The 57193-nt window shown below is 54.2% G+C and carries 60 protein-coding genes and 1 riboswitch (1 of these 61 only partly in view); of the genes, 47 read left to right on the top strand and 13 right to left on the bottom strand.

What is annotated here, in order from left to right:
- Positions 1 to 571, top strand: partial view of a PHP domain-containing protein gene (locus H581_RS0117395; protein WP_028611132.1) — the 3' portion only. It extends 290 nt beyond the left edge of the window; 571 of the gene's 861 nt are visible here — the last part of the coding sequence; the start codon falls outside the window, past its left edge; its stop codon occupies positions 569 to 571.
- A 155-nt stretch (positions 572 to 726) separates the two neighbouring features.
- On the opposite strand, the gene H581_RS0117390 is transcribed toward H581_RS0117395, so the two are convergent.
- On the bottom strand, positions 727 to 2472 hold the full coding sequence (locus tag H581_RS0117390) for an Rqc2 family fibronectin-binding protein (protein ID WP_028611131.1): 1746 nt from the start codon (positions 2470 to 2472) through the stop codon (positions 727 to 729).
- A 177-nt stretch (positions 2473 to 2649) separates the two neighbouring features.
- Here H581_RS0117390 and H581_RS0117385 point away from each other — a divergent pair, with 177 nt between their 5' ends.
- The 21 genes from H581_RS0117385 (at position 2650) to spoVM (ending at position 23933) form a co-directional block, all read left to right on the top strand.
- Positions 2650 to 5433, top strand: coding sequence for a calcium-translocating P-type ATPase, SERCA-type (locus H581_RS0117385; RefSeq protein WP_028611130.1), 2784 nt, complete (start codon positions 2650 to 2652; stop codon positions 5431 to 5433).
- A gap of 120 nt (positions 5434 to 5553) precedes the next feature.
- Positions 5554 to 6384, top strand: a complete 831-nt coding sequence (gene dapF / locus H581_RS0117380; RefSeq protein ID WP_028611129.1) for a diaminopimelate epimerase — start codon at positions 5554 to 5556, stop codon at positions 6382 to 6384.
- Between the two features lie 30 nt (positions 6385 to 6414).
- Positions 6415 to 8304, top strand: a complete 1890-nt coding sequence (locus H581_RS0117375) for a bifunctional homocysteine S-methyltransferase/methylenetetrahydrofolate reductase (protein ID WP_028611128.1) — start codon at positions 6415 to 6417, stop codon at positions 8302 to 8304.
- Positions 8305 to 8728: 424 nt separating this feature from the next.
- Entirely contained in the window at positions 8729 to 8989 is a 261-nt protein-coding gene (remA, locus tag H581_RS0117370; protein ID WP_005548256.1) for an extracellular matrix/biofilm regulator RemA, read from the top strand.
- Between the two features lie 13 nt (positions 8990 to 9002).
- Positions 9003 to 9620 carry a guanylate kinase gene (gene gmk, locus H581_RS34360; RefSeq protein ID WP_036718760.1) on the top strand — a complete coding sequence of 206 codons (618 nt, stop codon included), beginning with the start codon at positions 9003 to 9005 and terminating at the stop codon, positions 9618 to 9620.
- A 16-nt stretch (positions 9621 to 9636) separates the two neighbouring features.
- On the top strand, positions 9637 to 9846 hold the full coding sequence (gene rpoZ / locus H581_RS0117360) for a DNA-directed RNA polymerase subunit omega (protein WP_028611127.1): 210 nt from the start codon (positions 9637 to 9639) through the stop codon (positions 9844 to 9846).
- 159 nt (positions 9847 to 10005) lie between these two features.
- Positions 10006 to 10188 carry a hypothetical protein gene (locus H581_RS0117355; protein ID WP_028611126.1) on the top strand — a complete coding sequence of 61 codons (183 nt, stop codon included), beginning with the start codon at positions 10006 to 10008 and terminating at the stop codon, positions 10186 to 10188.
- Positions 10189 to 10248: 60 nt separating this feature from the next.
- Complete coding sequence (locus H581_RS0117350) at positions 10249 to 10461, top strand: hypothetical protein (RefSeq protein WP_028611125.1); 213 nt, start codon at positions 10249 to 10251, stop codon at positions 10459 to 10461.
- Positions 10462 to 10614: 153 nt separating this feature from the next.
- Positions 10615 to 11139, top strand: a complete 525-nt coding sequence (locus H581_RS0117345) for a YfiT family bacillithiol transferase (RefSeq protein WP_028611124.1) — start codon at positions 10615 to 10617, stop codon at positions 11137 to 11139.
- A 59-nt stretch (positions 11140 to 11198) separates the two neighbouring features.
- Positions 11199 to 12413, top strand: a complete 1215-nt coding sequence (coaBC, locus tag H581_RS0117340; RefSeq protein ID WP_028611123.1) for a bifunctional phosphopantothenoylcysteine decarboxylase/phosphopantothenate--cysteine ligase CoaBC — start codon at positions 11199 to 11201, stop codon at positions 12411 to 12413.
- Positions 12410 to 14902, top strand: a complete 2493-nt coding sequence (gene priA / locus H581_RS0117335) for a primosomal protein N' (RefSeq protein ID WP_028611122.1) — start codon at positions 12410 to 12412, stop codon at positions 14900 to 14902. Before coaBC ends, priA begins: the two co-directional genes overlap by 4 nt.
- Before the next feature lie 42 nt (positions 14903 to 14944).
- A complete protein-coding gene (def, locus tag H581_RS0117330) occupies positions 14945 to 15430 on the top strand; it encodes a peptide deformylase (protein WP_028611121.1) in 486 nt (161 codons plus the stop codon).
- Positions 15431 to 15434: 4 nt separating this feature from the next.
- A complete protein-coding gene (fmt, locus tag H581_RS0117325) occupies positions 15435 to 16388 on the top strand; it encodes a methionyl-tRNA formyltransferase (protein WP_028611120.1) in 954 nt (317 codons plus the stop codon).
- On the top strand, positions 16385 to 17848 hold the full coding sequence (gene rsmB / locus H581_RS0117320) for a 16S rRNA (cytosine(967)-C(5))-methyltransferase RsmB (protein ID WP_028611119.1): 1464 nt from the start codon (positions 16385 to 16387) through the stop codon (positions 17846 to 17848). Before fmt ends, rsmB begins: the two co-directional genes overlap by 4 nt.
- 101 nt (positions 17849 to 17949) lie before the next feature.
- Positions 17950 to 18996, top strand: a complete 1047-nt coding sequence (gene rlmN / locus H581_RS0117315) for a dual-specificity RNA methyltransferase RlmN (protein WP_028611118.1) — start codon at positions 17950 to 17952, stop codon at positions 18994 to 18996.
- 7 nt (positions 18997 to 19003) lie between these two features.
- A complete protein-coding gene (locus H581_RS0117310; protein ID WP_028611117.1) occupies positions 19004 to 19765 on the top strand; it encodes a Stp1/IreP family PP2C-type Ser/Thr phosphatase in 762 nt (253 codons plus the stop codon).
- A gap of 5 nt (positions 19766 to 19770) precedes the next feature.
- Positions 19771 to 21870, top strand: a complete 2100-nt coding sequence (gene pknB / locus H581_RS34355) for a Stk1 family PASTA domain-containing Ser/Thr kinase (RefSeq protein ID WP_036718756.1) — start codon at positions 19771 to 19773, stop codon at positions 21868 to 21870.
- A complete protein-coding gene (rsgA, locus tag H581_RS0117300; protein WP_051250893.1) occupies positions 21833 to 22795 on the top strand; it encodes a ribosome small subunit-dependent GTPase A in 963 nt (320 codons plus the stop codon). The genes pknB and rsgA overlap by 38 nt, the downstream gene beginning before the upstream one ends.
- A 5-nt stretch (positions 22796 to 22800) precedes the next feature.
- Positions 22801 to 23445: a ribulose-phosphate 3-epimerase gene (gene rpe / locus H581_RS0117295; RefSeq protein WP_028611115.1), complete on the top strand. Its 645-nt coding sequence runs from the start codon at positions 22801 to 22803 to the stop codon at positions 23443 to 23445.
- Between the two features lie 10 nt (positions 23446 to 23455).
- A complete protein-coding gene (locus tag H581_RS0117290; protein ID WP_028611114.1) occupies positions 23456 to 23725 on the top strand; it encodes a hypothetical protein in 270 nt (89 codons plus the stop codon).
- Positions 23726 to 23852: 127 nt separating this feature from the next.
- Positions 23853 to 23933 (top strand): stage V sporulation protein SpoVM, encoded by an 81-nt coding sequence (gene spoVM, locus H581_RS34350; protein WP_010345573.1) that lies wholly within the window; start codon positions 23853 to 23855, stop codon positions 23931 to 23933.
- 95 nt (positions 23934 to 24028) lie between these two features.
- Here the strand turns inward: spoVM and rpmB are convergent, their stop codons facing one another.
- Complete coding sequence (gene rpmB / locus H581_RS0117280) at positions 24029 to 24217, bottom strand: 50S ribosomal protein L28 (protein ID WP_028611113.1); 189 nt, start codon at positions 24215 to 24217, stop codon at positions 24029 to 24031.
- Between the two features lie 293 nt (positions 24218 to 24510).
- Between rpmB and H581_RS0117275 the strand changes: the two genes are divergently transcribed.
- The 5 genes from H581_RS0117275 (at position 24511) to H581_RS0117255 (ending at position 29980) form a co-directional block, all read left to right on the top strand.
- Complete coding sequence (locus H581_RS0117275; RefSeq protein WP_028611112.1) at positions 24511 to 24870, top strand: Asp23/Gls24 family envelope stress response protein; 360 nt, start codon at positions 24511 to 24513, stop codon at positions 24868 to 24870.
- 56 nt (positions 24871 to 24926) lie between these two features.
- Positions 24927 to 26660, top strand: coding sequence for a DAK2 domain-containing protein (locus tag H581_RS0117270; RefSeq protein ID WP_084134659.1), 1734 nt, complete (start codon positions 24927 to 24929; stop codon positions 26658 to 26660).
- 43 nt (positions 26661 to 26703) lie between these two features.
- On the top strand, positions 26704 to 27558 hold the full coding sequence (locus H581_RS0117265) for a DegV family protein (protein ID WP_028611110.1): 855 nt from the start codon (positions 26704 to 26706) through the stop codon (positions 27556 to 27558).
- 4 nt (positions 27559 to 27562) lie between these two features.
- A complete protein-coding gene (recG, locus tag H581_RS0117260) occupies positions 27563 to 29617 on the top strand; it encodes an ATP-dependent DNA helicase RecG (protein WP_036718749.1) in 2055 nt (684 codons plus the stop codon).
- 75 nt (positions 29618 to 29692) lie between these two features.
- On the top strand, positions 29693 to 29980 hold the full coding sequence (locus tag H581_RS0117255) for a stage VI sporulation protein F (RefSeq protein ID WP_028611108.1): 288 nt from the start codon (positions 29693 to 29695) through the stop codon (positions 29978 to 29980).
- A 158-nt stretch (positions 29981 to 30138) separates the two neighbouring features.
- Here the strand turns inward: H581_RS0117255 and H581_RS0117250 are convergent, their stop codons facing one another.
- A complete protein-coding gene (locus H581_RS0117250; protein ID WP_028611107.1) occupies positions 30139 to 30834 on the bottom strand; it encodes an SOS response-associated peptidase in 696 nt (231 codons plus the stop codon).
- 174 nt (positions 30835 to 31008) lie between these two features.
- Here H581_RS0117250 and H581_RS0117245 point away from each other — a divergent pair, with 174 nt between their 5' ends.
- Positions 31009 to 32301, top strand: coding sequence for a DUF2515 domain-containing protein (locus H581_RS0117245; protein ID WP_036718745.1), 1293 nt, complete (start codon positions 31009 to 31011; stop codon positions 32299 to 32301).
- A 19-nt stretch (positions 32302 to 32320) separates the two neighbouring features.
- Here H581_RS0117245 and H581_RS0117240 read toward each other — a convergent pair whose 3' ends face one another.
- Positions 32321 to 32647 carry a YolD-like family protein gene (locus tag H581_RS0117240; RefSeq protein ID WP_028611105.1) on the bottom strand — a complete coding sequence of 109 codons (327 nt, stop codon included), beginning with the start codon at positions 32645 to 32647 and terminating at the stop codon, positions 32321 to 32323.
- Positions 32644 to 33936 (bottom strand): DNA polymerase IV, encoded by a 1293-nt coding sequence (locus H581_RS0117235; RefSeq protein ID WP_245600056.1) that lies wholly within the window; start codon positions 33934 to 33936, stop codon positions 32644 to 32646. The genes H581_RS0117240 and H581_RS0117235 overlap by 4 nt, the downstream gene beginning before the upstream one ends.
- Before the next feature lie 221 nt (positions 33937 to 34157).
- Here H581_RS0117235 and H581_RS34345 point away from each other — a divergent pair, with 221 nt between their 5' ends.
- The 13 genes from H581_RS34345 to H581_RS36515 all read left to right on the top strand — a co-directional run bounded on the left by H581_RS34345 (position 34158) and on the right by H581_RS36515 (position 47634).
- Entirely contained in the window at positions 34158 to 35789 is a 1632-nt protein-coding gene (locus H581_RS34345; protein WP_084134658.1) for a spore germination protein, read from the top strand.
- A gap of 1 nt (position 35790) precedes the next feature.
- Positions 35791 to 36918, top strand: coding sequence for a GerAB/ArcD/ProY family transporter (locus H581_RS0117225; RefSeq protein WP_028611103.1), 1128 nt, complete (start codon positions 35791 to 35793; stop codon positions 36916 to 36918).
- Positions 36887 to 38122: a Ger(x)C family spore germination protein gene (locus H581_RS0117220; RefSeq protein ID WP_028611102.1), complete on the top strand. Its 1236-nt coding sequence runs from the start codon at positions 36887 to 36889 to the stop codon at positions 38120 to 38122. The genes H581_RS0117225 and H581_RS0117220 overlap by 32 nt, the downstream gene beginning before the upstream one ends.
- A gap of 39 nt (positions 38123 to 38161) precedes the next feature.
- Positions 38162 to 38362, top strand: a complete 201-nt coding sequence (locus H581_RS0117215; RefSeq protein WP_051250890.1) for a CLC_0170 family protein — start codon at positions 38162 to 38164, stop codon at positions 38360 to 38362.
- 112 nt (positions 38363 to 38474) lie between these two features.
- Complete coding sequence (locus H581_RS34340) at positions 38475 to 40022, top strand: spore germination protein (protein ID WP_245600055.1); 1548 nt, start codon at positions 38475 to 38477, stop codon at positions 40020 to 40022.
- A 17-nt stretch (positions 40023 to 40039) separates the two neighbouring features.
- A complete protein-coding gene (locus H581_RS34335; RefSeq protein WP_051250888.1) occupies positions 40040 to 41254 on the top strand; it encodes a Ger(x)C family spore germination protein in 1215 nt (404 codons plus the stop codon).
- A gap of 15 nt (positions 41255 to 41269) precedes the next feature.
- On the top strand, positions 41270 to 42349 hold the full coding sequence (locus tag H581_RS0117200; protein WP_028611100.1) for a GerAB/ArcD/ProY family transporter: 1080 nt from the start codon (positions 41270 to 41272) through the stop codon (positions 42347 to 42349).
- Between the two features lie 138 nt (positions 42350 to 42487).
- Positions 42488 to 42600: riboswitch (TPP riboswitch) on the top strand.
- Positions 42601 to 42835: 235 nt separating this feature from the next.
- Positions 42836 to 43891 (top strand): ABC transporter substrate-binding protein, encoded by a 1056-nt coding sequence (locus tag H581_RS0117195; RefSeq protein ID WP_028611099.1) that lies wholly within the window; start codon positions 42836 to 42838, stop codon positions 43889 to 43891.
- Positions 43892 to 43927: 36 nt separating this feature from the next.
- The gene (locus H581_RS0117190; RefSeq protein WP_028611098.1) at positions 43928 to 44230 is read left to right on the top strand and encodes a thiamine-binding protein; all 303 of its coding nucleotides are present in this window, start codon (positions 43928 to 43930) and stop codon (positions 44228 to 44230) included.
- Positions 44220 to 44996, top strand: coding sequence for an ABC transporter permease (locus H581_RS0117185; protein ID WP_028611097.1), 777 nt, complete (start codon positions 44220 to 44222; stop codon positions 44994 to 44996). The genes H581_RS0117190 and H581_RS0117185 overlap by 11 nt, the downstream gene beginning before the upstream one ends.
- Position 44997: 1 nt before the next feature.
- Positions 44998 to 45774, top strand: a complete 777-nt coding sequence (locus tag H581_RS0117180; RefSeq protein WP_051250886.1) for an ABC transporter ATP-binding protein — start codon at positions 44998 to 45000, stop codon at positions 45772 to 45774.
- Between the two features lie 58 nt (positions 45775 to 45832).
- On the top strand, positions 45833 to 46642 hold the full coding sequence (locus tag H581_RS0117175; protein ID WP_028611095.1) for a TatD family hydrolase: 810 nt from the start codon (positions 45833 to 45835) through the stop codon (positions 46640 to 46642).
- A gap of 218 nt (positions 46643 to 46860) precedes the next feature.
- A complete protein-coding gene (locus H581_RS36515) occupies positions 46861 to 47634 on the top strand; it encodes a glucosaminidase domain-containing protein (RefSeq protein ID WP_051250884.1) in 774 nt (257 codons plus the stop codon).
- A 34-nt stretch (positions 47635 to 47668) separates the two neighbouring features.
- Here H581_RS36515 and H581_RS0117165 read toward each other — a convergent pair whose 3' ends face one another.
- Together H581_RS0117165 and H581_RS38425 are read right to left on the bottom strand one after the other, a co-directional pair.
- The gene (locus H581_RS0117165; protein ID WP_028611094.1) at positions 47669 to 48256 is read right to left on the bottom strand and encodes a nucleotidyltransferase family protein; all 588 of its coding nucleotides are present in this window, start codon (positions 48254 to 48256) and stop codon (positions 47669 to 47671) included.
- Between the two features lie 97 nt (positions 48257 to 48353).
- Positions 48354 to 48512: a hypothetical protein gene (locus tag H581_RS38425; protein ID WP_169507513.1), complete on the bottom strand. Its 159-nt coding sequence runs from the start codon at positions 48510 to 48512 to the stop codon at positions 48354 to 48356.
- A 212-nt stretch (positions 48513 to 48724) separates the two neighbouring features.
- Between H581_RS38425 and H581_RS34325 the strand changes: the two genes are divergently transcribed.
- Positions 48725 to 49474, top strand: a complete 750-nt coding sequence (locus H581_RS34325) for an N-acetylmuramoyl-L-alanine amidase family protein (protein ID WP_051250882.1) — start codon at positions 48725 to 48727, stop codon at positions 49472 to 49474.
- 222 nt (positions 49475 to 49696) lie between these two features.
- Here the strand turns inward: H581_RS34325 and H581_RS38610 are convergent, their stop codons facing one another.
- Both H581_RS38610 and ku read right to left on the bottom strand, forming a co-directional pair.
- Complete coding sequence (locus tag H581_RS38610; protein WP_084134604.1) at positions 49697 to 49816, bottom strand: sporulation protein YjcZ; 120 nt, start codon at positions 49814 to 49816, stop codon at positions 49697 to 49699.
- Positions 49817 to 49924: 108 nt separating this feature from the next.
- Positions 49925 to 50776, bottom strand: coding sequence for a non-homologous end joining protein Ku (ku, locus tag H581_RS0117145; protein ID WP_028611093.1), 852 nt, complete (start codon positions 50774 to 50776; stop codon positions 49925 to 49927).
- Positions 50777 to 51153: 377 nt separating this feature from the next.
- Here ku and H581_RS0117130 point away from each other — a divergent pair, with 377 nt between their 5' ends.
- The 3 genes from H581_RS0117130 (at position 51154) to H581_RS0117115 (ending at position 53275) form a co-directional block, all read left to right on the top strand.
- Positions 51154 to 52296 carry a glycerate kinase gene (locus H581_RS0117130; protein ID WP_028611092.1) on the top strand — a complete coding sequence of 381 codons (1143 nt, stop codon included), beginning with the start codon at positions 51154 to 51156 and terminating at the stop codon, positions 52294 to 52296.
- A 366-nt stretch (positions 52297 to 52662) separates the two neighbouring features.
- On the top strand, positions 52663 to 52872 hold the full coding sequence (locus H581_RS0117120) for a hypothetical protein (protein WP_028611090.1): 210 nt from the start codon (positions 52663 to 52665) through the stop codon (positions 52870 to 52872).
- Between the two features lie 163 nt (positions 52873 to 53035).
- Positions 53036 to 53275 (top strand): YolD-like family protein, encoded by a 240-nt coding sequence (locus tag H581_RS0117115; RefSeq protein WP_028611089.1) that lies wholly within the window; start codon positions 53036 to 53038, stop codon positions 53273 to 53275.
- Positions 53276 to 53622: 347 nt separating this feature from the next.
- On the opposite strand, the gene H581_RS0117110 is transcribed toward H581_RS0117115, so the two are convergent.
- Both H581_RS0117110 and H581_RS38415 read right to left on the bottom strand, forming a co-directional pair.
- A complete protein-coding gene (locus H581_RS0117110) occupies positions 53623 to 54180 on the bottom strand; it encodes a DUF3231 family protein (protein WP_342663417.1) in 558 nt (185 codons plus the stop codon).
- A 66-nt stretch (positions 54181 to 54246) separates the two neighbouring features.
- The gene (locus tag H581_RS38415) at positions 54247 to 54393 is read right to left on the bottom strand and encodes a hypothetical protein (RefSeq protein WP_169507489.1); all 147 of its coding nucleotides are present in this window, start codon (positions 54391 to 54393) and stop codon (positions 54247 to 54249) included.
- A 394-nt stretch (positions 54394 to 54787) separates the two neighbouring features.
- Between H581_RS38415 and H581_RS0117100 the strand changes: the two genes are divergently transcribed.
- Complete coding sequence (locus H581_RS0117100; protein ID WP_028611087.1) at positions 54788 to 55156, top strand: ArsR/SmtB family transcription factor; 369 nt, start codon at positions 54788 to 54790, stop codon at positions 55154 to 55156.
- A complete protein-coding gene (locus H581_RS38940) occupies positions 55143 to 55541 on the top strand; it encodes a heavy-metal-associated domain-containing protein (RefSeq protein WP_028611086.1) in 399 nt (132 codons plus the stop codon). Before H581_RS0117100 ends, H581_RS38940 begins: the two co-directional genes overlap by 14 nt.
- An 831-nt stretch (positions 55542 to 56372) precedes the next feature.
- Here H581_RS38940 and H581_RS0117085 read toward each other — a convergent pair.
- The gene (locus H581_RS0117085) at positions 56373 to 56594 is read right to left on the bottom strand and encodes a DUF2905 domain-containing protein (RefSeq protein ID WP_028611085.1); all 222 of its coding nucleotides are present in this window, start codon (positions 56592 to 56594) and stop codon (positions 56373 to 56375) included.
- Positions 56595 to 56843: 249 nt separating this feature from the next.
- Positions 56844 to 57047, bottom strand: coding sequence for a WGxxGxxG family protein (locus H581_RS0117080; protein ID WP_028611084.1), 204 nt, complete (start codon positions 57045 to 57047; stop codon positions 56844 to 56846).
- Positions 57048 to 57193 lie beyond the last annotated feature (146 nt).

Below are 57193 nucleotides of genomic sequence, written 5' to 3'. Positions count from 1 at the left end.
CGGCCTGCGCGGCACGCGTGACCGCAGGAACGAAATGATCGTCGATAAGCTGCGGGAGCTGGGCATTCCGATATCGATGGATGATGTGCTCGCAGCCGCCCGGGACTCGGGCAAAAGCCCGGGTCACGCGAAGGACGGAAGCGTCGGCCGCCCCCATATTGCGGAAGCGCTCATTCGCCAAGGCTATGCAGCCGATATGAAGGAGGCATTCGACCGTTATCTGGCTTCCGGGGCGGCAGCTTACGTCAATCCTCCCCGTGTGCATCCGTTCGAAGCGATCGAATGGATTAAGGAAGCGGGCGGCACATGCGTAATTGCGCATCCGGGCTTATATGATGACGATCGCCTGGTCGAGGAGCTGATCCTTCACGGCGCGCAAGGCATTGAGGTCTTTCACTCGGACCACGGGGAAGAGGAGGAAGAACGGTATGCGAGGCTTGCTTCCAAGCATGGGCTGATCGTGACCGGCGGCTCGGATTTTCACGGGATCCGCCACGGGCAAATCTTCCATGGTGCGATAGGGAGCCGGACCGTGCCCGACGAAGTTCTTCGGCAGCTTAATGCGCGTTAGTACGATGAACAAGTTTGGCTGCGTTGCAGTGCAGTTACATAAGAAATAGGGGTTGTTCCTAAAGCAGACGGTCTGCTTTAGGGGCAACCCCGTTTTATTTTTGCGTGAACACCGCATGATATGCCATTCCAAATGTAGCGCTTAAAATGGAGGATCTATTGTTTGGTTTCGCAAGCCAAAGACATAATGCGCTGTTCGTCCGGCGTAATGAATAACGTCTTCTGATTATCGTAAATGACAAACCCCGGCTTAGCGCCGCTCGGCTTGCGCACATGCCTGATCGTCGTATAGTCGACCGGGATGGAGCTGGAATCGCGGGCCTGGCTGTAATGCGCCGCCAGCATCGCCGCTTCCTCAAGCGTTGCGTTGCCGAAGTCGTTGCCCCGTATGACGACGTGAGAGCCGGGAATATCCTTCGTATGCAGCCAAGTATCGGAAGGCGCAGCCAGACGGTTCGTCAAATATTCGTTTTGCGTATTGTTTTTGCCGACGTACACGGTTGCTCCTTCGGAGGAGGTGTAGCAGAGCAGCGCAGGGCGGAGCGGTTTTTTCTTCTTCGGGCCGCGGCGGCCTCGCTCCTTCATATAGCCCTGCTCGACAAGCTCGTCGCGAATCTCGCCGATATCGGCGAGGGAGGCGTTGTCGAGCTGCTGCAGCAGCGCTTCAAAGTATTGAATTTCCGTACGCGCGATCTCCATCTGCTCCGCGATGACGGTTAAGCTGTTCTTGTGCTTCGTATAGCGGCGGAAGTACCGCTGGGCGTTGTCCGAGGGAGTCAGCTGCGGATCGAGCTCAATCGTGACTTCCGCCTGCTCCTCATCATAGAAGTTTATAAGCGTAATCGAGTGGTCGCCGCGTTTCATCCGGTGCATGTATGCGGTTAGCAGCTCGCCCAGCACCCGGTATTTCTCCGCGTCCCTCGCCCCGGTAAGCGTATCCTCGAGCTTGCCGATCTTCGACACGTTTTTGGCTTTCTCGTTCTGCACGAAGCGGATCAGATCTGCTGCGCGCTGCTTCACCGTATCCCGCTCCGCCTTGTCGCCGTAGAAGGCTTCCAGGCATTCGCTCACGTTGTTGAACAAGCTCGCTTCCCCATCGATGTGGGTAAGCTCCGTGATCGAGAAAAAGGCTTTGCCGCTGCTTGCTTCGGTTTTGATTGTCGGGATGAATCGACCTTCCCTCACTTCGTCCATCAAGCGGGAGAACACGCTCCACAGGTCGTTCAGACCGGCGCTCTCCGCCCCCGCTTGCGCCCGGAATGCAAGCTCCTTGGCAAGGAGCGGGCTGAAGCCGCTGAGCGTCTCGACAAGACGCTTGTGCAGGGGAGCCGCCTCGTCGCTTGAGCGAAGAGCTTCCGCAAATTGCTGCTGATGAAGAAGCGTTAGCGGATCGACCTTGCCTTGGTCGGGCGGGGAGGTGTAGCCGCTGCCCGGCATAACGATCCGGAAGCTGCTGATTGCCGGCGTTACATGATGGATGCCGTCATGAATCATGCCGCTCACGGGGTCCATCAAAATGATGTTGCTGTGTCGGCCCATGATTTCGATAACGATCGTTTTGTTGGACAGGTCGCCCAGCTCGTCGCGATGCTTGACATCGATATGAATAATGCGCTCCCGGCCGATTTGCTTGATAGACTCGATAACGCCGCCTTCGCAATGCTTGCGCAGCAGCATGCAGAACATGGGGGCTTCCATCGGGTTGACGTAGCTGCCGGTCGTCCAATGCACGCGCGGGTAAGTCGGGTTGGCGGACAGGAGAAGCTTGCCCTGCATGCCCGATCCGCGAATGCCGAGCACAAGCTCGTGATCGGTCGGCTGGTGTATTTTATGTATACGAGCGCCTACGCAGCGCTGCAGATCCTGCGTTATCGCATGGGTGACGATGCCGTCTAATGCCATGGTGTATCATCCCTCTTCCAGAACAGTATGCTTCTATCATGCCATAGTTGGAGCAAAAACTTAAGCCCTTGCTGGGATATTTTACAGGCTGTCCGAATACATTTACCAGAGAAGGGCTGTCCGAAGGGCCTGCGCTGCTGTCGTTTGGCTCTGTATATCACGGGAGGGAGTTATACCATGGAACAAGTGAAATGGCACCAAATGGGGACAAGCGAGTTGGTTGAAGCATTAGTCAGCTCCCCTGAACAAGGGCTGACGGCGTCCGAAGCGGCGAAGCGGCTGGAGGAGCACGGCAAAAACGAGCTGTCGGAAGGGAAGCGAGTCTCGCCGATTATTCTGTTCTTGAATCAATTTAAAGACTTTATGGTGCTCGTATTGATGGGTGCGACGTTAATTTCCGGATTGCTCGGCGAATACTTGGACGCGATTACGATCGTGGCCATCATTGTCCTGAACGCTGTGCTTGGATTTGCCCAGGAATTCCGCGCGGAGCGTTCCTTGCGCGCTTTGAAAGAGCTGTCCGCCCCATCCGCGAAGGTGATGCGGGGAGGAGAACTCGTGACGATCCCGGCGAAGGAACTCGTCGCGGGGGACATCGTCCATCTCGAGAGCGGAGACCGGATACCTGCCGACGTGCGCCTGCTTGAAGCGAACAGCTGCTACGTCGAGGAGTCGGCGCTGACAGGGGAGTCTGTGCCGGTAGGCAAGCATGCGGCCGTCATTGCGGAACCGGATCTTCCGCTCGGCGATCAGCGCAACATCGGCTTTATGGGCACGATGCTTACGAGAGGGACGGCCAAGGGAGTTGTCATTCGAACGGGCATGGCTACGGAAATGGGCAAAATCGCCGGCCTGATCGAGCGGACGGAATCGATGGAAACGCCGCTTCAGCATCGGCTGGAGCAGCTTGGCAAAATATTAATCATCGTCGCGATTGCCCTTACGGTAATGGTCGTCGTTGCCGGGATATTGCACGGACAGCCGGCGTACGGCATGTTTCTCGCCGGCGTCAGCCTGGCGGTCGCGGCCATTCCGGAGGGACTTCCGGCTATCGTCACAATCGCGCTCGCGCTCGGCGTGCAGCGGATGATTAAACGGAAGGCGATCGTTCGGAAGCTGCCTTCCGTCGAAACGTTAGGCTGCGCGTCGGTCATTTGCTCGGACAAAACCGGCACGCTAACGCAAAATAAAATGACGGTTACGCATGTGTGGATTGGCGGACGTCAGCTGGAGGTTAGCGGTGAAGGCTATGAGCCGAGCGGCTCGATTTATGAGGATGGCAAAGCGCTGGACGTCAAGCATGACTCTTCGATCAAAAGACTGCTCCAAATAAGCGCGTTATGCAATAACGCGCAGCTGGTCAAGGTCGATGCAGAGCTAACGAAGAAGCGGAAGAGCAAGGAAGTGCAGGAGGAGTGGCAGTTAAAAGGCGATCCGACCGAGGGCGCGTTGGCTGTGCTGTCTGCCAAGCTCGGCTCGTCGGCAAAATCGCTGGAGCCGTTATATAAGCGCGAGAAAGAGTTCCCGTTCGATTCGGAAAGAAAACGAATGTCAGTCGTCGTTGCGCATCAGGGAGGGCGCCTCATCTGTACGAAAGGCGCGCCTGACATGCTGATGGACCACTGCACCTATGTGCTTTGGGACGGGAAGGTCGTTCCGTTCACCGCTACGCTGAAGCGCAAATGCTCGGAAGCGGCCGAATCGATGGCGCAATCCGCACTTCGCGTGCTTGGGCTTGCCTATCGCGATCTTCGCGCGGGCGATGTATGCGAAACGGAAAGCGACGCCGAGTGCCAGCTTGTGTTCGCCGGCTTGACCGGCATGATCGATCCGCCTCGCCGAGAGGTGAAAGAAGCGATTGCGACGTGCCGCCGCGCCGGAATCAAGACGGTGATGATTACCGGCGACCATCAATTAACGGCTGAGGCGATCGCCACTCAGCTTGGTATAATGCCGCGCGGCGGCATCGCGACGAGCGGCAAGCAGCTGGAGGCCATGAGCGATGAGCAGCTTGACCGTCTTGTCGATAATATTTACGTATATGCGCGCGTATCGCCGGAGCACAAGCTGCGGATCGTCAAGGCGCTCCAGCGCAAGGGGCATGTCGTGGCGATGACCGGCGACGGGGTGAACGATGCGCCCGCAATTAAAGCGTCCGACATCGGCATCGCGATGGGCATAACCGGAACGGATGTATCGAAGGAGGCTTCGGCGCTGGTGCTCAGCGACGACAACTTCTCGACGATCGTGGCGGCCATTGAGGAGGGGCGCGGCATCTATGAGAATATCCGCAAATTCATCCGTTATTTATTAGCTTCAAATGTCGGCGAAATTTTGGTCATGTTTCTGGCGATGATGGCCGGGCTGCCATTGCCGCTTGTGCCGATACAGATCCTGTGGGTAAACCTCGTCACCGACGGCTTGCCGGCGATGGCGCTGGGCGTTGACCAGGCGGAGAAGGACCTGATGCAGCAGAAGCCGCGCTCGGCGAAGGAGAGCATCTTCTCGCGCAGGCTCGGATGGAAAATTATAAGCAGGGGCATTCTGATCGGCGTATGCACGCTCGGCGCATTCTGGATTACGCTCCGGGAAGCTCCGGGGAGCGCGGCGCAGCTGATGGAGGCGCAGACGGTTGCGTTCGCGACTCTCGTCATGGCCCAGCTGATCCACGTATTCGATTGCAGAAGCTCTCGCTCGATATTTCACCGCAATCCGATGCAGAACAAATATTTGGTGCTTGCCGTCATATCTTCGCTGCTTCTTATGCTTGGCGTGCTGTACATTGAAGCTTTGCAGCCGATCTTCAAAACCGTTCCGATCGGCTTCCGCGAATGGTGCCTTGTATTCGTAGCGGCCGGAATTCCGACCTTCGTTATGGGGATTGGCAGCGTGCTTGGCTCGCCGAAGAAAAAAAATCCGAAAACAAAATGGCCGCTCAAGTCGCAAACCGCAGCGAGATAACGGGATAATGCAAATGATGATACAAATTATGAATAGCGTTTCTCTTTGCTTTGCGGTATGCTAATAGGAAAAATCACTGCATTAATATACCGAATGATAGGGCAAGGAGAGAGCAATCATATGAATTTTACAAAAATGAACGGTTTGGGAAATGACTTCGTTGTGTTCGCAGGCGAGCAGCAGCTGCCCGATAATGCCGCAGAGCTGGCTATCCGGTTGTGCAACCGGTTTTTCGGCATCGGCGCCGACGGTCTGGTGTATATTCTGCCATCGGAAATAGCGGATTTCCGTATGCGCATCATTAATTCCGACGGTTCCGAAGCGGAGCAGTGCGGCAACGCGATCCGCTGCGTCGCGAAATACGTCTACGACAACGGCATGACCGATAAAGCAGAAATGACGATCGAAACGCTCGGCGCCGGCGCTCAGAAGGTGCAGTTAACCGTACAGGACGGCAAAGCCGTTACCGTACGCGTTGACATGGGACAACCGATTTTGAACGGGCTGCAGGTGCCGACAACGATCGACGCAGAGCGTGTCATCGAACACCCGATTGAGGTTGACGGCCGCGAATTCCGTTTTACCGCCGTATCGATGGGGAATCCGCACTGCGTCATCTACGTTGAGGATGCCGCGAATTTCGATCTGAACACCTGGGGACCGAAGCTCGAGACGCATCCGCTCTTCCCGCGCAAAATAAACGTGGAATTCGTTACCGTCAAATCGCGCACGCACACGGATATGCGGGTATGGGAACGCGGAGCTGGTCCTACGCTTGCTTGCGGAACGGGCGCATGCGCTACCGTCGTGGCCTCTGTCTTGACAGGCGCTACGGAGCGGACGGCTACCGTATCGCTCAAAGGCGGAGATCTTCTGATCGAATGGAATGAAGCCGACAACCACGTTTACATGACGGGACCGGCTGCGGTATCCTTCCGCGGAACCTTATAGGAGCAACGTAAGATGGGTGGTATGAATAAAATGAAACCGGATTTGCGGGAAGCGCTGAAACAGCGTATCTTGACCGGGGACGGCGCGATGGGAACCTATCTTTATCAGATGGGGTTCCCTGTCGGCGTTTCTTATGAAGAATTCAATACGCTTCGTCCCGACGTCATCGGAAATATTCACCGGAGCTATTACGAAGCCGGTGCCAGAGTCATTGAAACGAATACTTTCTCCGCCAATCTGGAGAAGCTGTCGAAGTACGGCCTGGAAGACGAAATGGACGCGATTAACCGCGCCGGCGTCCGCGTTGCGCGGGCCGCGGTCGGTGCAGACGCTTACGTCGTCGGAGCCGTCGGCTCCATTCGCGACGGCAAGTTGAAGAACTTGCGCACCGCCAAGGTCAGCGAAGCTTACAAACGCCAGATGCATGCGCTGCTGGATGAAGGCGTAGACGGTCTGCTGCTTGAAACCTTCTACGAGCTGGACGAGACGCTGCTGGCCCTGCGGATTGCCCGGGCGGAATCGGACCTGCCTGTCATCTGCCAGTTCGCGGTTGAGGATGTCGGCCGCACCCAGGACGGAAACGGATTAAAGGACGCATTCGACCGGCTGCAGGCAGAAGGGGCTGACGTCGTTGGCTTTAACTGCCGCAGCGGTCCTAACGGCATCATGCGGGCGATTGATTCGATCGCGGGCCCGATCGGACTGCCGTTATCGGTCTTTCCGAACGCCGGCATACCTGATTACATCGACGGCAAATACGCTTATTCGGCAGGCCCGGACTATTTTGCCGAATCGGCCCTTCGCTTCGCGGACCGGGGCGCCCGGCTGATAGGGGGCTGCTGCGGAACGACGCCGGAGCATGTCGCGGCGATGGCCGCGGCGCTGGACGGCTACGTGCCGCAAATCGGACAGGCTGCCGGTACGTTCCATCGGGCGGAGGTTATTACGGTTCAAGCTACGAGGCCGGCGAAGACCGTTCGCGAAATTGCGCAGCCGCAGAAACAGGCTGTCCAGGAGCCTTCGATTGTCGAGCTCGTGAAGCAGAGGCATACGGTCATCGTCGAGCTTGATCCGCCGCGGGACCTTGATATCAGGAAGTTCATGGACGGCGCAGCCGCGCTGAAGGAAGCGAAAGCGGACGCGGTTACCATGGCGGACAATTCGCTTGCGGTTACCCGGATGAGCAACATTGCGCTGGCGGCGCTTGTGCAGGAACGCGTCGGAATCAGGCCGCTCGTTCACATCGCTTGCCGCGACCGTAATCTGATCGGCACGCAGTCGCATATGATGGGACTCGATGCGCTCGATATCGACCATGTGCTTGCGGTTACGGGGGATCCCGCGCGCTTCGGCGATTTGCCCGATTCCAGTTCGGTGTACGATTTAACGTCGTTCGAGATGATCCGGATGATCAAGCAGCTTAACGACGGAACGGCATTCTCGGGCAAGCCGCTCAAGCAGAAGGCGAAGTTCGTCGTCGGAGCCGCGTTTAACCCGAACGTGAAGCATCTAGACAAAGCGGTGCAGCGTCTTGAGCGTAAAATTAAGTCCGGCGCGGACTATATCATGACGCAGCCCGTGTATGATAACGCGCTTATCGAAAGTATCGCGGAAGCGACGAAGCATTTGCCGGTTCCGGTATTCATCGGCATTATGCCGCTGGCGAGCGGGCGGAACGCGGAATACCTGCATAACGAGGTGCCGGGCATTCAGCTTTCGGATGAAGTGCGCCGGCGGATGGCGGGGCTAGAGGGCGAAGCGGGACGCGCGGAAGGCGTACAAATCGCCAAGGAGCTGCTCGATGCCGCGATGCCTTATTTTAACGGAATATATCTCATTACTCCTTTTATGTTCTATGATATGGGCGTGCAGCTCACGAACTACGTTTGGCAGAAGACGGAACGAAATATAGCCGATTAAGGCGGAATAGGATGCGAAAACAGCATTTTTTGCTTGTTTTCGCATTTTCGCTTGTTCGTTTGTTAAAAATCAATTAAAATGAATCGTGGATACAGTTGCCATACGGAATGCGTTTCGATACGGACATGCACTCCCAAATGAATCGGCTGCCTTGGCAACAGCGTTCTTGCGACGTATGCGCCTTATTGTTTTCGTCAACAATAGAGCAATAGTTCTATCTTTCATTTGGAAGAGCAACCCAGCATACCGCTTTACGGCGTTCGAATGTCAATATCGTAAAGCATGATAAAGATACTCTGCTATTATTTCACCGCGAAACGTAAACTACACCGCCAAAGTACGGCGATAGCCGTTTGCGCTTGTAAAATGGACTACTCACAGGCAGATGTACAAGGGAAGGACGCAGGCGGAGGAGGAACCAGGCTTGGCTATTAAACTAATTAATATCGGATTCGGCAATATCGTTTCGGCAAATCGCATTATTTCAATCGTAAGCCCTGAATCGGCTCCGATTAAGAGAATCATTCAAGAGGCGCGCGACAGGCACATGCTTATTGACGCTACATATGGTCGCCGCACTCGCGCTGTAATTATTACAGACAGCGACCATGTTATTTTATCAGCGGTTCAGCCGGAGACGGTTGCGCACCGGTTGTCCACGAAGGACGACGATAACGACGAATAGTACGGGGAGTATTATGGATAAGGGATTGTTAATAGTTTTGTCCGGTCCTTCCGGGGTCGGCAAGGGAACAGTATGCTCCGTTCTGCGCGGGAAGATGCCCGATCTGGTTTATTCGGTGTCGGCAACGACACGATTGCCGCGCGAGGGTGAAGTCGAAGGGGTTAATTATTTTTTCAAAACGAGGGAGCAGTTCCAGGACATGATCAAGCATGACGCCCTCCTGGAGCATGCCGAATATGTAGGGAACTACTACGGCACTCCGCGTGATTTTGTCGAGCGGACTTTAGCGGGCGGCAAGGACGTTATTTTGGAGATAGAGGTTCAGGGCGCCCTTAAGGTGAAGCAAAAGTTTCCGGACGGCATCTTTGTCTTTCTGCTGCCGCCTTCGCTCGATGAGTTGAAGCAGCGAATAACGGGCCGGGGAACGGAATCTTTGGATACGATCAATAACCGCATGACCGTCGCGGTGGAGGAAATGAATTTGCTCCGTCACTATGATTATGCGGTGCTGAATGACGAAATCGAATGCGCCTGTGACCGGATCCGCAGCATCATTATTGCCGAACACTGCCGCAGAGACCGGTTAGCGCCGTATGTTTCGGGCATGGTAGCCGCAATTGAGAAAGCTTGAGTGAGGAGAATGAACAATGTTATATCCGTCTATTGATGAAATGGTGAAAAAGGTTGACAGTAAATACACGTTGGTCGTCGCGGCTTCAAGACGCGCGCGCATGCTTCGCAACGGGGACAAATCCGAACTTCGCAACCCGCGCTCCCGTAAATTTGTAGGCGTCGCGCTGGAAGAAATTTACGGCGACCTGTTGAAAGTCGAGAAGGACGATTCGAAAGAGGATTAGCATTTTCATTTTCATTTTCATTTTCATTTTCATTTTCATAATGGATACCGAGAAGAAGGATTGCGGACTGGCGACAGTTTTGTAGTCCTTTTTTTGTCCAACCGCGTTCATCGTTTACCGGAAGCAAGCTTCGTTATCACGAGTAAAGGAGGGGTGAAATTGGATTTCATTGTGATCCTTATTATTTTTTTCGTGTTGTTTATGTTTGTCATTTCGTCCGTAATCCGCGGTGCTGTCGATTCGTCTAAAGCGACGAAGAAGATGGATGTGCTTATTGATGAGGTCAGGCTGCTGAGGAAGGAAATTCAGGAGAACAAGCCTATCATTGATAAGCGTTTATAGCTCGGGCGGGTAACGGAAGCTTCTCTCGCGCTGGTACGTATTAAGGCGGATATCGTTATCATGGAATTGAAAGGGATGAGGCGAATGGCGGACAAAAACGAAATGCAGGAAATGAAGGATACGCTCCGGAAGCTTCAGTCGCAAGTCGACCGTTTGACCGCGAATTCGCATCGAAGGCGGCCGGGATGGGCGAACTTTGCCATCGGTTTTATCATTGTGTTTGTTGTGCTGATAATCGGCATCGGTATCCTGCAGTTTATTCGTGGGCAGTGACGGGAAGCCCTTCGATGGGAATGCTTCCGCCGATGCGGGGCAAGCCCCGGATAAAAAGGAAAATGAAGAAGTACTAGGTAGAAATCGAAAGCTCATATGGTATGATAGTATATGCATTTGAAGTTGCAGGGATCTCGAACAGGAGGGGACGGAATGGACAAATTGCGTTATCCGATTGGCAGATACTCTTATGAAGGAATGACCGCGAAGCAGCGGGAGCAGTGGATCTCGGAGGTGGAGCGGCTGCCCGGCCAACTGAAGGCTGCGCTGGAAGGGCTTGACGACGATCAGCTCGATACCCCGTACCGCAGCGGCGGCTGGACCGTGCGCCAGGTCACGCATCATATCGCGGATGCGGCAATGAATTGCTTCTCGCGCTTCAAGCTGGCATTAACCGAGCCGAATCCGACGATCAAGCCGTTCAATGAAGAACGCTGGGCGATTACGGCGGACAGCTTGCAGGCTTCACCTTCGGTAAGTCTAGCTGTTATAGAAGGCATTTATGCACGGTGGGTGCTGCTGCTGCGCTCGATGGAGCCGGCTGATTTTGATAAAATGTTTTATCATCCGGAGAAGGGCAGCCAGATCGGGTTAGCCTACTTCCTTGGTTTCGTTGCTTGGCACGGCAGGCATCATGTCGCGCAGATTACGAGCTTGCGAGAGCGGAACGATTGGTAGCCGGAGGCGCTGCATGGTTTCGTAATGATAGGCAATTGACAGGTGATAGGAGACACACCATGCTAAGAGGAAAATCAATTATACTCGGCATTACAGGCGGAATTGCGGCCTATAAAGGCGCGGCGCTGTGCAGCAAGCTGACGCAGGCGGGCGCAAGCGTGAAAGTGATTATGACGGAGTCGGCAACGAAGTTCATAACGCCACTAACGTTGCAAACGTTATCGCGGAATCCGGTCTATACCGATACGTTCGATGAGCGGGATCCGTCGGTCGTGTCCCATATCGATTTGGCGGATCACGCGGATTTAATCGTCATCGCGCCGGCTACCGCCAATGCGATTGCGAAGCTTGCAGGCGGTCATGCGGACGATATGCTCAGTACGACGCTGATTGCGGCGACTTGCCCGATTCTGATCGCCCCTGCGATGAATGTACATATGTATGAGCATCCGGCTGTCGTCAGCAATCTAGAGCTGCTTGCCTCGCGGGGCGTTATGTTCGTCGAGCCCGGCACGGGCCAGCTGGCCTGCGGTTATGTCGCGAAGGGCAGGCTCGCCGAACCGGAGGAGATCGCGGCCGCGGTCGAAGCGTGGTTCGCGAGAAGCGGGCGCTTGCGGGGCAAGCGAGTACTCGTCACCGCGGGCGGCACTATGGAACGGCTCGATCCGGTCAGATATTTGACGAATGATTCTTCCGGCAAGATGGGCTTTGCCATAGCGGAAGCGGCGTTATTGATGGGTGCCGAAGTGACGCTGGTCGCCGGACGGACGGCGGTATCGCCGCCGCCCGGCGTACAGCTTGTTCGGGTCGAATCCGCGCAGCAGATGCTGGAGGCGGTAACCGGCTTTTACGACGAGATGGACATCGTCATCAAGTCCGCAGCCGTTGCGGACTATCGGGCGGTGAACATCAGCGGCCAGAAGCTGAAAAAAAACGGAGAGCGGCTGGTTCTCGAACTCGAGCGGACGACGGATATTTTGGAGACGCTGGGGAAACGGAAGAAGAATCAGTTCCTTGTCGGTTTTGCGGCGGAAACCGAACAGATCGGGCATTATGCAATGGACAAGCTCCGGCGCAAGCATTGCGACCTTATAGTGGCTAATGACGTAAGCCTTGCCGGCGCCGGCTTCAACGGGGATACGAACATCGTTCAAGTGTTCGGCGAAGAGGGGCTCGTCGAGACGATGCCGCTTCTGTCCAAGCGGGAGGTTGCAAGCCGCTTGCTGGACATCATTGCAGAACGGGCTGCGCTCCCTGGAGGGAGCGAAAAATGATTGCTAAAGTCATTGTAGACGTGCCGAGCCGCCAGACGGATCGGCCGTTTGATTATGAAGTGCCTTCTTCGATGGAGGAGTGGATCGAGGTTGGCAGCCGCGTCGGCGTTCCTTTCGGAGGCCGCGTACTTCAGGGTTTCGTTACGCAGCTGGCGGCGGAAGCGGATATCGATTCCTCCAGATTGAAGCCCGTCTCCGAGCTGCTCGATCCCGTACCGCCGCTGCTGCCGGATCTCGTCGAGCTGGCGAAGTGGCTCAGCGAGAAATATTGCTGCTCGTGGACGACAGCTCTGCAGGCTATGATTCCGGCCGCCCTGAAAGGAAAGGCGGAGAGGCTGGTCGGCATCCAGGACGAAGTGGCCGCCGCGGAGGATATTCCGCAAGAGTTGATGCAGTGGATCGGCTCCAGCGGAAAATTCGTCAAGCTGGACACGCTGCTTGAACGATTCCCACAGCATGCCAAGGCGGTGAAGGCGGCTCTGCGGGAGGGCGTGCTCGTGGAGCAGACGTCCATCCGCGACAGGCTGGCGATCCGGAAGGTGCTGACGGTGTTCGTGCCGGCTGATGCAGGTGCGGTGCGCGCGGCGATGGACGAGCTGCCGGTCAGAGCGGTGAAGCAGCGCGAGGTGCTCGGCTTCATGCTCGAGCATGGCGGGCCGCTTGCGCTTCAATCGCTGCTTGCGGAGGCTGGCGGATCGGCGGCAAGCGTGAGGTCGCTTGCCGAGAAAGGGCTGCTGGAGCTGCGCGAGGTAGAGCAGCAGCGCGATCCTTATGCCGATCGGGATTTTGAACGGACGGCTCCCCTGCCTCTGACGGAAGGACAGCAGGAGGTTTATGCCCGGATCGCAAGGGGGGTAGATGCAGGCGAACCGCAGACGATGCTGCTTCACGGCGTAACCGGCAGCGGCAAAACCGAAGTATATCTGCAGTCGATTCAATTCTGTCTGGCGCAGGAGAAGCAGGCTATCGTCCTCGTGCCGGAAATTTCATTAACTCCGCAAATGGTGGAGCGCTTCAAGGGCCGTTTCGGCGACGCGGTCGCCGTGCTGCACAGCAGACTTTCGAACGGCGAGCGGTACGATGAATGGCGCAAAATTCGCAACCGCCGGGTGCAGGTCGCGATCGGCGCCAGGTCTGCCATATTTGCGCCTTTTGAGAGAATCGGACTTATTATCATTGATGAAGAGCATGAATCGTCCTATAAGCAGGAAGAAAGCCCGAAGTATCATGCGAGAGACGTGGCGGTCCGCAGGGCGAGGCAGCATGGTGCGGCCGTCGTGCTTGGGTCTGCCACGCCGTCGCTTGAATCTTATGCAGCTGCAACCCGTTCTTCGGCGGTGCGCGGCCAAGACCGGGAGCCTGCGCTGCTACCGATGCCGGATCGGGTCGGCGGCAGGCCGATGCCGCCGGTTACGGTCATCGATATGCGCGAGGAATTAAAGGAAGGCAACCGCTCCATGTTCAGCCGCCTGCTGCACCGGTCGCTTGCCGAGCGGCTGGAGCGCGGGGAGCAGTCGGTGCTGCTGCTTAACCGGCGCGGCTACTCGACCTTCGTCATGTGCCGCTCCTGCGGCTATACGGCCGCATGTCCTCATTGCGACATTTCGCTTACGTTCCATCAGAAATCGCGGGCGCTGCGCTGTCATTACTGCGGGCATGCCGAGCAAGCGCCGGCCGCGTGTCCTTCCTGCCAGAGCGAGCATATACGTTACTTCGGCACAGGCACGCAGCGGGTAGAGGAAGAGCTTGCGAAGCTGTTTCCCGGCATTCGGGTCATTCGAATGGACGTGGATACGACGACGGAGAAGAACTCGCACGAGAAGCTGCTCAAGCAGTTCGGCGAACGAAAGGCGGACGTGTTGTTAGGCACGCAGATGGTGGCGAAAGGACTGGATTTCCCATATGTTACATTAGTAGGCGTTATCGCGGCGGACACGTCGCTCCATTTACCGGATTTCCGAGCTGCCGAGCGGACGTTCCAGCTGCTCACGCAGGTTGCGGGACGCGCAGGCAGGCATCACCTGCCCGGAGAAGTCGTCGTGCAGACCTATGCGCCTGAACATTACGCGATCATGACGGCGCAGCAGCATGACTATGCCGCATTCATCGGCGAGGAGCTAAGGCATCGCGGGGCAATGAGCTACCCGCCTTACTGCAGGCTGATTCTCGTTACGATGTCGCATGAACAGCTTCCGTTATTGTCGACGATAAGCGAGCAATTCGCGGCGGGACTGCGCGAGCTGGCCGAGCATGAGGGCGTACTGCTGCCGCTCAGCAGCGGTTTTAACAGGGCGCTCGAGGTGCTTGGCCCCGTTGCCTCGCCGATTTCAAGAATGAAAGATCGCTACCGTTTTCAATGTGTGATAAAATATCGTGGAAACATCGATGCATCCGCCCTCGTCCGCAAGGCGCTGGGCCCGTTCGCTGACGGACCCCCGCAACGGCAGGTGCAGTTCAGCATTGACGTAGATCCGCAAGTTATACTATAAATAACGATTAAGATTTTAATGATTGCAAAGGATGGGAATACAATGAGTATCCGACTAATCGTGAAAGACCCTGATCCTGTATTGCGGGAAGTGGCGAAGGAAGTAACGAAATTTAACTCGAATTTACAGAAACTTTTGAAGGATATGGCTGAAACGATGTATGACGCTGAAGGGGTCGGCCTTGCGGCTCCGCAGATCGGCATTTCCAAGCGCGTTATCGTCGTCGACGTCGGCGATGAGAACGGCTTGATCGAGATGGTCAATCCGGTCATCGTGGAGCAGGACGGGGAGCAGCTCGGTCCCGAGGGCTGCCTGAGCATCCCGAACCTTAACGGCGACGTGCTGCGCGCCGACCGCGTTGTCGTAACGGGCCAAGACAGCAGCGGTCAATCGTTTACGATTGAGGCCAGCGGGTATCTGGCACGCGCGTTCCAGCATGAGGTCGACCATTTAAACGGCATTCTGTTCACCGATTTGGCGGAGAGCGTCTATGACATTACGGAAAGACCGAGAAAAGGCGGCGAATAGCTTCATGCGTATCGTATTTATGGGAACGCCGGAATTTGCCGTTCCCTCCCTTAAGCTTCTTGTGGAGCAAAATTACAATATCGTTGCTGTCGTAACGCAGCCTGACCGGCCGAAGGGCCGCAAAAAAACGCTGACGCCGCCGCCTGTAAAGGAAGCGGCGTTGTCGCTTGGCCTTCCCGTTCTGCAGCCTGAACGGATGAAAAGCGCGGATGCGGTAGCTGCGGTCGCCGAGCTGCGGCCCGATCTTATCGTAACCGCCGCTTACGGACAGATTCTGCCGAAGGGCGTGCTTGATTTGCCCCGGCTGGGCTGTATTAACGTTCACGGCTCGCTGCTGCCGAAATATCGGGGCGGCGCCCCGATCCAGCGTTCGATCATGAACGGCGAGAGCTCTACCGGCGTAACGATCATGTATATGGCGGAGGGGCTGGATACGGGCGACATGATCAGCGTCGTCGAGCTTCCGATTACCGACGAGGATACGTCGGGCACGATGTTCGGGAAGCTGAGCATCGCCGGGGCGGAGCTGCTCGGCCGCACGCTGCCGTCGATTATTGCGGGCGAAGCGAAAGCGGTGCCCCAGCAGAATGAGTTGGCGACCTACGCACCGAATTTGACGCGCGCCGACGAAAGAATTGATTGGAACAAACCTGCGCGTGCGATCTTTAACCAGGTACGCGGGTTATCTCCGATGGCCGGCGCGTTTACCTACCTCAACGGCGAGGTGTTCAAGGTATGGGCTTGCTCCGCTGACGATGAAGCTGGAGATCCCGCATCGAATGCGCCGGGCACTGTACTTAGGGCTGATAATAACGGGATTCAGGTACAGACCGGCAAGGGCGTGTTATCGCTGAAAGAGATTCAGCCTGCCGGCAAAAAAACGATGAACGCGGCGGATTGGCTCAAGGGCGCCCGGCTTGAAGCAGGCACGCTGTTTGGCGATGGAGGTGCGGAATGACGGCGGGCGATACGCGTAAACCGAAGCGGCCGCATCATCGCCCCGCTGCGGGGGGAAAGCAGGCGCCAACGGCACAGCAAGCGCCGCGCAAAGCAAAGTCGCCGCGCGAGCTGGCGTTGGACACGCTGGTGAAGGTCGCCCAGACCGGCGCTTACAGCAATTTGCAGCTTAACCGCGTGCTTCAGGAGGCGGAGCTGCAGCGCGCCGATGCCGGGCTCGTAACCGAGCTCGTATACGGCACGATTCAGCGGCAGGCGACGCTTGACCATTGGCTGAGTCGGTTCGTCGCCAAGGGCTTGCATAAGCTTGATCCATGGGTGCATCAATTGCTGCGCTTAAGCGCCTATCAGCTGCTATTTCTGGACCGCGTACCTGCGCATGCGGCGGTGAATGAGGCGGTAACGATCGCCAAAAAACGGGGACATGCGGGTATTTCCGGCATGGTGAACGGCGTGCTGCGCAGCATCGACCGCGGCCGGTCCGAGCTTGAGCTCTCAGCTGTTACGCATGCGGACAGAGCCGTCCAGACCGCCTTGCGTCATTCCTACCCCGAATGGCTGGTGAGACGCTGGACCGAGGTGTACGGCGCAGAAACAGCGGAAGCGATATGCGCTTCCGGCAATGGTCAGCCCCACGCAAGCATTCGGGCGAATACGCTGCGCCTTAGCCGTGAAGCTCTGCTGGAGCAGCTGCAGGCCGCAGGCTATGAGGCGGAAGCTTCGCCCGTGGCGCCTGCGGGCATCATTATAAGCCGCGGCGGCAATCTCGCCGATACGGACGGGTTCCGCGAAGGGCTGTGGACGATGCAGGACGAGAGCTCGATGCTTGTATCCGAGGTTGTGGCGCCTGCAGCAGGCATGCAGGTGCTGGATTGCTGCGCGGCGCCGGGCGGGAAGAGCACGCATCTGGCCGAGCTGATGGGCGGCAAGGGCAAGGTTTGGGCGAACGATATTCACGCGCATAAGCGGGAGCTTATCGTGTCCCAGACCGAGCGGCTGAAGCTGCGGAATGTAGAGGCGATCACGGAGGATGCAATGAAGCTTGGCGAGAGGTTCAAGCCGCATTCGATGGATGCCGTCCTTCTCGACGCGCCCTGCTCGGGCTTCGGCGTCATACGGCGCAAGCCTGAGATCAAATGGAACAAAACCGCCGGCGACGTCGCGGAGATTGCAGCGGTGCAGCAGCGCCTTCTCGATGCGGTATGCGGCCTTGTTCGTCCGGGCGGCGTTCTCGTGTACAGTACCTGTACAATCGAACAGGAAGAGAACGAGCGGCAGGTAGCAAGGTTCCTGAAGGAGCATCCCGAGTTTGAATTGGATGCCAATTGGCCGGAGGCCATTGTGGAGCAGCTCCGGAAAGCCGGCGCGGTCGGCGAGCGTTTCGACGGCCAGGCGCAGCTGCTCCCGCAGCATTTTAACAGTGACGGATTCTTTATCGCACGTATGGTAAAGCGCGCTTAAACGGCGCTTATGGTTGAATATGGTCGTTTGTGGTAAAATAAATCGATGGCGGCGCATAGACTGAGAGATGCCGCCCTACTTTAAGGTACAGGTGTGATGAGATGAAACCGTGTGTATATGATTACACGCTCGAGCAGCTTCAGGAGTGGATGAAGGAGAACGGCGAATCGGCTTTTCGGGGCGGGCAGCTGTTCGACTGGCTTTATGTGAAGCGCGTGAAGAGCTTTGAAGATATGTCCAACCTTTCGAAATCATTGCGTGAGAAACTGGATGAACACTTCTCCATTCTGACGCTGAACGAAATTACGAGATTCGAATCCAAAGACGGTACGGTTAAGTTTTTGTTCGGCCTGCATGACGCGCATGCCATCGAGACCGTTATTATGCGTCATAATTACGGCAACAGCATCTGCGTTACGACGCAGGTCGGCTGCCGCATCGGCTGTACGTTCTGCGCTTCTACGCTCGGCGGCTTGAAGCGGAATCTGACTGCCGGCGAGATCGTCGCCCAGGTCGTAACCGCGCAGCAAATGCTGGATGCGACGGGCGAGCGTGTCTCCAGCATCGTAATCATGGGTTCGGGAGAGCCGTTTGAGAACTACGATGCGACGATGACATTCCTTCGCCTCATGATTCACGAGAAGGGGCTTAACATCGGACAGCGCCATATTACGGTATCGACCAGCGGGATCGTGCCGAGCATGTACAAATTCGCTGACGAGAATACGCAAATCAATCTGGCGCTGTCGATTCACGCGCCGAATGACGCGCTTAGATCCAAGCTCATGCCGGTTAACCGCCGTTACCCGTTCGAGGACGTGATGGCGGCTTGCCGCCACTACATTGCGAAGACCGGCCGGCGGATTACGTTCGAATATGCGCTGATCGGCGGCGTGAACGACCGTCCGGAGCACGCGCAGGAGCTGGCTGAAGTGCTGCAGGGCATGCTGTGCCACGTAAACCTCATTCCGGTCAACCATGTGCCCGAGCGGAATTATGTTCGTACGCCGCGAGAAGATATTTTTGAATTCCAGAGGGTACTGGATCGCAATAACGTTAGCGTGACCATCCGCAGGGAGCAAGGGCATGACATTGCGGCAGCCTGCGGTCAATTAAGGGCGAAACATATGGAGTCCACGGCGAGGTGATGACGGATTGTTAACGGCAAACCGCACGGATATCGGATTGGGGCGTCAAGTTAATGAAGATCAATCATGGATCGCCCAGCTGGATAACGGGATTACGCTGGCCATCGTCGCAGACGGCATGGGCGGCCATCAAGCCGGCGACGTAGCCAGCCGGCTGGCGGTCGATGCGTTCCGCAGCATGCTGGAGCAGAGCGCCGCGAAGGCCGACCTGTCCCTGCAGGAAGGCAAAATGCTCATCCGGCAGGCGATTTCGCAGGCGAATGAGGCGGTATACGAGCTGGCTTCCCGCAATGAGCGCTACCACAATATGGGCACGACGATCGTGGCCGCGTTAGTGAAGCAGGATAATGCGATAATCGGCCACGTCGGCGACAGCCGGGCCTATAAGATTGCGGAAGGCGCCATTACGCAATTAACGGATGACCACACGCTCGTGAATGAATTGTTCAAGTCGGGCCAGCTTAGCGCGGAGGAAGCGGCTCACCATCCCCGCCGCAACGTGATAACGCGTGCCGTCGGCACGGATGCTCACGTCGATGTAGACGTCCTCGCGGTAGAATGGTCGCCGCAGGATGTACTGCTGCTGTGCAGCGACGGCTTGTCCAATATGATAAGCGAACAGCAAATGCTGGAGACGGTCATGACGGATCGGCTCGAGCTGGAAGAAAAGGCTGACCATCTCATTCAGCTTGCCCTGCATGCGGGAGGGGACGACAATATTACGGTCGTTCTCCTTCAAGAAGCAGCCGGCACGGATCGGGAGGGGTGACGGATATGATCGGACACGATTTAGGCGGACGATATGAAATTTTGACGCGAATCGGCGGCGGCGGAATGGCGCTTGTATACAAAGCGCATGACGTGCTGCTTAACCGTAATGTTGCGGTCAAGGTGCTGCGGCAGCAATTCGTGCACGACGAGGAATTCATTCGCCGTTTTCGCCGGGAAGCACAGTCGGCGGCCGCGCTATCTCATCCGAACGTCGTCAGCATCTATGATGTCGGACAAGAAGATGACACGCATTATATCGTGATGGAATACGTAGAAGGCCATAATTTAAATGAAATTATACAAGAACGCGCGCCGCTGCAAGCGGATGAAGCGGTCCGAATCGCCGTGCAAATCGCGGATGCGCTTGATCATGCCCATCAGAATCATATTATCCATCGCGACATTAAGCCGCATAATATATTAATCGGCAAAAACGGGCGAGTGAAAGTAACGGATTTCGGAATTGCGCGGGCCGTGACTTCGTCAACGATTACGCAAACCGGCTCGGTCATCGGCTCGGTTCATTATTTCTCCCCGGAACATGCCAAAGGGGTGAATACCGGTGAGAAATCGGATTTGTATTCGCTCGGTATCGTGTTGTACCAGATGCTTACGGCGAAGCTGCCATTTCTCGGCGAAAGCCCGATCAGCGTTGCCTTGAAGCATCTTCAGGAAGATTTCGAGGAGCCGCGTATCGTGAATCCTCATATCCCGCAAAGCGTAGAGAACGTCATTCTCAAAGCGATGCGCAAAAATATGCATGAGCGCTACGCTTCCGCGCATGAAATGCAGCTTGACCTGGACAGCTGCCTGCGCCCGGATCGGCTGAACGAGCCGAAAATTACGTTTACGGCCGTCAATGATATGGAAGAGACCCGCGTCATGCCGGCTATTCGCGGCGAGGTCCGACCGGAGGCCGCTTCTGAGCGTGCCGAGCCGGTTGCAACGACCCATGCGGCTGCCGAGCGGGACGACCTAGGCGCGAAGCCGGAGCCGAAGGGCTGGAAGAAGCCGCTTACCGTTGTCGGCGTGACGCTTGTCGTATTGGCTCTTATTATTTGGGGCTTCCTCTGGCTCATCGACAAGCTTGACGTCCCCGAGGTGGAGGTGCCATTTGTCGTCGAAAAGCCGTTAGATGAAGCCCGGCGAATGATCGAGGACGCAGGCCTGAAGGTTGAGGATCCTGTCATCCGCGAGCACAGCAAGGAAATTCCGTTGGATCACGTCATTAGCCAGACCAAGGCGAATCTGCGCGTCAAGCAGGGGTCGTTAATCGAGCTGACGGTAAGCGACGGTCCCGAGCTGGAGGTGCTGAAGGATTACGTCGGCAAGCCGCTGCAAACCGCGATCGACGAATTAGGCGCCCTGGGCATTACCGAGCAGAATAAGCAAATTATTATAGAACGGGTATTCAGTGAAGAAACGCCGGATACGATCCTGCAGCAGACACCGAATGAAGGCGAGGAATTTAACCCGGAGTCGGTTGAAATTTCGTTTATGGTCAGCAAGGGACGCGAGACCGTTGAGATGCCGAATCTGATCGGCAACAGCCTCTCGGAAGCTAGAGATCTGGTCAAGGCATTCGAGCTGGTGCTGGAGGATGCCGATATTTTATACGAGCCCAGCTATTTGCATCAGAAGGATTACGTAATCAGCCAGGATCCTTTCGAGCCGAAGGACAAAGTGACCAAAGGATCTAAAATTTCGGTCCGGGTCAGCTCGGGACCACCTGAGGACGCGAAGGAGCATCATTTCAATATCGTCATTTCTCCTGCGGAAGCAGGGAAAACGAGCGAAATCCGGATTGTCTACTCGGATGCGCGAGGCGAGGATGTCGAGTGGGGTAAACGGCAAATTACAAGCACGCAAACCTTTCCTGTTACGGTTGTACTCGCGCCGGATACGGAGGCAAGCGTGACGGTCTATCGCGACAAACAGTTCATCGACAGAAAATCCATTACTTACGAAGAACTTGCACAGGGGACGAATACATCCACCTTGACCTTTCCGGGCGACGATGTGCAGCCTACCGGCGAACCGGTGCAAGGGGAGGTTGACGAAAGCGATGAGCAAACAGGCGAAGAAGAGCAACAGCAGCAATAACAAAAGCGTCGCGCAGCTCAGGGGAACGATTGTTAAGGCGCTCAGCGGATACTATTATGTCCGCGGCGGAAATGACGGTCCGGACGCGGCGACGGTGCAATGCCGCGCCCGGGGCATCTTTAAGAAAAAAGGCATTTCCCCGCTTGTCGGCGACGAGGTCTTCTACAGCCTGACCGAGAACGGGGAAGGAACCGTCGAGGAAATTCTGCCTCGTTCTTCCGAGCTTATCCGGCCGCCGGTTGCGAATGTCGACCTCGCGATTCTCGTCTTTTCCGTGACGGAGCCTGCGCTTAACCTGCAGCTCCTCGACAAGTTTCTCGTTCATATCGAGCATGCCGGCATTCCGGCCGTACTCTGCCTCAGTAAGCAGGATCTGGAAAATGACGGTTTGGAAACGGAGGAGGCGCGGGCTGCGGCCGCCTCCGTTAATCGTATATACCGGCCGCTCGGTTACGAGGTGTACGGCACGAGCTCGCGGCTAGGCGAAGGAATCCGGCCGCTGCAGGAAAGGCTGACAGGCCACTTGGCCGTATTCGCGGGCCAGTCGGGTGTCGGCAAATCCTCGCTATTGAACGCCATTGTGCCGGGCCTGGAGCTGGAGACGAATGAAATCAGCAACCGGCTGGGGCGCGGCAAGCATACGACCAGGCATGTCGAGCTTATTCAAATCGGCGGAGGCCTGGTGGCGGATACGCCGGGCTTCAGCCAGCTGGATTTCACGGAGCTGGGCATCGAGGATCTGGCATACGGGTTCGTCGAGATGCGCGAGCTTTCGCCAGATTGCAAGTTTAGAGGCTGCACGCATGTAAGCGAGCCCGGCTGCGCCGTGCTTACGGCGCTTGAAGCGGGCAACTTGGAGAGAAGCCGATACGACCATTACATTCTGTTTCTGGCTGAATTGAAAGAGAAAAAACGGAGGTACTGACAACTATGACGATTATCGCGCCATCTATTTTATCGGCAGATTTCGCGAAGCTCGGCGAGGAGATTAAAGCCGTAGAGACGGCTGGAGCGGATTGGATCCATATCGATGTGATGGACGGACATTTCGTGCCGAACCTGACCTTCGGCCCGCCGGTTATTGCCGCCGTGCGTTCGGCAACCGCGCTGCCTTTCGACGTTCATCTGATGATTGAACGCCCGGAGCTGTCTCTCGCCGATTATATCGCGGCTGGAGCAGACCGCATTACGGTACATGCCGAAGCATGCGTTCATTTGCACAGAACCGTGCATTATATCAAAGAAAAAGGGCTTCCGGCCGGCGTTGCGATTAACCCGGCAACTCCCGTATCCGTATTGGAGCCGATCCTGCACGATCTTGATCTCGTTCTTATTATGACGGTGAATCCGGGCTTCGGAGGACAACAATTCATTCCCTATTCGCTTGACAAGCTTCGCCAGCTGAGAACGATGCTGGGCGGGCGGGGATTAAATAACGTGCATGTGCAGGTGGATGGCGGCGTGAATCCGGCAACGGCCCCTGCGATCCGCGATGCCGGCGCTAACGTTCTCGTAGCGGGCAATGCGGTGTTCGCCGAGAAGGATCGCGCAGCGGCAATCGCCGAGCTGCGTTAGGGCGAAGCGGATGAATGAACGGTTAAAAACGACGTTATGGGTGATCGGCTACACCTTGCTGGCCGGTTCTTGTTTGGCCATTTTTTCAGTGCTTACCGAGATTTATAGGTATATATTTTCATTGCTGGCCATATACATAGGGATTCGGTTTTTCCGGAGATTCGAAACGTTAGGACTGCGAATCGCATTTTTTGCGCTGGGGATCTTCTTCTATTTTCTTGTTGCCGTAATTATTGCAATGGTCCTTTATTTGAGAGATAATCCGCAGCCGATCACGTGATGATAATGGGCTCTTCCCGACGCTCCAGCGATGGAATAGGACGAACTGACGACGCATAGGATGGTTACATGAGCGAAGGTTCTTGTCACGGTTCAATTCGATGAGCGTGTCTGAGGAGGGATGAGGCATGAAATTTTACACAATAAAGCTGCCGAAATTTTTGGGCGGGTTCGTTAAAGCGATTTTGAATACCTTTCAAAAAAATTAGATCGAATGCCGATAAATCCCCGGCGGCTGCGGTCGTGAACAATGAAAAAAAGCACCTGAGCGCTCAGGTGCTTTTGTCTATGGCTTCTGCCATCATTATACGCGTGTAACTTTACCGGATTTCAGTGCGCGAGCGCTGACATAAACACGCTTTGGCTTACCGTCAACCAGAATGCGGACCTTCTGCACGTTTACGCCCCAAGAACGACGTGTTTTGTTGTTAGCGTGGGAAACGTTGTTGCCTGTGCCAGGCGCTTTACCTGTAAGAAAACATTTGCGGGACATGACTACACCTCCTTTAAGAATTGCTAAAGCAAATCTGTCTCCGTAAGCATGAGCCTCGTTATACGTGAGGAAAACTTCATTCTTAAACGAAATAACATTTAAACACACTTGAATATCGTATCACAAACATCGATTCTGTTCAACCTAAATCTACTGGGAACTCGGATTCCCCGCTTGCGGAATCCGTTGTTCTTTCACATAATGAGCGGTTTTTATGAACGGACTTCTATAAAGGTGCCGTTTATAGTACAATGGTAGATAGTCCATAATATACAGTAAGGGAGTGTATTTCCATGCCTCTGCAGCTAAGCACCGAATTAGGTTCCATTCATATTACAGACCATTGCATAGCCGTCCTTGCAGGCTCTGCAGCCATGGATTGTTATGGACTTGTCGGAATGGCATCCCGTAAACAACTGAAGGACGGAATTGCCGAGTTGCTCGGCCGTGAGAACTTTACCCGCGGCGTAGAAGTCAGGCGGGAAAACGAGAAGCTGCATATTGACCTCTACATCATCGTGAGCTATGGAACGAAAATTTCCGAAGTTGCGCATAACATCCAATCCAAGGTGAAATATGTGCTCAATGACGTAATCGGTCTACAAGTGGAAGAAGTCCATATATTCGTTCAGGACGTCAGGGTATCCAAGTAACAGGGAGGGAATTTTCGTTGAGTAAGCGCTTTATTAACGGATCTGATTTTGCCGCAATGGTACTGCTCGGCGCGGAGTATTTACAGCGTAACGCGGAGCGCGTTAACGCTTTGAACGTATTTCCGGTGCCGGACGGCGACACGGGCACAAACATGAATTTAACGATGACTTCCGGTGTCCGTGAGCTTCGCAGCAAGCCATCCGACCATATCGGCAAAGCGGCAGAAGCATTATCCAAAGGGCTGCTGATGGGGGCCAGGGGCAACTCGGGCGTTATACTGTCCCAGTTGTTCCGGGGCTTCTCCAGATCGCTCGCGAGCCTCGAGGAGGCTGGAGCCACTAAGGTAGCTGCTGCGCTGCAGCATGGCGTTGATCTCGCATACAAGGCTGTTGTTAAGCCTGTGGAAGGTACGATTCTTACCGTTGCGAAGGAAGCGGCTAAGCATGCGGTGCAATACGCGCGTCGAACGAATGACGTCGTTGAATTAATGCAGGAGGTTCACCAGAAGGCGCACGAAGCGCTGCAGCGCACGCCGGATTTATTGCCTGTGCTTAAGCAGGTCGGCGTTGTCGATTCTGGCGGACAAGGTCTCGTCTTTATCTATGAAGGCTTCGTGCACAGCTTGACGGGCATGGAAGGCGGGGGATACCGGGATTCGTATTCGATGCAGACGGAAGCGGCGACGCCCGAGGAGGTAACCGCTCCTTCAGCGGCGCCTGCCCTTCGCAAGCATGAGCCATTATCTGCGCAATCGCGTTTATCGACGGAAGCGATTGAATTTTTATACGATATGGAATTTTTTATCAATCGAAAGCTCGGCGGACCAAAGTTGGCGTTTTTTAATGAATCCGCTTACAAAAAGGCGCTTGAAAAAGACGGCGATTCCATATTGGTTATTGCTGAAGAGGATATCATTAAGGTCCATGTCCATTCGCGCAAACCGGGGGATGTTCTTAATTTGTCGCTTCCTTACGGCGAATTGACCGACATTCATATTTTGAACATGAGGGAGCAGCATCGCGATTTGCTGGAGCACGAGCTCTCGGACGTCAGTACGGCCGATTACTCCGCCGCTGAACTGCTGGCCGGCCAGTCCGTACAGGTAACGCCTCCGGGACAAGTATTCGAACGGGCGCCTTACGGGATTATTGCCGTAGCCATGGGTGAGGGGATCGCGGATATTTTTCTCGAAAATGACGTGGATACCGTATTGTCCGGCGGACAGACGATGAACCCGAGCACGGAGGATTTCGTGAAGGCGATCGAGGCGTTGTCGGCGGAGCATATTTATATTCTTCCGAATAACGGGAACATCATCCTGGCTGCTGAACAGGCCGCCGAGCTTAGCGAACGCAATGTGACCGTCATACCGACCCGTACCGTACCGCAAGGATTAGCGGCAGTGCTGGCCTTCAAGGAGGAGGAGACTGCCGAGCGCAATTCGGCATGGATGAAAAGCGCGGCAGAGCAGGTTGTCTCCGGTCAAGTCACGAAGGCGGTAAGGGATACTTCGATTGAGGGCGTTGACATCCGGGAAGGCGATTTTATCGGGATCAAAGAGAAAACGATCGTTGTTTCGGATCCCAGCTTAGCCGGCGCCTGCAGAGGGCTGATCGGCAGCATGATGGAGAACGGCGGCGATCTGCTGACGGTATTGACCGGCGAGGAAGCCGATTCGGCCGAGACGGCTTCGTTATGCGAATGGATCGCGGAGCAATACCCGGAGCTTGAGCTAGAGGTGCAAAAGGGCGGACAGCCGCTGTATCCGTATCTGTTCGCCGTAGAATAAATGATTTGTATTTATGTCGGAGGAAACGTTGGAGGGATGAATGTTGGGGAAGGTACGAATCGTCACAGACAGTACGGCTGATATTCCATCCGAGGTCAGAGAGCGGCTTGGCATTTCGACTGTGCCGCTTAAGGTGATTTTCGGGGAAGAAACCTATTTGGATACCGTAACGATTGATCCCGAGGTGTTCTATGAGAAGCTCGCGCAGGCATCTACGCTTCCAACCACTTCGCAGCCTTCGCCAGTCGAGTTCTCGGATGTCTACCAGCGCTTGCTCGCGGAGGATGCCGGTTCGCCGATTATCTCGATTCATCTGTCGGCTGCGCTTAGCGGTACGTATCAATCCGCGGTTATAGCGCAATCGATGCTCGAGGAAGAGGCGGACATTACGATTATAGATTCCAAGTCGGCTTCTTACGGTTTCGGGCTTCGCGTTGTGCGGGCAGCCGAGATGGCGCAGGCAGGCGAATCGAAGGAACGGATTATCGAAGCGATCGAACAGCTTGAGCGCGATTCGAGACTTTTCTTTCTCGTTGATTCGCTTGAGAATTTGCAGAAAGGCGGCCGGATCGGCAAAGCCTCTGCGTTCATTGGCTCCATTCTGAACATCAAGCCGATCCTGTCGCTTGATCAGGAAGGGATTGTGACGGCGGTAGATAAGGTGCGCGGCTCCAAAAAAGCGATGCTGCGCATCATCGAGCTGCTAAAGCAATCATTCGGCGACGAGCCTGTCAGCGTAACGATGGCATGGACGTCTCACAGGCAAACAGCCGAGGAGCTCGGCGAGCTGATCCAAAGAGAGTTCAACGTGCAGGCGATGGACTGGACGAGAGTAGGCACGGTTATTGGCACGCACGCCGGACTTGGCACGTCGGCCGTGTTCATGCGCAGGTTGTGATCTCATGTTGGCGCTGAATCAAATGACTGTTCGGCAAATCAAAGGCGTGAGCGCTCCCAAGGAACAAGAGCTTCACGCCTTTGGCGTGCATACCGTTGCTGATTTGCTTGATTATTTTCCGTTTCGCTATGAGGATTATCGCATTCGCGAGCTAACGGACGTAAAAGACGGGGAGAAGGTCACGGTGCTTGGCTCCGTCCGCGGCGTGCCTGTTCTGCAGCGGTTCGGGCGCAGTAAGTCGAGGCTGACATGCAAGGTCGAAGTAGGGCAATGGCTGATTACCGCCGTCTGGTTTAACCGGCATTTTCTGCAGGATCAGCTGACGCCCGGCCGGGAGGTGATGCTGACCGGCAAATGGGAGCAGCATCGGCTCCAAATGACGGTATCGGAATCCGAGTTTCCGGGCAGCGGCAAATCGGCTAAATCGGGCACGCTGCAGCCGGTCTATTCCGTCGGCGGGGGCATAACGCAGGCCTGGATGCGGAAGACGCTGCGCCAAGCGTTGACGCAGTATGGCGCGATGATTGAGGAGCTTCTTCCGCATGAGCTCGTGCAGCGGCATCATCTGATGGGCAGGCGCGACGCGGTGGAGCGCATTCATCTGCCGGACGATACACAGGAAGGACAAGCTGCCCGCAAACGGCTTGTGTATGAGGAGCTGTTCCTGTTTCAATTGAAACTTCAGGCTTATCGCGCCCTTAACCGCAAGCGCAATGACGGTATCGCGCACCGGATCGAAAGCGAAACGGTCCGGCAGTTCGCCGGCACGCTGCCTTTCGAGCTGACCGATGGGCAAAAGAAGGTAGTCAATGAAATATTAACGGATATGCGCAGGCCATCCTGCATGAACCGGCTGCTGCAGGGCGATGTCGGCTCCGGCAAAACGGTAGTCGCGGCCATTGCGCTGTATGGCGCGGTTAAAGCCGGCCACCAAGGCGCGCTTATGGTGCCTACCGAAATATTGGCCGAGCAGCATATGCGCTCGCTGCAAAGGCTGTTCGCCGACATGGGCATCGAGGTCGCGTTACTGACGGGAAGCCTGACCGAGCGCAGACGGAGGGATGTGCTGGCAGGGCTTCAGATGGGAATGATCGATATCGCGGTCGGAACGCATGCGCTTATCCAGGAGGATGTGTTTTTCCGCAGCTTAGGTCTTGTCGTCGTCGATGAGCAGCACCGCTTTGGCGTCAATCAGCGCAGCATTCTTCGCCGTAAAGGGATGAATCCGGATGTGTTGACGATGACGGCTACGCCGATCCCAAGAACGATGGCCATCACCGCTTTCGGGGATATGGACGTGTCGACGATTCGCGAACGGCCGCACGGCCGCAAGCCGATTAAGACCTACTGGGTCAAGCACGGCATGATGGAGCGTGTGCTCGCTTTTATTCGCAAAGAGGTCAATAAAGGGCGCCAAGCCTATATTATTTGTCCTTTGATTGAAGAGTCGGAAAAGCTGGACGTTCAAAATGCCATTGATCTATTCGTACAGACGCAGCAGTCATTCCCCGATCTTCGGGTCGGGCTGCTGCACGGCCGGCTGACGGCAGCCGAGAAGGAAAGCGTCATGGGCGCTTTCGGCGCGAATGAGATGCAAATTCTGGTCGCGACAACCGTCGTCGAGGTCGGCGTCGACGTGCCGAATGCAACGCTGATGATCATTATGGACGCGGAACGGTTCGGTTTATCGCAGCTGCATCAGCTGCGCGGCCGGGTAGGCCGGGGAGAGCACCAATCGCACTGCATTCTTGTAGCTGATCCGAAATCGGAAACGGGTCGCGAGCGGATGAAGGTTATGACGGATACGGACGACGGCTTCGAGGTGTCCAGACGAGATCTGGAAATTCGCGGTCCGGGCGATTTCTTCGGAACGAAGCAAAGCGGTTTGCCGGAATTCCGGCTCGCGGACATGGCGGCGGATTACGAGCTGCTGGAGACGGCGCGCGAGGATGCCGCCGAACTGACGGAGCGGGACGATTTTTGGTCGAATTCGTCATATGCAAGAGTTCGCGGCGTGCTGCAGAAGGATGTCTATTTTCAGGGGGAACAGCTTGACTAGGCAATATTCGGGTTCATCCGGCATATGATGTAACGATGGTATTGGATTCGATTGCCGGATGGAGGTGTCTGGTCGGTGAGTTACCAAAAGTACGGCATTCGGCCGCAGTTGGTCGAACGTGTCAAATTTAAATTGAAAAATCCAGCAACAAAGGACCGGATTCGAGAATTGCTTGGCCATGTAACGAAATATGATTTGCAGGACCGGCCGAAGGTGAGAAGGCTCGTGAAATCGGCGGCCGTTATTTTGCAGGAGCAGCTTACGGATACGCAGGAGGAGCAAATCGTCAACTTCGTGCTGGGGCAAAAAATCGATCCCAATAACACGTTTCATTTATTGAAGCTGTGGGGGATGTTTCGCTGACCGCTTGCGGTCGGCGATTTTTTTTAATTCCAAGAATTTATCAGTTTTACACTACTATGCGTTTGGAATTCTCGTGAAACGCTTGGCGTCCTCTGACAAGGACGAAAGGCAGGCGTTTCTGCTTGGCCCGCTGCAAGAGCCGCCGCTGTACGGCATAATTACCAAAACTCAAGCTGCTCGTCCGCCTTATAAGGCGCTATCAGCGAAGCGTCGTCGTTCTTCACGCTGCCGACGGCTGGGGGGACGGCGTAGGCTTCGAGCTGGTCCGGGTCGTAGGGCCGCAGAAGCGGCTTGACGGCATCCAAATCCGTCACAGCGCGATCCAGCCACAACGTCTCGTCCTCCGGCCGCAATATGACGGGCATGCGGTCGTGTATCGGCGCGACCAGCGCATTCGGCGATGTGGTCAGAATCGTACAGCTGTTTATTCTGACGCCATCCGGCGAGAGCCATGTCTCGTATAGTCCGGCCATGCTGAATATGGAGCGGCTCTTCAGCACGATGCGCATCGGCTGCTTGCCGCCCGCCGTCGTCTTCCATTCATAGAAGCCGTCCGCCGGGATCAGGCACCGTTTGCAGCGAAGCGGAGCGCCGAAGGCACGCTTATCCGCGGCCGTTTCCGAGCGGGCATTGAGCATCTGAAAACCGATCTTGGGGTCATCGGCCCATGGGGGAATGAGTCCCCATTTCAGTTCGCCCAGCCGGTTGATTCGGCCGTCGTTCACGACGGCGAGCACCAGCTGGCTCGGCGCTACATTATATTTCGGACGATGAAACGGGATCATCGTCTCATCGATCATATATCTGACCATCAGCTCCTCGAGCGTGACGGTTAGCGTGTATCTTCCGCACATCAGATTGCCTCCTGTCTCTGCTTCCATATGACCCTATTATACAACGCAGGATCAGCCGGCGCATATGCTGCTTATACGGTATGGCGAGCCGTTCGGCGGCGGATACTGGTAAATAGAAGATGCGCGCGGGATCCTCCGCACGAGGGAGGCAGCGCCGGACAAGGAGCGTTGACGATGGACAATAAGAATGAGGTGCGCCTTCGCCGCCGTTCGCTCGGTTATTGGCTGGGACAGCTGCTCGCGCTGCCGGGTGCGGCATTGGATTATGCAGCCGGAAAATGGACCGCCATCAGCGCTTCGCATGCCATGGCAGCGGAAGCGGTGCCGCTGCAGCTCTCCCGGGCTGCCGCCGCCAGGCTTGCCGCTGCGTGGACAAAGCTCGGCGCTTCGCCTGCATCCGCCGCGCCTTCCGAGCTGAACGGCGAGGAACTTGTCCTTGTCGAACGGATTCAGAAGGAGACCGCCGAGGGCAACCGCAATAATGTAACGCGCACCGAGGCGTACCGGTCGGTATATTTTCGTTCGCCGGAGCTGCATTGGGCGCTGCTTGCGCATATGGTATCGCGCAACGGCGGCTGGAATATGACGGATCTGCAAGGCGAGTGGCTTCCTTGGCTGCTCCGCCCCGGGCAGCGCGAGGCGGTGTTCCTCTTCTTGGAGCGGGCGAACGCTTATATTTTCCAAGATGCGTATCCTCAGCTATTGTTATATGAATGGAGCAAGCGGCTGGGGCGAAGCTTATTTCATTTGCTGCCCGCGTTCGGCGTTTCGTCCTTTATGCTGCCGGTCTGGAAGCAGTTCTGGCGGGAGCGCGATCCGGTCCCGCTTACGGTTGCGCTTATTGTGAATGAGCAGCATTATATCGAGCAGCGCGTCGTACAGGATCCGTACTTTCGCGATAAGGTGCTCCATACGCTGTTCTTCGGACTTCAATCGCTGCTGCAGCTGAACGGCGTTATCCTGCCTTACGGGATCAGGCGGCGGAAGGACGGGGATGCTCAGCCGCTTCGTCTTGCCGGGCTTATTATGGAGCGTTTCGAACAGCTGAAGGAACGAATCGAGTTCGGGAAGCGGCTGTATGCGGTGCTGTTCGGCATTCCCCGCGTGCATGAGGGCGCCCGGGCGTTTGCCGGGGCGGTCAAGCATACGGGCTCGCGCGCGGATTACGCGCCGCATTTGTTCGCGCGGGTGCGGCATTTGCCGCCAGGGAGCGCTTATGCGGAGCGGCTGCTCGGCGGCCGTCTGAAGCCCGGCGCCGAACCGCTCTATAGCCCCGAGCTTGGCGCGGCATGGGGCGATCAGCCGCCGGCGTCGCCGGAGCCCGGCGACTGGTTCCGGTCGGCGGCTGATGTGAAGCCTTATTTCCAGAAGCTGCCTCTGCCCCATACGTTCGAAATTACGAACGAATACGGGCTCATGCTGAACAAGATCGAGCTGGCGGTGCTGGCGGTGCAGCGAGGCGGGTGAGGAGCGCCCGCCCTTCGCCTTATTCCTCGATTACGGCTCCCTCGATATCGCCGATCGGGAACCATTCACCGTCAACCATAAAACGTCCCTTCAACTGGTCGACGCGGTCGACGATGCCGATGACGGTCAGCTCCTCGATGGGATGGAACAGCCGGAGCTTGATTTGCTGGCGCTGCTGCAGCGATTCCGTCACGGAGCGGGCGACATGCTCCCATTCCTGCTCGTCGAGCTCCACGCGCTGCCGCCGCCGTAAGACCGCTTCATGCTCGTTAATCGCGACCTTGTGCTCGGGCAGCATCATCCGGCTTGATTCCCAGAGCCCGTTTCCTTCCAGCTTCTTTCTCATTTGTAATGTCCTCCGATCTTCTTGGAGCGGTGCTGGGCCTGCCCGGCAGGCGTAATCGAGACCGCTCTTACAATAGTCGCATCCCCGTACTTCCGCTTGATCGCGTCCGTCGCCCGCTCCAGCGCCATCGTCTTCTCGCGGTGCGGATCGAACAGCGAAAGCTGGTATTCGTCATCGGTAGACAGCTGCGACAGGCTGACGCCGACCTTTCGTACCGGACGGCCGTCCCAGTGCCGCAGCAGCAGCTCGACCGCCGCGCGGTAGACCTGGTTGGTGACGTTGGACGGGTCCATCATTTTCATTTGGCGGCTGAAGCCGCTCGGGCGGTCATAGTCGGCTCCCATGCAGCCGACCGAAACGACATGCCCCATATATCCTTTGCCGCGGCATCGCTGGCAGACAAGCTCCGTCAGCTCGAGCAGCACGACCTTGATATCCTCGAGCCTGCCGTAGTCATGAGGCAGCGTCATCATATGACCGACCGATTGCGGCGCGACCTCATGGGTGCCGGGCCTGACGGGACTGTCATCGATACCGTTCGCAATACGCCAGTACAGCTCGGCGTTGATGTCGGAGTTTTTGCCGAATTTGCGGCGCATCATCAGCTTCAGCTTCTCCAGCGGCGTCTCGGCGAGCTTGCCGATCGTTTCGAGGCCCATGGCGTTAAAATGGCGCGTCATCCGGCTGCCGACCATGAACATTTTGCCGACGGGCAGCGTCCACAGCGTCCCCGGGAGTCCCTCCTTCGGCAGGATGTAGATGCCGGATGCGTTTTTCTTCGCGTAATTGTCGCAGGCGGTCTTCGCCAAAATTTTATTCTCCGCAATGCCGAAGCGGGTATAGATGCCGAGCTCCCCCTGAATCCGCGTCTGAATCATTCGCGCTAGCTCCTCCGGGGAGCCGTACAGGTGAAGGGAGCCCGTCACGTCGAGAAACTGCTCGTCGATCGAATACGGCTCGACCAGATCGGTAAATGACTGGTAAATCCGCGTAATGAGCATGGAAACATCGATATAGAGCTGCATGCGCGGCTTAATGATCACGAGGTCCGGGCATTTCGCGAGCGAATCGCCCAGCCGCTCCGCCGTCGTGACGCCGAACGACTTGGCGATGGGGCAGGCCGCTAGAATAATGCCGGACCTGCGCTCGGGGTCGCCCGCGACGACGAGCGGCAAATCCCGGTATTCGGGATGCTCCGCTTTCTCCACCGACGCATAAAACGATTGACAGTCCGCGAGCATGATGATTCTGCCGGGAGACGATGTACCGCTCTGTTGTTCAACTGCCATAAATGCTCCCCCTCCGTAACAGGAACGTATGTTCTTATTATATACGGAACATCCGTTCTTATACTATAGGTTTTTTATGGATATTATTCGCATTATCCGGGTGGCAGCCTGTTTTTGGCCCCATAATGGATAATTTTACTGCTACCGGCAAAAGCTACAGCATATATCTTTCCATCTTCTGCAAGGTAGCAAGCGAAATGACAGGATCGGGGCGGGGAATTATGCCATTTAGTAAAGGATTTAAAAAATCAGGCTCTAAAAAGACCATCAAAGCGCCCAGTCAGAAGCTGGCCGCTCATGAGGATGTGAAAATTAACGGAAGCCTTGAGCAATCGATCAACTTTGTCCAAGATCTGTTAGGAACGAATGTGGATATGGTCATACGCCGATTCCAAGTGTTCGGTAAGTTTCCGGCTGCCATGCTCTATTTCTGCAACATGGTAAATCAAACGTCGATCCATTCGGATTTATTAAAGCCGTTGATGTATACGCCTCCGCAAATCGACAGGGACAGCATCGAATTGGACCAGTTAAAGAACATAATAATTAACGACGCGCTATATTACACCGGGTCCATGCTGGAGAGCAATCTTACTGCGCTGGTCGAAAGTATATTGCGCGGGTGCACCGTCGTCGTCGTGGAAGGAATCGGTGATGCGTTCATTATCGAAACGCGCAGCATCGAGAAGCGGAGCATCGATCAGCCTGCGACCGAGCAGGTTATCAGGGGCCCGCGGGAAGGCTTCATCGAGCCGATCGGAACCAATATAGCCCTAATCCGTTACCGGCTGCAATCGGCCGATCTGCACATCGAATCGACGGAGATCGGCCGACGGACCAAATCGAAGGTCGCCGTTTGTTACGTGGAGGGCATTACGAATCCGAAGCTGGTCGAGGAAGTAAACAAGCGCTTGTCCAAAATCGACATTGACGGCGTGACGGACTCGGGCTATTTGGAGCAGTTTATCGAGGATAACCACTTGTCACCGTTCCCTCAGGTGCAATACACCGAACGTCCGGACAAAATCGTCGCCAACCTGCTCGAGGGCAGGGTGGCTATTCTGGTTGACGGCTCTCCGCTGGCATTGGTCGTTCCGACGGTATTCAGCCAATTCTATCAGACGGTGGAGGATTATACGGAACGGTTCCTGCTGATGAGCGCGATTCGGTTAGCGAGACTTCTCGCTTTGATGTTTTCTTTGGTCTTCCCGGCGATTTATGTCTCGATCATTTCCTTCAACCCGGAATTGATTCCGACGGAGTTCGCCGTCGCCGTCGCCGGCGGCCGGGCGGGCGTCCCGTTCCCGGCCGTCGTCGAGGTGCTGATCATAGAAACATCCATGGAGGTATTGCGGGAAGCGACGATCCGCCTGCCTCAGCAGGTCGGAGGAGCGCTGTCCATTGTCGGCGTGCTTGTTGTCGGACAAGCCGCCGTGGCGGCGGGCTTCGCGAGCCCGATCACGGTTGTCGCTATCGCGTTAACGACGATCGGGTCATTTGCAACGCCGGCCTATAACGCGGCGCTGGCCTTGCGCCTGCTTCGATTTCCCCTCATTATAATGGCGGGCATTTTTGGGTTATACGGCGTTATGATTGGCTTGATCCTTATAGCTAACCATCTCTTATCGTTAAAATCATTCGGAGTGCCTTACCTAAGTCCGCTCATTCCCGGTGATTTTCAAGGTTATAAGGACCTGATTATCCGGGGGCCGCTCAGTTGGATGACCCAAAGGCCTTCGTTCCTGAGGCAGATCGATCGCGTGAAATTGGGAGATGCGGGGACGAAAGATAACAAGGGACATGAGGAGCCTGCGCCTAGGCCGGCCACAAATAATAAAATGGAGGAGAGTTGACATGAAGGAGGAGTCGACGCGCCAAATTACAGTCATTCAAACCGCTGCCATCCTTGTGAGCACCATTATCGGGGTAGGGGTTCTGCCGCTCCCGCTTTTTGCCGTCCGCGCAGCCGATTCGGCGGCTCCCCTCATTACTCTTTTGGGCATGGTGGTTGCATTCATCGGATTAGCGTTAGTGACTATTCTTGGTAAACGGTTCTCCGATAAGACAATCATTCTATACAGCGAGGACATTATAGGAAAGTGGCCCGCCAGGCTCGGCAGTGTGGCCATCATCGCTTTCTTTGCCATATTGACGTCGCTTACGGCGCGGGAGTTCGGGGAAGTCGTCGTCACCTCGGTTCTCAAACAAACGCCTGTAGAAGTGACGGTCATCGTCATGCTGCTGCTCGCTGCGATCTCTACACGGAATACGATTACGACCTTTGCGTATATTCATAACTTTTATTTTCCGCTGTTAATCGTTCCCGTTATTTTGATTGTTGCGTTGTCCTTGAAAAATGCCGAGGTCATCAATCTCCAACCGATTTGGGGAAGCGAACTGCAAGGGATATTGAAGGGTACTTTAACCATTGCAGCTTTGTTTCAAGGCTCCTTCATTCTGAGCATGGTTATCCCTTCGATGCGCAATCCGCAGAAAGCGATGAAGGCAAGCGTGTGGGGGATCATTATTGCCGGTGGGCAGTACGTAGTCATCGTCGCCGCAGCAGTTAGCGTATTCGGCGCAGAGGAAATTAAAAATTTGCTGTGGCCGACCTTGGAGCTGGCGAAAGCCACTTCGCTGCCGGCGAATATATTGGAGCGGCTGGATGCGGCGTTTCTGGCGGTGTGGGTGACGGCCGTATTTACAACGCTGCTATCAAGTTACTTTCTTACGATATATGCGATAAGTCACTTATTCCGGTTAAGCGATCATAAAATGTTTTCGTTCTTCCTTCTCCCCCTTGTTTTCGTTATGGCCATGCTGCCTACAAATATTGTGCAAATGTACGATATCATCGAAAACGTAGGCCGAATCGGGTTATTTATTACGATCGGATATCCGGGTCTATTGTTGATGATTTCGATCATTCGCAAGAAAAGAGGGAATCGAAATGAAGGCAAATCAATGGATGAGACCGGTTAAGCTGCTGTGTGTCATGCTGATCGCCATTCCGTTACTGACAGGGTGCTGGGACCGGCTTGAAATTGAGGAGCGAGCCGTCGTGCTTGGGGTTTCCATCGATGTAGTTAGAGAAGGAGCGGAAGAGGAGGAAAGCGAGATTACCCATACTCAGGGTTCCGTTCCCGCGCCCAGAACAGGGCTGGTAAAGGTCGGCGTGCAAATCGCGCTGCCGGGAAGAATCCCTCTCGGACCGGGCGAAGGCGGAGGCAGCCAAGGCGATTCCAGCAAAACCGTATGGGTCATCGACGTCGTTGGCCATTCCATCGATGACGCCTTCATGAACCTGCAGCAGCAGATTTCGAGCAGGCTGTTCTTCGGACACCTGCGCGTCATCGTCGTGTCCGAAGAGGTGGCGCGCAAAGGGCTCGAGAACGTGAACGATTACTTCCGCCGCAATTCGGAGGTGCGCAGAATGGCCTGGATGATGATTTCGAAGGGCGATGCGCTCAGCTTAATGAAGGCTGCCCCGAAATTGGAGCGAATTCCTACGCTTTATCTCATGTCTACCTTGGACGAAGGGATTCGAATGGGCAAATTTCCAAAGGATTATATCGGCATTTATTGGAGCAATTCGTCCAAAAAGGGGCAGGAGGGCTTTTTGCCCTTTGTGGAAAGAAAGCAGGAGCAGAACGTTGAAGTTATGGGGCTGGCCTATTTCAAAGGGGATCGAATGGTCGGTACAACAAAACCGCTTGAAATTGCCGGATATTTGGGCATTAAAGGCGTGAATCCTGCCGGATACCGCGTTTTCATTAATCTGGAAGGAACGAGAGAAACGGTAATGACCTATGTTACCCAACGGCGTTCAATTATTGATATTCAAATTAAAGACGGGCGTCCGTACTTTAAGATTGGGGTGAATCTGGAGGTGAATTTAGAGGAAAAAATGAACGAAGCGCTGTTCGTTGATAATACGGAAATTATTAAAGCGATCGAACGGCAGCAGGAACAAGCCGGTGAAAAATTTTATTTGAACATCATTGAAAAAACGCAGGAAAAAGGATCGGATATTTTCGGCTTCGGCGAGCAGTTGAGGGCAAGAAGACCAGGTTATTGGAGCAGTAAAATCAAGACGAAGGAGAACTGGCAAAGGTTATATAAGGATGCGGCATTTGAAGTTAAAGTTACGGTAAATGTCCGGCGGATCGGAATGAAGGCCAGGTAGCCATCGCGATGCAGAAAGAACCGGGGAGGCGGATCGGATATGATCGGTAACGGATACACGGTGGGCTCCTTCAGTTACGTGATTTTCTTATTCCTGATTTGCGGGGTGCTCATTTTACAAATCGATGCAAGGGGTTATAAGGCCAAGGGGAAAAGGAAGGAGCAAAAAGTATCCCGCTTCATAGGCTGGATGCATCTTGTGTTAGGGGCGGTTTTGTTTATTGTGAAGCTTTTTATTTAGCGGGAATGAGACGCCGGGGAACGGTATTTTGATCGCATGAAGGCCTGCGAGGCACATAATTGCATCCAGTATACGCCAAAATAGAAGCATCATGGTAACGAAAGGTGCGCATATGAACAAACAAGACGCGAAGGCGCTAACGAAGCTTAGTCCGTCCCTTCATGCGAATGTGCAAGCGATTCGGACCCGCTTCGGCGGGAGCTCCGATCTGATCGTCCGGCTATTTCGCAGCGATGCGGCGCCGGATCGCGAACTGGCGATTGCCTATGTGGACGGCATTGTCAATGCAGATACGATTAACGAGAGCGTGATGGAGCCGTTAATGTCGTTAAGGCTGCCGGAGTACATGCAGCGGAGGGGCGGCAAGCTTCTGGACGCGCTTCGCAGCTGTGTCGTATCCGTCGGAGCGGTTAAGGAGATCAGCACGCTGGAAGAAGCTCTGCAATATATGGCTGACGGTCTGTGTCTCATTATGGCGGACGGAGCAGCCTCGGCCTTGACGGCCGAAGTGTGCGGCGGTAACCAACGGGCGGTAACCATTCCGCAGACGCAGACGGTCATTCGGGGGCCGCAATACGGCTTCGTCGAAGATATAAGAACCAATATCAGCCTGATCCGCCGGATCATCCGCTCTCCGAATCTCCATGTACAGATCCACAAGATCGGGAAACAAACCAATTCGAACGTAGCCGTACTCTATCTGCACGGCATCGTCGATGAGGGCATATTGAAGGAGGTATACCGAAGGCTGGCGGACATCGACATTGACGGCGTCCTCGAAAGCGGCTATATTGAGGAATTTATTCAGGACGAGACGTTTACGCTGTTCCCGACCTTGCTGAATACGGAACGTCCGGATACGGTTGCGGCAGCGCTGCTGGAAGGACGGGTAGCCGTGATGGTGGACGGGACGCCGATCGCTCTGATGGCTCCGACGAATTTCTTCACCTTCTTCCAATCGCCGGAGGACTTCTATCAAAGGTACGACATCGCCACGTTCGTGCGAATCATCAGGTATGTGTCCTTTGTCTTGTCGATGCTCCTTCCGGCGTTGTACATTGCAGTGACAACCTATCATCAGGAGATGCTGCCGACAACGCTGCTTATCAGCCTCGCCGCCCAGAGGGAAGGGATTCCATTTCCCGGTTTAATCGAAGCGCTGCTCATGGAGATGACGTTCGAGGTGCTGCGCGAGGCGGGTCTCCGCATGCCAAGGGCGATCGGTCCCGCCATTTCGATTGTCGGCGCCCTCGTATTAGGACAGTCTGCCGTTCAGGCGGGCATCGTGTCGGCGGGTATGGTCATCGTCGTCTCCTTTACGGCCATTTCGAACTTTGTCATGCCGGAATTGAATATGGCGGCGACGTCCAGAATTATACGCTTTGCTTTGATGCTGATGGCGGGGATGCTTGGTTTTTTCGGCATCTTTATTTCCGTTCTGTTCCTGATCGTCCACCTGACGTCGCTCCGTTCCTTCGGGGTGCCTTACATGTCGCCGCTTGCTCCGGGACCGAAAATGCAAGGAGTCTGGAGGGATGTATTTGTCAGGCTGCCCTGGTGGGCCATCGTGCTGCGGCCGATGGATTTGAATCTGCGCAATCCGAAGCGGAGACCGAGTGGCAGGAAACCGCCTGCACAGCGTCATTCCGACAAGCCTTAACGGAGGGAGGGGTAGCGGTGAGAATAGGAAAGCTGTTCATGCTTATGCTGAGTATCCTGCTTGTCAGCGGCTGCTGGAATCGGGTGGAGCTTAATGATATAGGCATCGTCTCGGCGACGGGAATCGACTGGAAAGACGGAAAGTGGCAGCTTTCTTATCAGGTGGTCATTCCGCAGTCGATCTCGGGTCAGAGTCCTTCGCCGGGAACGGCGGCAGCCGTTAATGTCTTCTCAACGTCGGGAGACAACTTTCAGAGCGCGATAAGCAAAGCTAGCCAGGAGACATCGAGGCGGCTTTATTTTGCGCATAATCAAGTTGTCATCATCAGTCAGGCGGCAGCGCGAAAAGGCCTGGAGCAGCTGTTTGACGTTTATTTGCGGAACGCCGATGCGCGGGAGACGGTCAGCGTCTTTCTGTCGAAAGGAAGCGCCAGGCATATGCTCGAGCAGCTCATCCCGCTTGAGAAAATACCGGGCACGGCCATCCAGCGCATGATCGCCAATGAAGAAATAAACAGCTCCGTCTTTCGGCAAATGACGATGCATGAGGTGCTGAAGGATTTGCTTGGAACAACGCAAGCGGCCGGCATCCCCAGCTTAAGCGTAGGGGGAACGAACGAAAGCATGGACCGGGCAGACAAGCTCGCCAAGACGAATACGCCTTCTAAAGTAAGGTTGAACGATCTGGGATTAATTCAGAAGGATAAGCTGGTCGGATGGATTACAAGGACGGAAAGCCGCGGCGTGATGTGGCTGGCCGATTATATTAAGCGGACGACGACAGCTTTTACGTGCAGGCAGGGAGACAACGGGCTTAAAGAATCCGCCGTGCAAATCATTAGCTCGAAGACAAAGCAGCGTCCCGAGCAACAGCCGGGCGGGGAATGGATGATGCATGTCGAGGTGACCGCCGAAGGGACGCTTCTTGAATACAACTGCGGGGGAGATTTATCGAAGCCGCCCGAGGTGGATAAGGTCGAGCGGGCGATTGAAGAGGAAATCAAACGTGAAATGGAGATGGGATGGCAGGCCGTGCGCAAGCATAAGGCGGATGTGCTTGGCTTCGGAGGCAGCATTCGCCAAAAATATCCGAAGGCATGGCGAGGCATGAAGGACGATTGGCCGGAGCGGTTCTCGCGGATGGAAGTGAAGACCACGGTCCATGTCAAAATAAATACAACAGGCATGAGCGGAAGCGGGTTTAAAAAGATGCAGGAGAAAGCGCGCTCGTAGCTGGAAAGGATACATATGCAGCAAATCGGAAAACAACAGCTGTCTATTCTTATTATCATTTTCCTGATCGGCAGCACTCCGCTGTTCGAGCTTGGCATCAAGGCCAAGCAGGACGCTTGGATCGCCATGGCGCTCGCGGCTGCGGCCGGCTTGCTGCTTAGCGCGATGTATCTGCATATCCAGAAGCGTGCTCCAAAGGCGGGATTGGCCGAGCTTTACAAAATCCATTTCGGACGAGTGCTTGGCGGAGCCGCCGGTCTGCTGAACGCTTGTTGGTTCGCTTATGAATCGATGCGAAACGTAAGGGATGTCGGGGAGCTGACGACGACAGCGCTCTTGACGCTCACCCCGAAGTGGATCGTCATGCTCCTTATTCTCCTCGCAGCCGCATATACAGTCAGCAAGGGACTTGAGGTGTTTGTACGCGTCGCGCAGATTTTTTTCCCGATTGTCGCGGTTAGCTACGCCCTAATATTATTATTGCTGATTATTACCGGGTTGCCGGACCTCCATCAGTTACGCCCCGTACTGGAGAACGGATTTTTGCCGGTCTTGCAAACGGCGTTTCCGGATCTGGTGTCCTTTCCGTTCGGGCAAATGGTTGTTATGCTCGTATTCTGGAAATATGTCGGAGAGACAAATAAAGTGAGCCGAGTCACGTATTGGTCGCAAGCGGGAGTATCGGTTTTTCTGATTGTCATGAACATCGTCGTCATGTCCGTACTGGGGCCGGAGCTTTCCGCGATATCCGCGCTGCCGCTGCTTGAGGTCGTCCAGCTGATCCAACTGGCCAACTTCATGGAACGGCTTGATGTGATCGTCACCCTGCTGCTGTTCATCGGACTGTATGTGAAGATGACGACGCTGTATATGGCAGCGGTCTTTACCGTTAACGCGGTAACAGGCACGGCATACCGCCACTGGGTCATGCCGGTCGGTCTCCTCATATACGCCTCGTCGTTTCTGGAGAAGAATAACACCTATCATATGTGGATCGGTCTCGATATTACATTGAAAGTCGTTCCGTTATTCCAAGTGGCGCTTCCCGCGCTCATGCTTGTTGTAGGCATAAGGAAAAAATATAAGGCTGGATGACGGAAGGGGCGTACGGTCGGCCCTGTGAGCCTGAATATATAAAAATATAAAGGCGTTTCTGCTTGTTCCCGGTGGATGCAAAATAATGCTGGCCTTTTGGCCCGGTTTTGCTATACAATTGAGCTTGTTGACGAAACCGAATATGTTCCGGGGAGCTGGTTAAGCCGGCTGAGAGGGAATGAGAATCCTAATTCCGACCCGTTAAACCTGATCTGGGTAATGCCAGCGTAGGGACAGAAGCTCTGTTTTATGGAAGAGGCTAGGTCGAATCGACCCGAGTCCCGGTCTATATGAACAGCTGCGCAGCCGAATGAATGGCGTCCTCCGGATCGGGAGGACGCTTTTTTTTTAATTCAAATAATAGATAAGTTTCACGCTTATACCCGCTTAGAATTCTTGATAGGCTGCAAGGCATCCATGAACCGGATACTAACGAGGAGTCGTCGCATTACAACAAATAGAGTTACGGAGAGGGGAACACACATCATGAATCAGAAGAAGGCCGGACAAGCGTCGTGGAGAATAATGGCCGCTATGCTCGTGTTCGTATTGGCGCTGGCGGGCTGCGGAGCGAATAACGTGACGAATGCGCCGTCTGCGAACGAGAACGAACAGGGGCAGGAGCAAGGGAAAACGGATAAGCCGCTGGAGAAGGTACAGGTCGTGCTGGACTGGACGCCAAATACGAATCATACCGGACTGTACGTTGCTAGAGATAAAGGGTTCTTCAAGGAGCAAGGCTTGGACGTTGAAATTATTCAGCCGGGACAAACCGGCGCAGACCAGATGGTTGCTTCCGGCGATGTGCAGTTCGGCGTGAGCTATCAGGAGTCCATTACGATGGCCCGCATCGCGGGCGTGCCGCTCGTATCGATCGCAGCCGTCATTCAGCACAATACGTCGGGCTTCGCGTCGCCGCTCGCGAAGGGCATCGACGCGCCGGAGAAGTTCGAAGGCCAGACGTACGGCGGCTGGGGCGCTCCCGTCGAGGAAGCGGTAATTGCTTCGCTTATGCAGGAAAGAAACGCGGACGTCGGCAAAGTAAATATAATGAGCATCGGAGACAGCGATTTCTTCACGGCGGTGAAGCGCGATATCGATTTTGCGTGGATTTATTACGCATGGACAGGCGTAGAAGCCGAGCTGCGCGGCGAGAAAATCAACATGCTTTACTTGACCGATTACAGCGATAAGCTGGATTACTATACGCCGGTTCTGGCAACGAACGAGGCGATGATTAAGGATAAGCCGGAAATCGTCAAGGCTTTCACGGCTGCAGCGGCGGAGGGCTATCAGTACGCGATCGACAATCCGGAGGATGCGGCAGAAGTATTGATCCAAGCCGAGCCGGACTTGAATGCCGATCTCGTGCGCGCCAGCCAGAAGTGGCTAAGCCCGAAATATCAGGATGACGCGCCGCGCTGGGGCGAACAGAAGTTGAGCGTATGGGAAAATTACGCCGGCTGGATGTTCGAGCACAAGCTGCTTGAAAAGGAGCTTGAGGCGGAGAAGGCGTTTACGAACGAATTTCTGCCGGAATAACGGAATGTATAAAGGACAAGGAGAGAGGGGATTCAAATGGCGAACGCATTAGTCAGCATTCAAATTTTGCCGACGACGCCCGGAGGAGAAAGCGTCATTCCGTACGTGGACCGGGCGATCGAGATTATTAAAGCCGCGGGCGTGCCGTACCGCGTCGCGCCGCTGGAGACGACGATGGAAGGCGAGCTAAGCCATCTGCTCAGCGTGGTGCAGACGATGAGCGAAGCGATGACGGAAATGGGCTGTCCCTCCGTCATCTCTCAAATTAAAATTTACTACAACCCGGTAAACGGCGCTTCGATGGGCCGTCTGCTGGAGAAATATCCAGATGGGCAATAAGAAGAGAATTGCATGGGCAAAGGTCTGGCCGCCGGTGGCGGTGCTGACAGCGCTGCTTGCATGCTGGCAAGCGGCAGTCGCATGGGGAGACATTGACCCGTGGCTGCTGCCGGCGCCTGTATCGATCGTGCAGGAGGCGATTCAGATCTGGCCGCGGTTAATGGAGCATACGGAAGCGACTGTGCGGCTGATGCTGCTCGGCTTTGCGGGAGGATCGGCGGTGGGCTTCGTGCTCGCCGCTTTGCTGCATTTAATCCCGTGGCTGCGAACCGTCGTATACCCGCTGCTTGTATTATCCCAGAACGTGCCGATCGTAGCCGTCGCGCCCATCCTGACGATGCTGCTCGGCTGGGGCTTGCTGCCGAAGACGCTGCTTGTGGCGCTGGTCTGCTTCTTTCCGATTACGATCGCCATGCTGAGCGGACTCGGAAATCCGGATGCGCAGCTTCGCCATTATTTCCAAATGATCGGCATCGGCAAGTGGCAGCTGTTCTGGCGGCTGGAGCTGCCGCATGCGATCGTCCATCTCTTTTCCGGCTTGAAGATCGCCGCCTCGTACAGCGTGCTCAGCGCCGTTGTGGCGGAATGGCTCGGCACGAATAGGGGGCTGGGGGCGTTCATGCTCATCTCGTCCAAGGGCTTTCAGCCCGACCGCGTCTACGCGGCGGTCATTATTATCGTGGCGCTCAGCCTGATGCTGTTCGGGCTGGTCGTGCTTGCGGAGCGGATGCTGATTCGCTGGCGGCCGGCGAAGGAGGTAAAGTAACATGCAGAAGGATACAGCCGGGAACAAGCAGTCTGCGCTGCAGGCGAAGCAAATCCGGAAGCGGTTCGGCAGCGGGCATGCGGCCAAAGAGGTCATTGGCGGGCTGTCGCTTACGGTTGCCGACGGGGAATTCGTCTCGATCGTGGGCCCTTCGGGAAGCGGGAAGACGACGCTGTTCAAAATCATCGGGGGATTGGAGCCGCCGACGGAAGGCGATATTTGGATTGGCGGGGAGCAGACGACAGGCGAACGCGGACATATCTCCTACGTGCCGCAGCAATCGGCGCTGCTGCCTTGGCGGACCGTCGCCGGCAATATTGAGCTGTCTCTGACGATCTCGGGCGCGGGCCGCCAGGAAGCCAAGCAGAAGACGAAGGAATGGCTGGAGAAGATCGGCCTGCACGAATATGCGGATGACTATCCGCATGTGCTGTCCGGCGGGATGCTGCAGCGGGTTTCCTTCCTGAGGGCGCTGCTTGCGCCGCAGCAATTGATGCTGCTTGACGAGCCGTTCGGCGCGTTGGACGCGCTGACCAGGCTTCAGATGCAGCAGTGGCTCCTGTCGATCTGGGAGGAGAGCCGGAGGTCGGTGCTGCTTGTAACGCACAGCATCGAGGAAGCGTTGTTTCTTTCCGACCGGGTGATCGTGTTGTCCGCTTCACCGGCGGTCGTGCTGCAGGAGTTCGTTATCCCGTTCGAGCGTCCGCGCCGGGAGGCATTGTGGACCGACATTGCATTCAACGAAATGAAGCAGCATATTTACGAGCTGCTGAAGTAAACGCGCGGCCCTGTGCTTTAGACGGGGTTGACTTCGTAAACATCAGGAGGAGTGTAAGATGACAGAGGAGGCCGGCGCTTCCTGGATAGACGCGCATCTCCATGTTGATTTGTATGCGGCAGAAGAGCGGGTCCGGCTGCTGGAGGAGGCTTTCGAAGAAGGCGCCCAGGCTGTTGTAGCGGTCTCGATGCATCTGGCATCTTCCCGGGTGAACCGCGAGCTTGCACTGCAGTATCTCGGCAGGCTGCATCCTGCGTACGGCTTTCATCCGGAGCAGCCGATCCCGTCCCGTGGAGAGATCGATCAATTATTCGGATGGATCCGTACGCGGCATGAAGCAGGTGAACCATTTGCGATCGGCGAGGTCGGTCTGCCGTATTATACCCGGTCGGAAGCAGAAGCAGCGGGCGAAAGCTTTGACGAACAGCCGTATCTGGCGCTGCTGGACCGGTTCGCCGCGCTGGCGTCGGAGCTGGATCGCCCGATCGTGCTTCATGCGGTATATGAGGATGCGGATAAAGCTTGCGATATTCTGGCAAAGCACAACGTACGCCGCGCGCATTTTCACTGGTTCAAGGGCGGCGAAGCGGTCGTGCGCCGCATGGCGGCGAGCGGCTACATGATCTCGGTCACGCCGGACGTCGCTTACGAGGAAGAGATCCGGCAGCTTGCGGAGCGGTATCCGCTTGAGCTGACAATGGCGGAGACGGACGGGCCATGGCCGTTTGAAGGGCCGTACGCCGGCAAGCCTACACGGCCTGCCATGGCTGCCGATGCGGCGAAGCATATTGCGGCGCTTAAGCGGCTGCCCGTTCAGGAGACGGCGAAGTGGCTGCTTGCGAATACTCGCCGGTTCTACGGCATATAGAGGTGCTAGACCGGTTCGATGAAGGGGGCGGCTTATGAGATCTGCGATCTTATAGGGGGCCCTTTCGTATTTTATCCTTATTGACCGGCAGTCCGGATAAGCCTGGACCATAGCCGTCATTGCCGTTCTGTCCGTTGCCATTCGCACATCCGATGCATAAACAGATAAGGACAGCATGCGATGACATGCCTTAGCAGTTGTCAGAGAGGAGAACGAAAATGGCAGCATTGACGAGAGATCAATTTTTTGCGAAATTGGCGCCTACGGTCATTCGGGTAAAAAGAGAAGGGTCGACGATGTTTCCTTCCGTTCGGCTCGCGCAAAATTTGCTCGAAACCGGCGGCGTCATTCATTCTTGGAACAACTTGGGCGGCATTAAAGTTGGCAGCGGTCAGGTGAATGCATACTGGCAAGGGGAAGCTGTCGTTAAGGGCACATGGGAATACGTCGATGGACGAAGCGCGAATACGAGAGCCGCTTTCCGGGCCTATAAGAGCGTCTATCATTTCTATAAAGATTTGGATCTGCTGCTCACCGCGCCGCGCTATGACCGGGTTCGCAGGGCGGCAACGCCGGAGCAGCAGGCAGAAATGCTGCAAGCAAGCGGTTATGCGACGGATCCGGCATACGCAGCCAAGCTAAAATCAATTATCCAGCGATACGGGTTAAAAAGATACGATGCGGCAGGCAGCAAGCATGTGCCGAAGCCGGAGAAGCTGAAGGAAGCGAAGTCCATTGCGGTGCTGTATGACGGACTAGTGATAACGGACGGTTACCTGCTTCGCGGCGTAACATGGGTACCGGCGAGAAAGCTGGGCGAGGCGCTCGGTGCGGAGATCGATTGGACGGGAACACAGGTAACCGTGAATGGACATGAGCTCGAATCGGTATTGTCGGAATCGACCGGCTATGTGAAGGTACGCGATTTGGCCGCCGAGATTGGACTTACGGCCAGCTGGGATGCCGCGGCCAGCGCCGTGCTGCTCGAATAGTACCGGGACTTGAACCGGCAGCGTAATGATCCGGCTATAGCCCGTAAGACTCGCGGGGGGACGAAATATGGATTTTCGGCCAGCGGCTTTCCCAATTTTTTTTGGCGAGACGCGCTTTGTAATAACGAATTCTCTCGTCGGATGCTTCGAAAAACGGCGTTGGTTTTACCGCCATACGGAGCACGTCCTCGATGCCGCATGGCGCAGCCAGAACAAGTCGGCCGCGCTCATCTATGGTAAGCCCTAAAGCCGTCGCCGTCTCAGGGAATTTAGACATGGCGTCCACCGAGGAGCTGTAAGGCGGCGCGTCGCTGACCAGATGCATTCTCGCTTGATTTTTGACCGACCACGGGATAGAAGGACGCGCAATCCTTAGCCGCTGCTCGCATTTCTTCTCTTCTGCTTCTTCCATATTGCCGGCATCGTAATAGATGACATCGACATCGGAAAGCGGCGTTCTGGCGCGATAGCCGTGCAGCGTGTCCCAAAGTTTCGAGCGCACGAATCCGGCGCAAACCCACCAATCGGGCAATTGTAAAGCTTGTGCAGTATGTAAGACATCCATCATCCAATCGTCTTCACGGACTAGCCGGATAATGTCGTCTTCCGTATTGATAATCATAAGTTCTCCTCCATTTCCGCTAGTTCTACAATAATGCCGTTTCACGCAAAAGAAAAGCCGCATCAAAACGATACGGCTTACTGCCCGGCTGCACAGGTCACTTGTTCTTCTTGGAAGCGGCCCAGAAGGCCAGAATGATAAGCGGGATCAGAATAAACCACGGAATGGTAATCGTGCCCCCAACGATAAAGGCTAAAGCCATGACGGCTATGACGCCTAAAATAATGTACAGGCAGCCTCTGCCGAACGTTTCCATCGATGATCGCCTCCCCCTTGGTGTGCGAAGCGGTTCTGCGGCTCTGCGGCATAAGCCGAATCCTCGCGGTTCCTGAAAGTATATTCATATCTAACGAAATTATGGATTGTACGGTTTCAAAAAATATGCCGGTAAACAACCTATTTTCGACGAACGGGCTCACCGATAGAGACAACCCGCAATACGCTGGTAATAGGGAAGGAGGGAGGACGATGGCTATTCTGATTGCGATATGCGACGGTCATGGCATGGAGACAGCCGGTAAACGCACCCCCTTGCTGCCTGACGGCTCGTTCATGAAGGAGAATGAATTCAACCGGGCGGTCGCGGCTTTATTGGATGTCCACCTGCGGCGCTGCGGCTTTCGCACGCTGCTCGTCGCCCCAACCGATGCGGATACGCCGCTAAATACGCGCATTCGCACGGCAAACAACGCAAATGCCGATTTCTATATCAGTATCCATGCCAATGCTTTCGGGAGCGGCTGGAATAACGCAAGGGGGACGGAGACGTATTATTATACCGGCAGCGCCGAAGGGCGCAAGGCTGCCGAGATCATTCACCGCCATCTGACGGGCGGAACCGCGCTGCCGAACCGCGGAGTGAAGACAAGCAGCAGCTTTGCGGTACTTCGCGATACCTTCATGCCTGCCGTTCTGGTCGAATGCGCGTTCATGACGAACCGTGAAGATGCGCGGCTGCTTTTGTCGGAAGCCTACCGGGCAGAATGCGCGGATGAATTGGCGCGCGGCATTTGCGAGTACTTTCAGGCTCCGTATATAGAGGAGGATGAGGAAGCGGAGGAGGTGAGCGGCCCCATGACGGCAGAGGATGCGAACAAAATCATTCGTTTTCTAAGCGCGGCCTACATGGCAACGGATAACGCGGAAGCGCGGAAGGAGTTTAACCGTCTGGCCAACGAGCTTCGTATTGCGAGCGGCCAGCCTATGCAGCAGGTGTGATCTGCTGCTCATCTAATCGTTGGAACATATACTTCGCGCCCCCTGGATGGGGGCTTTTTTTCGCGTTCGGGACGGTGCTGACCCGTCGCGGCCCAAATCAAGAGCTATCCAAGCGAGTTAAGTACGTCGAAGTGATGAAACGGGAAGAAGACCCATGGAATGGGCCTTCGAGCGCATTTTGTTACAGGAATTGACGTAAGGAGGTTACGTCATCAGGCAGGATTAATAGCCTTTGCCGTAACCGCCTACAAGACCGCAGCTACAAGCGACAATCACCAGCAGGATAAAGAGGACCAGAATGGTTCCCGTATTCGTGAAAGCTCCGCCAACGACACCGGACATTTGCAAACACCTCCTTGATCATTCGTACAATCAGTTTATGCGGACTTCTTCCGATCGGATTGGGTAGTTGTTACGGAATGGCAATAGCCTCTCTTTGTATACAGCAAGCTATGATACGTTGTCTTTATTTTTTTTGCTCGCGCTTCTTTTTCTTTTGGGCGCAGCGGCAGGAGGAGGAGGGGTTTTTGCAGCCTCAAGACTCGCCTGCAGCGCGGCCATCAGGTCGATCACGTTCGAACGGCCTTCAGGGGTTGCGGGCGCCGATACGATATCTACGCTCTCGCCGGCAATTTTTTGTTCAATCAGATCAAGCAGGGCTTTGCGGTAATCATCGGTGTACTTATCGGGCTGGAACGTTTCGCTTAGCTGTTCGACCAGCATGGCGGCCATCGTCAGCTCCTTCTCGTTCACGGCCGTTTGCTCCGGCAAATTAGGGACCTGCGAGATCGAGCGGATTTCATCCGGAAAAAACATGGTTTCCAAGCAAAGGCAGTTGCCGACGACTCTTATGGCAGCCAAACTGCTTTTGCTGCGAATCGAAATTTTGGCGATGCCGATCTTGCCAGTTTGCCTGATTGCCTCGAGCAGGAGCTGGTAAGCGCCGGACCCTGCCATATCGGGAGAGAGGTAGTACGCTTTCTGAAAGTAGATAGGGTCGATTTCGGTCAGGTCCACAAAGTCTAAAATATGGATCGTTTTTGCGGATTCCGGCTTGATTTGCTCCAGCTCCTCCTCTTTGACGATGACGTATTTCCCCTTCTCGTACTCAAATCCTTTTACGATCTCGTCCGGGTTAATTTCCTTATCGCAATGACGGCAGGTTTTCGCGTAAGAAATCGGCATCCCGCAATCTTTGTGCAGGCTGCGGAAGTGAATATCCTTGTCCTCCGTTGCCGTGAACATCTTGACGGGGACATGAACGAGCCCGAAGCTGATCGCACCTTTCCAAACAGTATGCATGGCGTAAACTCCTTATTGACGGATTATTCCAATAGGATGCGCTGAACTGAGGAACTTTTATACATTTTTTGAATTGAAAGCCGGAAAAGGATGGTGTAAATTAGATTCAGTTCGTGTATCGGCTTCCAAAACCAGGGAAAGACCAGAAGGAACCTATTAAGCGCTTTATGCGCAAGCATCCGGATATTGAGACGCGAGCAAGGAAGCGAGGCGCAATGATTTCATCGAAGATTGAGGAAGGTGATGCGGCGGAATAACAACGGTTTTTCAGCAGATGAACCGCCGTGGGGCCTTCAAAAAAAACGAAAAGTAAAAAGGAGACGGAAAATGGCTGAAAACAAAGCGGTTAAAGAAGAAGCGACGGAAGGCAGGATGTTATGAAAGTCGTAGTTGCGCCTGATTCCTTCAAGGGATCGATCTCGGCGCAGGAATTATGCGCAGCGGTCCGGGCCGGCATACAGGCGGCTGATCCGTCTGCGGAAGTCGTGGAGCTGCCGATGGCGGACGGAGGAGAAGGGACGCTCGAAACGCTCCTCTATGCGGCAAAAGGAAGATCCTGCGAGGTTACGGTGAAGGACCCGCTGGGCAGACCGGTGAAGGCCTCGTACGGGGTGTTGGGCGATGGGCAAACGGTGATCGTCGAGATGGCGCAGGCTTCCGGACTAACCCTGCTGCAGTTGGAAGAGCGCAACCCGCTCGTGACCTCCAGCTATGGGACGGGGGAGCTCATTCGCCATGCCTTGCATGCCGGATACCGCCATTTTGTCATTGGACTGGGCGGCAGCGCAACGAATGACGGCGGTGCCGGCATGCTGAAGGCGCTTGGCGTCAATTTCTTCGATGCCGAAGGAGAGCTTATACCGGAAGGAGGAGCGGGGCTGGCGGCGCTGTCCGCCGTCGACCTGTCCGGGCTGGAGCCCGCCGTGCGGGAGTCGAGCTTCCGGATCGCAAGCGACGTAACGAATCCGTTATGCGGCCCTTTCGGCGCCTCGGCCGTATTTGGTCCGCAGAAGGGGGCGACAGCCGATTCGGTACGGCTTCTGGATAAGGCTTTATATCATTACGGCGGAGTGCTGCAGCAGTTAACCGGCATAGATGTGCGCCGGCTTCCCGGCAGCGGTGCCGCCGGCGGGACGGGAGCGGCGTTAATGGCCGTTCTGAAGGCGGAGAGCAGTTCAGGCATTGATTTGATTATGGAGGCGGTTGATTTCGAAGCCCATATCCGTAATGCCGACTTGATCCTGACCGGAGAGGGCAGGCTGGACGGACAAACCTTGTCCGGTAAAGTCATCGCCGGCGTATGCCGGAGGGCGGGGAAATACAATATCCCGGTCATCGCATTATGCGGAAGCATGGAGCTTGCGGCGGAGCGGCAGGATGAGATTGGATTAACGGCGGCCTTCTCCATCGTGCCGGGCCCATGCTCCTTGGAGCAAGCAATGGGCAGCGCAGCGTTATGGGCGAAAGCGCAGGTCGGGCAGGTGATGCGTCTCTATATCAAGCAACGGAAGACGGATTGATTCCATTGGTTGGGATGCCTATCGGAAGCGCTTCGATCCGGACAAGAACAAAAATGGCGGAGCTTGCCGCGGATAGAGGGAAACCAAAGCCTATTTTGCCGGATGGATGAAATTAACATGGATGAAGAACATGTGTTTGGCATATGATAAGAACAAACGTTCTTATCGGGGTGATGATCATGATTGAATCCTTCATTGGTAGCACCGTTCAAATCATTTACATTGACCGCAAATGCAATATATCCTTTCGTACAATCCAGATTCGGTCCGTCAGCAATGGGAAGGTAAAGGCTTATTGTTATACGGCCCACGCGCCGCGTATTTTTAATATAGAGCAGATCATCGACGCGGAGTTGGTGAATCGGCATGCTGGATGATACAACGCGCAAGGTGCTGACCGTACTATGGAATACCTATCGCAATGAACCGTGCAGGATTGATATTTCTTATATCAGTCAGCGTTCGCAGCGGAAAGAGGAGCAAGTGAAGGAGGCTGTCAACCAGCTGGTCAAGGAAGGTTTCGTCTTGTGGGACCGGAAGGAAAACTCATTTCGTGTCATGACCAATAGGCCGTAAGACAGATTTGTTTACGGAGTATTGACATCAGGCCAATGAAACGGCATGCTGAATAATACCGCTCGCAAGAGCGGGCAATAGGCGGCAAAGGAAACATGAAGTGCGTGGGATGCCGCCTTTTTGTAAGTTTCAGCTATTTTAGATCAGGTTGGAGGAGAAAGGGTTGGCAAAAGGACCGAAACGTCCGACACGGGATGAGTTTCAATTGGAGGAGCTTGGCGAACGATTGGCGGAAGCGCAGCAGGAGGAAACGGAATTATTGTTTACGGTATGGAATTGGGAGACGAATCCAAGAGGGAAGATCGTCCATATGGATTCCCGTACAAAAACGGTGCATATCATGTATATGGACGAACTAACGAAGATTCCTTTTCTCGATATTATGAAAGTGGAGAGCTCCTAATGAGTTCTTCGCTTTTGTTTTATGGTGCGGCTGGAACAGCGATCGTAAGAATGATTTGCTCTCGCAGCGATAACAGCTGATGTAAATCAATTGTTCAACTTATATAGATCTATAGGCTGCATGCGAGCCTCAGTTTTGTTGAAAGATGTAAGACTCTTTGCTTACTCCTCTGGTTCTAATTGCGACTTTTAGTTGCGAAGCCGCCTGTCAAACTGCCAATTCTAGCGATACCATATAATCTTACAGTAATAGTCACTGTATGTCATACAAGAGCAATACGAAGGTAGTCAGAATTCGAAGCACAAAAAAAAGACTGCCTTGTACATGCAGCCTTTGTCACTGAAATGCTATTGAGTCGGTAAACCGTTAGGGACATAGTAAGGCGGTATTTTAATCCAGCCACGGTCACGCATTAAAGTTTTTAACGAAGCGCCAAACTTTAGTTTCTCCGCTTGAAATTTTACGAACATCATGCCGACGTCATTACGCACGGATTGTACTGCGCCATTTGCGCACATCATGTAATTTGCGACAAGTTTAATTGAAAGCGCATTGGCAATCTCATCATCAGTAAGCTTTACACCCATGGGCACGGTATCGGGTACAGATTTTGGTTTCATTTCGGAAACAGGAGGAAGAGGAACGCCTTCCGATAACATAAAATCCCGGAGCTCTTTGGCTTGCGCTTCTGCCAATTCCATCGACCCGTTAAGCGCGTTAAGCAATTCGCTGTCAGTAGTTGTATTTAGGCCGATCTTCACGTTCGCTATCTCTTCTTCGAGCATGGTCAGATAGGTCCAACAAGTCATCACTTCTCCTACGTGTAACGGTGGTTTCGGTTCATTATCGATGAATGTTTTCATTACATCTTTAACTGCTTCAAAAACACTTGTCAAATGATTCACTTCTTTCGTTTTATGAAGTTATTCCTGCACAAATACCAAGAATTCCCCAGGGGGAAAGGAGGGCGCTTAGTCCTCCGGCGTACGGTCAAGAAAGAGACGCGTAACTGAAGTGGAGTCACCCTCTTGAATTTCTTTCTCCGTCGCTTTTTCTTCAATTTCATCGTGCGTATTCATTCCTGGAGCAACAGTAGGCTCTTCCTGATCTTTATCCAACGCTATCACCTCACAGGATATCATTGTCAGAAAATAAGGAATGTATGCATTTGAGAAACCTGTCGATGCATCACGTTGCTAATAAAAAACGGCCAATAATTGACCGTAGATCAGCTATGCATTTTGTGCAAAAAATAATGCAGCTTAATGAAAAAAGCTCCTCTAGAACGGTTATCCAAGCCGCTTTAGAGGAGCAAAAACAAAGGTTATACACGTATGGTACCCAATAAGCATGCATAATGCCAATTAGAAAACATTAAGGTAGATTAGAATATACTCATTCGGTTCCTCATGTTTTCCGGAATTACAACAATCAAATTATTGTTTGACTGAATAAATGGTGATAGGGTACGTTCATAATAATCAAACGATAATTTGATTGAGGGGGTGCGGCATGAAAGACAGCTGCGAAATTTATTGCTATGACGAGTCAAAAGTGCGCAAGGTACAAGATGCCTTGCAGCAACAAAATATTCAGGGTATGGCCAAGATGTTTAAAGTCCTGGCCGATGAAACCCGCATGAAAATCGCCTTCGCTTTGTGCGAGGAAGATGAATTATGCGTTTGCGACGTGGCCAATATCATCGGCTCGTCGTTGGCAACGGCTTCGCATCATCTGCGAACGTTAAAACAGCTTGGTTTGGCCAAATACCGCAAGGAAGGCAAACTGGCATTTTATTCTTTGGAAGACGACCAGGTCCGCCAATTCATTCAAATAGCTTCCACCCATGACAAGGAGTTGATGGCACATGCAGCAACATGAGGCGGAAAACGGCGAAAAACAAATCTACCGCGTGCAAGGATTTACTTGTACCGGTTGCGCGGGGATCTTTGAAAAGAATGTAAAAAATCTTCCTGGCGTAACGTTAGTTCCATATTTACCTATACCTATTGCAGAACCAGATTCCCCGCTTGTAGGTGTCACTATAGGGCCAAAAAACAATTCTGATACTAGTATAATTGGTTTAAGACATTTTCTTAAACATGGTACATACTCGCATATCTCGAATAACATTTACAAATCAACTATACTACTCAGATTCAACATAACAGGCAAGAATAAGAGTATCATCTTATATCGTCAAAAACTGAAGCAGCAGCTTGATCTACTGATTCAAATATATGCCCATAAATCTCGAGCATCTTAATATTTGAATGGCCAACACGCGTCGCTATAGCTTCAGAATGGACCTGCTTATAAATCATCCAGGACACAGACGTATGCCTGAGATCGTGAAGACGGATCTGCTACAGCTGGTGACGGCGATGGAAGTCGATCCATTTTTTTGTGAACCATTGGGGATCATACGCATGGGATAAACGGCATCTGATCAAAGCGGTTGGACTATGGGTGAAGGATACACGGTCCCTGAACTGGCAAAGCATTACAACCGGTTACAAGATGAGATTGTCATCATGCTGCTACACGTACTGAGCAAGAAGCAGAAACGAGATTTGTTCAGTGAACTTCGCTGGGGATATAGGCAGGAGCCGAAGGTGAGCTCTTTTGAGTGCATGGATTAAAGACAGTTTCCGAAAAAGTAAGTATCACTATAAATACTGGTTATCGATTTGCCAACTCGATTCGATTTCGCAAGTATGTAGGAGCGCCTATACGATCTGACGCTCCGCGAAATTAACGGTTAGATTTCCGACCTTTCTTGATTACAACAACTAAAACAATAATAACAACCAATTTCTTTTTACTCATCTGTATCACCTCCTCTACCAGGAGATAATCTAATATATTCATAGATTACTAGATTTGATTGTACAAGTGTGATTAACGGCAAGATTTAGGCGGAGCATGATTTATCTGGAAGACCGATTTGAAGTAACTCTATGAATAAACGGTATGCATGACAGGAGGGGATAGACTTGGAAGCAGTGTAATCGATACGAAGCGTTGAAAAGCTTGGACGAATGAAGGCGGCGCTGCGGAAGCGATCGTTGGGGAGAAAATAAGAGAAAAGGAAAATTCACTTGAACAACCATCTTGCAATGTAAGCTATCAAAGATAAAACAACGCTTATGATTATGCATGTGACAATTGGGAAATAGAATTTAACATTACCTTTTTCAACTACTATATCCCCTGGAAGGCGTCCTAGGTTAATAAATTTTCCTAATCCAGCCCAAATCAATCCGATAACAATTAATGAGACTCCAGATATCAAAAGTAATTTTGGAATAGTATTCATTTGTTGGCTCCTAAGTCAAATGTAATTGTAATTGGCAGGTTAGGTCCCGGATTTCAGTGCGGGACCACTTATTACTATGATCAGTTTAGCGCTTTTTGATGATGGCACATATGTAGCAGATATGTCTTATTCCTTTTAATTTTTTAAAATTTTCACAATGTGCACATTTCATGATTTATACCACCTCATTGAGACTGTTTATGTAGATCCCACTCAAATGAGCGGGATTTGATACGAACCAAACGGTATTTAAGTGCGTTCACGATCACGGTTTCTCAATCCGAATAATCCTGCTAAACCGAGCAAGCCAAGCCAGCCCCAGTCCATATCATTACCATCTGTAGCAGCTGTTGTCCTGTAGTTATTCAAACGGTTGTTTTCGGCAAATACAGGAATTGCAAATGCCGATGAAAGAATTGTAAACGTGAGCAGTAAAGAACATATTTTTTTCATATTCGCTAAATCTCCTTATATTCAGATTTAAACAAGTTTAAGTTTCCCATGAGGTATATCAAATATTCTGCCTTAAAACTCTAATCCCATTAATTGGAGCTGACTAAAATTCGTTCAGCCGGCAATGAACTTCTGACGAACAATCG

Source organism: Paenibacillus harenae DSM 16969, assembly GCF_000422465.1.
GTDB classification, from domain to species: Bacteria; Bacillota; Bacilli; order Paenibacillales; family Paenibacillaceae; genus Pristimantibacillus; species Pristimantibacillus harenae.
The sequence above is the reverse complement of the archived record's forward strand: the minus strand, read 5'-3'. Positions and strand labels throughout refer to the sequence as shown.

Bases quoted from the DNA above. Each gene is read 5' to 3' on its own strand.
- H581_RS0117130 (WP_028611092.1), top strand. From the start codon at position 51,154: ATGAAAGTCGTAGTTGCGCCTGATTCCTTCAAGGGATCGATCTCGGCG.
- H581_RS0117220 (WP_028611102.1), top strand. From the start codon at position 36,887: ATGAAGGCAAATCAATGGATGAGACCGGTTAAGCTGCTGTGTGTCATG.
- ku (WP_028611093.1), bottom strand. From the start codon at position 50,776: ATGCATACTGTTTGGAAAGGTGCGATCAGCTTCGGGCTCGTTCATGTC.
- H581_RS0117275 (WP_028611112.1), top strand. From the start codon at position 24,511: ATGCCTCTGCAGCTAAGCACCGAATTAGGTTCCATTCATATTACAGAC.
- rlmN (WP_028611118.1), top strand. From the start codon at position 17,950: ATGAAACCGTGTGTATATGATTACACGCTCGAGCAGCTTCAGGAGTGG.
- H581_RS0117390 (WP_028611131.1), bottom strand. From the start codon at position 2,472: ATGGCATTAGACGGCATCGTCACCCATGCGATAACGCAGGATCTGCAG.
- H581_RS0117165 (WP_028611094.1), bottom strand. From the start codon at position 48,256: ATGATTATCAATACGGAAGACGACATTATCCGGCTAGTCCGTGAAGAC.
- H581_RS0117240 (WP_028611105.1), bottom strand. From the start codon at position 32,647: ATGAGAAAGAAGCTGGAAGGAAACGGGCTCTGGGAATCAAGCCGGATG.
- H581_RS0117250 (WP_028611107.1), bottom strand. From the start codon at position 30,834: ATGTGCGGAAGATACACGCTAACCGTCACGCTCGAGGAGCTGATGGTC.
- H581_RS0117195 (WP_028611099.1), top strand. From the start codon at position 42,836: ATGAATCAGAAGAAGGCCGGACAAGCGTCGTGGAGAATAATGGCCGCT.
- H581_RS0117270 (WP_084134659.1), top strand. From the start codon at position 24,927: ATGGTACTGCTCGGCGCGGAGTATTTACAGCGTAACGCGGAGCGCGTT.
- H581_RS0117290 (WP_028611114.1), top strand. From the start codon at position 23,456: ATGAATGAACGGTTAAAAACGACGTTATGGGTGATCGGCTACACCTTG.
- rpoZ (WP_028611127.1), top strand. From the start codon at position 9,637: ATGTTATATCCGTCTATTGATGAAATGGTGAAAAAGGTTGACAGTAAA.
- H581_RS0117100 (WP_028611087.1), top strand. From the start codon at position 54,788: ATGAAAGACAGCTGCGAAATTTATTGCTATGACGAGTCAAAAGTGCGC.
- H581_RS0117215 (WP_051250890.1), top strand. From the start codon at position 38,162: ATGATCGGTAACGGATACACGGTGGGCTCCTTCAGTTACGTGATTTTC.
- gmk (WP_036718760.1), top strand. From the start codon at position 9,003: ATGGATAAGGGATTGTTAATAGTTTTGTCCGGTCCTTCCGGGGTCGGC.
- H581_RS0117190 (WP_028611098.1), top strand. From the start codon at position 43,928: ATGGCGAACGCATTAGTCAGCATTCAAATTTTGCCGACGACGCCCGGA.
- rsgA (WP_051250893.1), top strand. From the start codon at position 21,833: ATGAGCAAACAGGCGAAGAAGAGCAACAGCAGCAATAACAAAAGCGTC.
- dapF (WP_028611129.1), top strand. From the start codon at position 5,554: ATGAATTTTACAAAAATGAACGGTTTGGGAAATGACTTCGTTGTGTTC.
- H581_RS34325 (WP_051250882.1), top strand. From the start codon at position 48,725: ATGGCTATTCTGATTGCGATATGCGACGGTCATGGCATGGAGACAGCC.
- H581_RS0117175 (WP_028611095.1), top strand. From the start codon at position 45,833: ATGACAGAGGAGGCCGGCGCTTCCTGGATAGACGCGCATCTCCATGTT.
- rpmB (WP_028611113.1), bottom strand. From the start codon at position 24,217: ATGTCCCGCAAATGTTTTCTTACAGGTAAAGCGCCTGGCACAGGCAAC.
- H581_RS0117350 (WP_028611125.1), top strand. From the start codon at position 10,249: ATGGAATTGAAAGGGATGAGGCGAATGGCGGACAAAAACGAAATGCAG.
- coaBC (WP_028611123.1), top strand. From the start codon at position 11,199: ATGCTAAGAGGAAAATCAATTATACTCGGCATTACAGGCGGAATTGCG.
- H581_RS0117120 (WP_028611090.1), top strand. From the start codon at position 52,663: ATGCTGGATGATACAACGCGCAAGGTGCTGACCGTACTATGGAATACC.
- H581_RS38940 (WP_028611086.1), top strand. From the start codon at position 55,143: ATGCAGCAACATGAGGCGGAAAACGGCGAAAAACAAATCTACCGCGTG.
- H581_RS0117385 (WP_028611130.1), top strand. From the start codon at position 2,650: ATGGAACAAGTGAAATGGCACCAAATGGGGACAAGCGAGTTGGTTGAA.
- H581_RS34340 (WP_245600055.1), top strand. From the start codon at position 38,475: ATGAACAAACAAGACGCGAAGGCGCTAACGAAGCTTAGTCCGTCCCTT.
- H581_RS0117245 (WP_036718745.1), top strand. From the start codon at position 31,009: ATGGACAATAAGAATGAGGTGCGCCTTCGCCGCCGTTCGCTCGGTTAT.
- H581_RS38425 (WP_169507513.1), bottom strand. From the start codon at position 48,512: ATGGAAACGTTCGGCAGAGGCTGCCTGTACATTATTTTAGGCGTCATA.
- fmt (WP_028611120.1), top strand. From the start codon at position 15,435: ATGCGTATCGTATTTATGGGAACGCCGGAATTTGCCGTTCCCTCCCTT.
- H581_RS0117180 (WP_051250886.1), top strand. From the start codon at position 44,998: ATGCAGAAGGATACAGCCGGGAACAAGCAGTCTGCGCTGCAGGCGAAG.
- H581_RS0117085 (WP_028611085.1), bottom strand. From the start codon at position 56,594: ATGAATACTATTCCAAAATTACTTTTGATATCTGGAGTCTCATTAATT.
- H581_RS0117235 (WP_245600056.1), bottom strand. From the start codon at position 33,936: ATGGCAGTTGAACAACAGAGCGGTACATCGTCTCCCGGCAGAATCATC.
- rpe (WP_028611115.1), top strand. From the start codon at position 22,801: ATGACGATTATCGCGCCATCTATTTTATCGGCAGATTTCGCGAAGCTC.
- rsmB (WP_028611119.1), top strand. From the start codon at position 16,385: ATGACGGCGGGCGATACGCGTAAACCGAAGCGGCCGCATCATCGCCCC.
- def (WP_028611121.1), top strand. From the start codon at position 14,945: ATGAGTATCCGACTAATCGTGAAAGACCCTGATCCTGTATTGCGGGAA.
- H581_RS0117375 (WP_028611128.1), top strand. From the start codon at position 6,415: ATGAAACCGGATTTGCGGGAAGCGCTGAAACAGCGTATCTTGACCGGG.
- H581_RS0117345 (WP_028611124.1), top strand. From the start codon at position 10,615: ATGGACAAATTGCGTTATCCGATTGGCAGATACTCTTATGAAGGAATG.
- H581_RS0117080 (WP_028611084.1), bottom strand. From the start codon at position 57,047: ATGAAAAAAATATGTTCTTTACTGCTCACGTTTACAATTCTTTCATCG.
- H581_RS38610 (WP_084134604.1), bottom strand. From the start codon at position 49,816: ATGTCCGGTGTCGTTGGCGGAGCTTTCACGAATACGGGAACCATTCTG.
- H581_RS34345 (WP_084134658.1), top strand. From the start codon at position 34,158: ATGCCATTTAGTAAAGGATTTAAAAAATCAGGCTCTAAAAAGACCATC.
- H581_RS0117200 (WP_028611100.1), top strand. From the start codon at position 41,270: ATGCAGCAAATCGGAAAACAACAGCTGTCTATTCTTATTATCATTTTC.
- H581_RS0117185 (WP_028611097.1), top strand. From the start codon at position 44,220: ATGGGCAATAAGAAGAGAATTGCATGGGCAAAGGTCTGGCCGCCGGTG.
- spoVM (WP_010345573.1), top strand. From the start codon at position 23,853: ATGAAATTTTACACAATAAAGCTGCCGAAATTTTTGGGCGGGTTCGTT.
- H581_RS0117225 (WP_028611103.1), top strand. From the start codon at position 35,791: ATGAAGGAGGAGTCGACGCGCCAAATTACAGTCATTCAAACCGCTGCC.
- pknB (WP_036718756.1), top strand. From the start codon at position 19,771: ATGATCGGACACGATTTAGGCGGACGATATGAAATTTTGACGCGAATC.
- recG (WP_036718749.1), top strand. From the start codon at position 27,563: ATGTTGGCGCTGAATCAAATGACTGTTCGGCAAATCAAAGGCGTGAGC.
- priA (WP_028611122.1), top strand. From the start codon at position 12,410: ATGATTGCTAAAGTCATTGTAGACGTGCCGAGCCGCCAGACGGATCGG.
- H581_RS36515 (WP_051250884.1), top strand. From the start codon at position 46,861: ATGGCAGCATTGACGAGAGATCAATTTTTTGCGAAATTGGCGCCTACG.